Raw genomic sequence first — 57,671 nt, 5'->3', positions numbered from 1 at the left:
ACGGTCGGCGGGGCAGAACAGCCAGCCCGGGCCGGCGGACTGCAGGTTCACGTGGCCTCCTGGTCGCTGGGGCGCTTCTGGACCAGCGTGGTCCGCACCGCGCGCGCAATGACATCGCCGTGCTGGTTGCGACCGGTGTGCTCGAGGGTGACGATCCCTTCGCCGGGCCGGCTCTTGGACTCGCGCTTGCCGGTGCACACCGTCTCCGCGTACAGGGTGTCGCCGTGGAAGACGGGCTTGGGGAACGACACCTCGGAGAAGCCCAGGTTGGCGACGATGGTGCCCAGCGTCAGCTGCGAGACGGACAGCCCGACCAGCGTGGACAGGGTGAACATCGAGTTTACCAACCGCTCGCCCCGAAAGCCCGGCTGCTCGGCGGCCCACGCCGCGTCCAGGTGCAGCGACTGGGTGTTCATCGTCAGCGTGGTGAACAAGACGTTGTCGGCCTCGGTGATGGTGCGGCCCGGCCGGTGCAGGTAGGTCGTGCCGATCTCGAATTCCTCGAACCACAGGCCCCGCTGGACGATCGACTTGCCTTCCGTCATGAGCGCCGCTCCTCCTCATCGCTACGCTCTGCATCGTCGACGGCGCGCGTCATGACAGCCCCAGCGACCGAGCGATCAGCATCAGCTGCACTTCGGTGGTCCCCTCGCCGATCTCGAGGATCTTGCTGTCGCGGTAATGCCGCGCCACCGGGTATTCGTTCATGAACCCGTACCCGCCGTGGATCTGGGTGGCGTCGCGCGCGTTGTCCATGGCCGCCTCCGACGAGATCATCTTCGCGATCGCAGCCTCCTTCTTGAATGGCTTGCCCGCCAACATCTTCGCTGCGGCATCGTAGTACGCGGTGCGCGCGACGTGAGCACGCGCTTCCATCCGGGCGATCTTGAAGCTGATGGCCTGATACGAGCCGATCGGCTGGCCAAAGGACTGCCGCTCCTTGGCATACTTGACGCTCTCGTCGACGCAGCCCTGGGCGGCGCCGGTGGCCAGCGCGGCGATCGCGATGCGGCCCTCGTCGAGGATGGACAGAAAGTTGGCGTAGCCGGTGCCGCGGGCGCCTAGCAGGTTCTCCTCGGGGACGCGGGCGTCGGCGAAGCTCAGCGGGTGGGTATCGGACGCATTCCAGCCGACCTTGCTGTAGACCGGCTCGACGGTGAATCCCGGTGTGCCGTTGGGCACGATGATGGTCGAGATCTCCTTCTTGCCGTCACCGACCGTTCCCGTGACCGCGGTGACTGTCACCAGCTTGGTGATGTCGGTGCCGGAGTTGGTGATGAACTGCTTGCTGCCGTTGATCACCCACTCGCCGTTGTCGAGGCGGGCCGTGGTCCGGGTGGCGCCCGCGTCGGAGCCGGCGCCCGGCTCGGTGAGCCCGAAGCCGGCCAGCGCCCGGCCGGCCGTCAGTTCCGGCAGCCACTTCTGCTTCTGTTCTTCGGTGCCGAACCGGTAGATCGGCATCGCGCCAAGGCCGACGCCGGCCTCCAGCGTGATGGCCACCGACTGGTCGACCTTGCCGAGTTCCTCGAGCACCAGCGCCAGCGCGAAGTAGTCGCCGCCCATGCCGCCGTATTCCTCGGGGAACGGCAGGCCGAACAGCCCCATCTCGCCCATCTTGGCCACCACTTCGTACGGGAAGCTGTGCTCTTCATCGTGTTTGGCCGAAACCGGCGCGACCACGGTGCGCGCGAACTCGGCCACGGTGTCGCGAAGATCCTCGTATTCCTTGGATAGCGTTCCCGTCGTGATGGATGTCGTCATGTCTCGTCCTTACTCGAATCGGCTGCTGTGTCGGGCTCTTCGGGGACCAGCCGGGCCAGCACTTGGTCGACGGTGACCTGATCGCCGACGGACACCAAGACCTCCACCCGTCCCGAAACCGGTGCGGACAGCGAATGTTCCATCTTCATCGCCTCCACGACCACCACCACGTCACCCTCGGATACCTCGGTGCCCGAGGGGACCTGGACCGCGATGACGCTGCCGGGCATGGGGCTGAGGATCTCGGCCTGCTGCCCGCCTGCCGCGCGGTGAATCTTGTGCTCTTCGGCCTCGCGCAGGTGCCAGGCCCCCCGCTCGTCGGCGATCCACAGGTGCCGGTCGGCCTCCGCCCACCGGTATTCGCGGCGCACGCCGTCCAGCGTGAGGTCCATGCGGGGACCGTCGACCCGCACGCCGGCCGAACGGATCTCGCCCGAGCCCAACTGCACCCGGGCGGCGTCCGGTGTGCCCCATACCGAGACGGTGTCGCTGCGCAGCGGGGTCTGCATCTCGGTGCGGACGGGCGCCGGCGCCCCACCGACCCGCCATCCGGTGGGCACCGCCCAGGGGTTGCCCGCGGCCCGACGGTCCAGCGCCCACTGGCGGTAGAGGCCCCCGGCGGCGAGCACGTCGTCGGGGGCCGGCAGCGGTGCGAAGTCCGCCACCCGCTCGTCCAGCAGCGCAGTGTCCAGGTCGCCGGCGCGGACGCGCTCGTCGGCCAGCAGGAACCTGAGGAATTCGATGTTGGTCTGCACCCCGAGGATCGCCGTGTGTGCCAGTGCCCCGTCGAGTTTCGCCAGCGCCTCGTCGCGGTCCTCCCCGTGGGTGATGACCTTGCTCAGCATCGGGTCGTAGTCGCTGCCGATCAGCGTGCCCGCCAGCAGCGACGAGTCGACGCGGACCCCGGCCCCGGAAGGTTCGACCACCCGCAGCACCCGGCCGCCGGTGGGCAGGAAGCCGCGTGCGGGATCCTCGGCGTACACCCGGGCCTCGATGGCATGGCCGTGCAATTCGATGTCGTCCTGCGCGAAGCTCAGCTTCTCGCCGGCGGCCACCCGTAGCTGCCACTCGACCAGGTCCAAACCGGTAATCGCCTCGGTGACCGGGTGTTCCACCTGCAGCCGGGTGTTCATCTCCATGAAGAAGAACTCGTCCGGCCGGTCGGCGGAGACGATGAACTCCACCGTGCCCGCGCCGACGTAGTCGACGCTGCGAGCGGTGTTGCAGGCGGCCGCCCCGATGCGGGCGCGGGTCTGTGGGTCGAGCAACGGCGAGGGCGCCTCCTCGATCACCTTCTGGTGGCGCCGCTGCAGGCTGCACTCCCGCTCGCCGAGATGCACCACGTTGCCGTGGGTGTCGGCGAGCACCTGCACCTCGATGTGCCTGGGCCGCAACACGAACCGCTCGAGGAACAGGGTGTCGTCGCCGAACGACGAGGCGGCCTCCCGGCGAGCGCCCACCAATGCCTCGCGCAGCCGGCTCGGGTCGTCCACCAGGCGCATGCCTTTGCCGCCGCCGCCCGCCGACGGCTTGATCAACACCGGGTAGCCGACCTCTTCGGCGGCCGCGACGAGCTCGTCGTCGCTGAGTCCGGGCTTGGCCACCCCGGGAACCACCGGCACGTCGAACGCGGCGACCGCATTCTTGGCGGTGATCTTGTCGCCCATCACCTGTATCGCTTGCGGCGGCGGGCCCAGGAACACCACACCGGCACGCTCGCAGGCGGCGGCGAATTCCGCGTTCTCCGAGAGGAACCCGTAGCCCGGGTGGATCGCCTGCGCTCCTGTGCGCGCCGCCGCGTCCAGCACCTTGCCGATGTCTAGGTAGCTCTCGCGCGCCGCGGCGGGCCCCAGGCGCACGGCCGTGTCGGCCTCCAGGACGTGGCGGGCGTTGGCGTCGGGGTCGCTGTACACCGCGACCGAGCGGACGCCCAGCCGGCGCAGGGTCCCCATCACCCGGACCGCGATCTCGCCGCGGTTGGCCACCAATACGGTCTCGAACATGGCCATCACATCCGGAAGACGCCGTAGGAGACCGGCTCCAGCGGGGCATGGGCACATATCGAAAGGGCCAGCCCGACAACCGTTCTGGTGTCGGCCGGATCGATGATGCCGTCGTCCCACAGGCGCGCGGTGGAATAGTACGGGTTGCCCTGGTCCTCGTATTGGGCGCGGATCGGCGCCTTGAAGGCCTCCTCCTCGTCGGGCGGCCAGGGTTTGCCGGACGCGGCGAGCTGTTCGCCGCGCACCGTGGCCAGCACCGACGCGGCCTGCTCGCCGCCCATCACCGAGATCCGGGCGTTGGGCCACATCCACAGGAAGCGCGGCGAGTACGCCCGCCCGCACATCGAATAGTTGCCCGCCCCATAGGATCCGCCGATCACGACGGTCAGCTTGGGCACCCGGGCGCACGCCACCGCGGTCACCATCTTGGCGCCGTGCTTGGCGATGCCGCCCGCTTCGTAGTCGCGACCGACCATGAACCCGGCGATGTTCTGCAGGAACAGCAGCGGGATCTTGCGTTTGTCGCAGAGCTCGATGAAATGCGCGCCTTTCAAGGCGGATTCGCTGAACAGGACGCCGTTGTTGGCGATGATGCCGACGGGATGGCCGTGGATGCGGGCGAAGGCGGTCACCAGCGTCTTGCCGTAATTGGTCTTGAACTCGCTGAACTCACCACCGTCGACCAGCCGCACGATCACCTCGTGCACGTCGTAGGGCACTCGGGGGTCAGGCGGCACCACGTCGTAGAGCTCGGTCTGCGCATGCTTGGGCTCGACCGCGGGACGGACGTCCCATTGGCTGGGCTCGCGCGGGCCGAAGGTGGCCGCGATCGCGCGCACGATGCGCAGCGCGTGCTCGTCGTCGTCGGCGAGGTGGTCGGTGACACCGGAGACCCGCGAGTGCAGGTCGCCGCCGCCGAGGTCCTCGGCCGAGACGATCTCACCGGTCGCCGCCTTCACCAGGGGCGGGCCGCCGAGGAAGATGGTGCCCTGTTCGCGGACGATGACGGCCTCGTCGCTCATGGCCGGCACATACGCGCCACCAGCCGTGCACGAACCGAGGACGGCGGCCACCTGCGGGATTTCCTTGGCGCTCATGGTCGCCTGGTTGTAGAAGATCCGGCCGAAGTGCTCGCGGTCGGGGAAGACCTCGTCTTGCCGCGGGAGGAACGCACCCCCGGAGTCCACCAGGTAGATGCAGGGCAAGCGGTTCTGCAGCGCGACCTCCTGCGCGCGCAGGTGCTTCTTGACCGTGATCGGGTAGTAGGTGCCACCCTTGACCGTGGCGTCGTTGGCGACGATCACGCACTCCCGCCCGGACACCCGGCCGATCCCGGTGATGATTCCCGCGCCCGGGGACTCGTCGTCGTACATGCCGTTTGCGGCCAGCGGGGCCAGCTCCAAGAACGGGCTGCCCGGGTCGAGCAGTCGGTCCACCCGCTCGCGCGGCAGCAGCTTGCCACGACTGACGTGGCGTTCGCGCGCGCGTTCGTTGCCGCCCAGCGCCGCGGCCGCCAGCTTGGCGTTCAACTCGGCGACCAGCCGGCGGTGCTCTTCGGCGAACGATGGCGCGGTCATCACTGTTGAAGTCACGAATGCCTCCCGGTTGTCGCCAGCACAAGCGGCGGTTCGGTTTTGTCCAGCACCTCGTCGGCCGAGACGCCGGGGGCGGTCTCGATCAAGTGCAAACCGTCGTCGCGGACGTCGATGACGGCCAGATCGGTGATGATGCGGTCGACACAGCCCGTGCCGGTCAACGGAAGAGTGCACCGCGCAACGATTTTCGGGCTGCCGTCGCGCGCGGTGTGCTCCATCATCGCGATCACCTTGCGGGCGCCGTGGACCAGGTCCATCGCGCCGCCCATTCCCTTCACCATCTTCCCGGGAACCATCCAGTTGGCCAGGTCGCCGGTGGCCGAGACCTGCATCGCCCCCAGCACGGCGACGTCGAGATGTCCGCCGCGGATGATCCCGAACGAGTCCGAGGAACCGAAGAAAGCAGCACCCGGCATCGTGGTGACCGTCTCTTTGCCGGCGTTGATCAAATCCGCGTCGGCGTCCTCGGGCCGCGGATAGGGTCCGACGCCCAGGATCCCATTCTCCGAATGCACGACGACGGTGACGCCGGGCGGGATGTGGTTGGGCACGAGGGTGGGCATCCCGATGCCGAGGTTGACGTATTGGCCGTCCTCGAATTCCGCGGCCACCCGCGCCGCCAAACCCTCTCGGCTCCAACTCATTGCCGCACCGTTGTCTTCTCGATCGGCTTGTCCGGTTCGGGCACGTGCACGACCCGCTGCACGAAGACGCCCGGGGTGTGCACCGTCGCGGGGTCGATCTCTCCCGGCTCGACGAGGTGCTCCACCTCGGCGATGGTGACGGTGCCGGCCCGCGCACAGTCCGGATTGAAGTTGGCGGCGGCCCGCCGGTAGACGAGGTTGCCGTGCCGGTCGCCCTTCCAGGCGTGCACCAGCGCGAAGTCGGTGCGGATGGCCCGTTCCAGGACATAGGTGACACCGTCGAATTCACGGGTCTCCTTCGGCGGTGACACCACGGCCACCGCGCCGGATGCGTCGTAGCGCCACGGCAACCCACCGTCGGCGACGGGAGTCCCGACGCCAGCGGGGGTGTAGAAGGCCGGGATACCCATCCCGCCGGCGCGCAGCCGCTCCGCGAGCGTGCCCTGCGGGGTGAGCTCCACCTCGAGCTCACCTGCGAGGAACTGGCGAGCGAACTCCTTGTTGTCACCGACATAGGAGGCGACGGCCCGGCGAATCCGCTTGTGCTCCAAAAGATGAACCAATCCGACGCCGTTTCCGCCGCAGTTGTTGGACACCGTCTCCAGGTCACGCACGCCGGTGGTCACCAGCGCGGCGATCAGCGCCTCGGGGATGCCGCAGAACCCGAAGCCCCCCACCGCCAGGGAGGATCCGTCGGTTATGTCGGCAACCGCCTCGGCGGCCGTCGCCACCACCTTGTCCATCGCCGCAGCAGCCTCCTTGCCGTCGGGCGGGGTTTGAGTTAATGCTCATTAACTCGCCGCTGAGAATACCATCGCCGACCCCACCGGTCCAGAAACGCCGTCCCGGCGCCGTGCCGCCCGTTGTCGCAGGTTAATCGCGAATAACTCGTGCTAAGTTAGTGGCGATTAACCAACTGGACCGGGGGTCCGTCATGACAACGTCCACCTCCGACGGGCCGCCCGGCTCTGCCGATGCCCCGAAGCGTCGCAGCCAGCTGAAATCCGACCGGCGCCTGCAGCTACTCTCGGCGGCCGAGCGGCTGTTCGCCGAGCGCGGCTTCCTCGCCGTGCGGCTGGAAGACATCGGCGCCGCCGCCGGTGTCAGCGGGCCGGCGATCTACCGGCACTTCCCCAACAAGGAGTCGCTGCTGGTCGAATTGCTGGTGGGCATCAGCGCGCGGTTGCTCGCCGGCGCCCGCGACGTGCGGGCCCGCAATTCCGACGCGGCCGCGGCGCTGGACGGTTTGATCGACTTCCATCTCGACTTCGCGCTCGGCGAGCCGGACCTGATCCGCATCCAGGACCGCGACCTCGCGCATCTGCCCGAGGCCGCCGAAAAGCAGGTGCGCAAAGCGCAACGCCAGTACGTCGAGGTGTGGGTCGGGGTGCTGCGCGAGCTGAACCCCGACCTGGCCGAGGCCGATGCCCGGCTGACCGCCCACGCGGTGTTCGGCCTGCTGAACTCGACGCCGTACAGCATGAAATCGCCGGACGCCTCGCGCGGCAAACCCGCCCGCGCCGCGCGATCCCGCGCCGTCATGCGGGCGATGACGGTCGCCGCGCTCGCCGCCGGCGGCGAGCGCGCCTGAGTCCCCGCCGTGAGGTGATTCGCCGTTCCTGCGCTCGGCGCAGGTAGTCTGCAAACCATGAGGTGGACATGAACGATTCACGTCCCACCGACCGGCTCAGTCCGTCTCTGCCGGGATCGGGGCAGCAGGGCCCGTGGTACCCGCCGCCGGCTGATCCGGCCTACGCCGATCAGACGCCCTACGCGCCCGCCTACGGCGGGCAAGCACCGCCGTGGGCAAACGACACCAACACCACCAAACAGCTGCCGGCGTACTGGCAGCACGAGCTTCCCCCGTCGGGCCAACTGCCTCCCCCGGGCCTGGCTCCCCCGCCGCCGGAGGGCCCTAAACCCCCACCGCGTTGGCTGTGGATCGTCGCCGGTGCAGGAGGGCCCTAAACCCCCACCGCGTTGGCTGTGGATCGTCGCCGGTGCAGCCGTGCTGCTGGTGGTCGCCTTGGTCATCGCCCTGGTGCTGGTGAACGACGCGATCAAGACGCAGACCGCCGTCCCGCCGCTGCCTGCCATGCCGGAGACGACTCCGACCATGCCGAGCCCGTCGACGCGCCCGTCCCAGCCGCGCATCCCGGCCCCGGTGCCGCCGACCGGCGGCTCGCCGACGCCCAGCGAGTCGCCCGGACCGGCCGGGATGCAAGACATCGTCTACAGCGTGGCCGGCGACGGCCGGGCGATCAGCATCATGTACATCGACACCGGGGACGTCATCCAGACCGAATTCAACGTCGCATTGCCCTGGAGCAAAGAGGTCAGCCTGCCCAAGGCGGCCACGCACCCGGCCAACGTCACCATCGTCAACATCGGCCACAACGTCACCTGCTCGGTCACCGTCAACGGAGTGCAGATGAGCCAGCGCGTCGGCGTGGGCCTGACAATCTGCGACGCCAGGGGCTGAGCCCCTACGTCGGTTCGGCCGCGAGGGCACCGCGCGCAGGGACCCGAACCGCCAGCATGGCGAGCAGGCCGGCGATCAGCACCAGCGAGATGCCACCGAGGCCTGCGCGCACGGCGCCGAATATGTCCACGAACACGGAGAACAACCACGGCGCGACGAACGCCACCGCCCGCCCGGTCATGGTGTACAGGCCGAACGCGACGCCTTCCCGCCCGTGCTTGGCCATCTGCAGCAGCAGTGCACGTGAGGACGACTGCGACGGCCCGATGAACATGCACAGCAGCAGGCCGCACGTCCAGAAGGCCACCGAACCCGACAGCAGCATCAGGGTGAGGCCCAGAACAACGATCGCGGCCAGCGACCCCACGATGACGGGCTTCGACCCGATCCGGTGATCGACGAACCCGCCCAGCACCGCGCCCACCGCCGCGACCACGCTGGCCACCACTCCGAAGATGAGCACGTCGCCCTGGGAGATGCCGTAGACGTTGACGCCGAGCACGGCGCCGAAAGCGAAGATCGCCGCCAGCCCGTCCCGGAACAGCGCGCTCGCGAACAGGAAGTAGACCAGGTTGCGGTCGCGCCGCCATTCGGCGGACACCTCCGTGAACAGCTTGCGGTAGCCGCCGAGCATGCTGGTCGGCTCGTGCACCTCGGCCGAGTCGGGAAGCCGGTGTGCGACGAACAGCAATGGCAGGGCAAAGATCGCCAGCCACGCCGCCGCGACCAGCATCGCCTCCCGGACGTAGAGGCCGTCGTGAAGAGGCACCCGCAGCAGCCCCCGCGTCGCGTGCGGACCCGAGCCCGAGCCCGAGATGAACCCGCTGTAGACTACCAGCAGCAGCAGGACGCTGCCGACGTAGCCCGCCGCCCAGCCCAACCCGGAGATCCGGCCGGCGGTCTGCGGCGTCGAAAGTTGGCGCAGCATCGCGTTATACGGGACGCTGGCCAGGTCACCGCACGCCGCCGTCGCGCCCATCAGTACCAGCCCCGCCCACAGGTAGCCGGGGCGGTCGTGGACGAAGAACATCGCACACGTGAGCGCGACGGCGAGCGCGGTCAGCACGCTCAGGGCCACCCGCCTGCGATGCGGTGACTCCACCCAGACGCCGACGGCCGGCGCCAGCAGCGCGACGGTCAACCCGGCGATTGCCGCCGCACGCCCCAACCAACTCGCCGGCGTGGTGCCGCCGGAGATGCCCACCCCCACGCTGCTGGTCAGGTACACGGCGAAGACGAAGGTCGCCACGATCGCGTTCAGGCCGGTGGAGCCGCAGTCCCACAGCGCCCACGCCACCACTCGGGACGGCACGGGCGTGAGAGAACGCGACGACGGCTGGCCCATGCCCGGCAGCCTATGTGTTCCGCAGTCGACCCGCCGCGCCCGGCTTCGCCGCGCTCGCGATCGCTGCGTTGTGTTCCGCAGTCGACCCGCCGCGCCCGGCTTCGCCGCGCTCGCGATCGCTGCGTTGTGTTCCGCAGTCGACCCGCCGCGCCCGGCTGCGCCGCGCTCGCGATCGCTGCGTTGTGTTGCGCAGTCGACCCGCCGCGCCCGGCTTCGCCGCGGCGGCTGTCTACGATTGGCTCATGCCGATCCCCGCTCCCAGCCCGGACGCGCGCGCCGTCGTCACCGGCGCTTCGCAGAACATCGGTGAAGCGCTAGCCACTGAACTGGCCGCCCGCGGCCACAGCCTGATCGTCACCGCCCGGCGCGAAGACCTGCTCAACGCGCTCGCCGCCCGCCTGAGCGACAAGTACCGCGTCGCGGTCGACGTGCGGCCCGCGGACCTGGCCGATCCCGGCGAACGCGCGAAGCTGTGCGACGAACTGGCCGCCCGGCCCATCTCGATCCTGTGCGCCAACGCCGGCACCGCGACCTTCGGTCCGGTGGCGACGCTGGACCCGGCGGTCGAGAAGGCCCAGCTGCAGCTGAATGTGCTGGGCGTGCACGACCTCGCGCTCGCGGTGCTGCCCGGCATGGTCGAGCGCAGGGCCGGCGGCATCCTGATTTCCGGTTCGGCTGCGGGCAATTCGCCGATCCCCTACAACGCGACCTATGCGGCCAGCAAGGCGTTCGCGAACACCTTCAGCGAGTCGCTGCGCGGCGAACTGCGCAACTCGGGTGTACACGTCACGCTGCTGGCGCCGGGACCGGTGCGCACCGACCTCCCGGATGACGCCGAACGGTCGCTGGTCGAACGGCTGGTGCCGGACTTCCTGTGGATCTCGACCGAGCACACCGCGAAGCTGTCGCTGGATGCGTTGGCGCGCAACAAGATGCGGGTCGTACCGGGCCTGACGTCGAAGGCGATGTCGGTGGCCAGCGGGTACGCTCCCCGCGCTATCGTCGCGCCGATCGTGGGCAGCTTCTACAAGAAGCTCGGCGGCGGCTAAAGGTCAGCGGCGGCGGCCTCGGCCGGTGCCGAACAGGTTCTTCGTAATCTCGCGTATTGCCGTGTTGATACCGCTTTTCACGGTGGGGTTGTTCAGCACCTCCTCCCACACCGCGGGCCCTTTCGGCTCCGCCGGCGCCGGCATCGGCGGTGGAGGCTCGTTGCGCGGCACGGGCGGGTACTCCGACTGCGCCTGCGGTGGCTGCGGCGCACCGGCTTGTCCGTCCCGCGGACCGGCCTGGGGCTGCGCCGGTCGTTGAACCGTTTGACCGTACTTCGCCTGCAGCGGACTGTCTTTCGCCGCCCGCGCGATCGCGTCGTCACCGATCGAAGCCATCAACGAGCGCGGCACCCGCATGCGGGTCCACGCGACGGGGGTGGGCACCCCCTTCTCCGACAGCACGGTGACGACGGCCTCCCCGATGCCCAGCGATGTCAACGCCGATTCCAGGTCGTAAACATCGGTTTTCGGATAGGTCCGCACCGTCTTGGCCAACGCCTGCTGGTCGTCGGGGGTGAAGGCCCGCAGCGCGTGCTGGATTCGGGCACCCAGCTGGGAGAGCACGTCGTTGGGCAGGTCCGTGGGCAGCTGCGTGCAGAAGAACACCCCGACGCCCTTGGAGCGAATCAGCTTGACGGTCTGCTCGACTTGCTCCAGGAACGCCTTGGACGCGTCGGCGAACAACAGGTGCGCCTCGTCGAAGAAGAAGACCAACTTGGGCTTGTCGACGTCACCGACTTCGGGCAGCACCGCGAACAAGTCGGCGAGCACCCACATCAGGAACGTGGAGAAGATGACCGGGCGCAGCGACTGACCGCTGAACTCGAGCAGCGAGATGATGCCGTGGCCCTGATTGTCGACGCGCAGCAGATCCTGGGGGTCGAGCTTCGGCTCACCGAAGAACGTGTCGCCGCCCTCGGCGGCGAGGTTCACCAGCGCCCGCAGGATGACGCCGGCCGTCGTCGGCGAGACCCCGCCGAGGTCTCTCAGGTCGGCCTTGCCCTCGTCACTGGCCAGGTGGCTGATGACGCCACGCAGATCGTCCAGCGCCACCAGCGGACGATCGTTCTCCTTGGCCCAGTGGAAGATCAGTCCCAGCGTCGACTCTTGAGTGGCGTTGAGCCCCAGCACTTTCGACAACAGAACCGGACCGAAGCTGGCAACGGTCGCGCGGACCGGCACGCCCACCCCGCCTGTGCCCAGTGACAGGAATTCGACCGGGAATCCGGTGGCCGCCCAGTCATCGCCGGTGTCCTTGGCGCGCGCCGCGGTCTTCTCGTTGGCCTCCCCCGGCCGGGCCAGGCCCGACAGGTCGCCCTTGACGTCGGCCATCATCACCGCAACGCCCGCGGCGCTGAGTTGTTCGGCGATCAGCTGCAGCGTCTTGGTCTTGCCGGTTCCGGTGGCGCCGGCCACCAGACCGTGCCTGTTGATGGTGGACAGCGGGATGCGGATCTGGGCCGTCGGGTCGGCCGCGCCGTCGACGACGACCGTGCCCAGTTCGAGCGCCTGCCCGTCGACGGCGTAGCCGTTCGCGATCCGGCGCGCGGGCGTCTCCGCCGATTCGGCACTCATCGTGGCGCACCCCCCGTTCTCCAGTGGTTCGGCATGCGGTCCGGCAACGCTCACCCTACTTCTCCGAGGGATTTGGGGGCGACGGGCAACGTAAGTGCCGCCTGGGCCTAGTGTGAGCGCTGTGCGAGACGAGTTGGTGTGGATCGACTGCGAGATGACCGGGCTGGATCTCGGGTCGGACAAGCTGATCGAGATCGCGGCCCTGGTCACCGACGCCGATCTGAACATTTTGGGGGACGGCGTCGACGTGGTGATCCACGCCGACGAGGCCGCGCTGTCGTCGATGATCGACGTCGTCACCGAAATGCACACGCGTTCAGGGTTGATCGACGAGGTGCGGGCGTCCACCGTGGACCTGGCGACCGCCGAGGCCATGGTGCTCGATTACGTCGGCAAGCACGTCAAGCAACCCAAGACGGCGCCGCTGGCGGGCAATTCCATCGCCACCGACCGCGCGTTCATCGCCCGCGACATGCCCGCGCTGGACTCGTTCCTGCATTACCGGATGATCGACGTGAGCTCCATCAAGGAACTCTGCCGGCGCTGGTATCCGCGCATCTACTTCGGCCAGCCGGTCAAGGGGCTCGCCCACCGGGCGCTGGCCGACATTCACGAATCCATCCGCGAGCTGCGGTATTACCGCCAGACCGCGTTCGTCGCCCCGCCGGGGCCGTCTACCAGCGAGATCGAGGCCGTGGTCGCCGATCTGGACGGCGGAAAGGGCACACCGGGACCAATCGATTCGGCCCCCGAGCCACCGACCGGCTAGTATCGACGTCGCCGCTCGTTGGCCGAAAGGCCGGATGGCGGCAATGGTGGCTGTAGTTCAGCTGGTAGAGCACCAGGTTGTGATCCTGGGTGTCGCGGGTTCGAGTCCCGTCAGCCACCCCACTCGGCAGGAAGTACGCTCCTGCCCGACGCGTCAGGTGTTGGCGTTGCCCGCTTTCCACTGCGGCCAGGGGATGTTCCAGTCGCCCAGGCCCTCGGTGCCCGGCAGCGTCGGTCCCACGGTGTTGATCACCTCGACGACATCGCCGCTCTTGCTGTGGTCGTAGAACCACTCGGCGTTGCTGGGGCTCACGTTCAGGCACCCGTGGCTGGTGTTGGTGTGACCCTGGGCGCCGACCGACCAGGGCGCCGAGTGCACGAAGACGCCGCTATAGGACATCTGGGTGGCCCAGTCGACTTCGGTGCGATATCCGTTGGGCGAGTTGACCGGAACGCCGTAGGTCGACGAATCCATGATGATGTGCTTGAAGCGGCCGCCGATGATGTAGAAGCCGTTGTCGGTTGGCGTGCTGTCCTTGCCCATCGACGTCGGCATCGTCTTGACCACTTCGCCGTTGACGCGCACGGTCACGGTCTTGGTGGTGTCGTCGGCGGTCGAGATCACCTCGTCGCCGACGGTGAAGTGCGTCTTGACGTTGTCCTCGCCGAACATCCCGTCACCCAGGTCGACGCCGTAGGTGTTGACCGCCACATCGATGGCCGTCCCCGATTTCCAGAAATGCTCTGGGCGCCAACGCACTTCGCGGTTGTTGAGCCAGTAGAACGCGCCCTCGACGGGCGGGTTCGTGGTGATGGTGATGGCTTTCTGCGCCGCCGCCCGATCGGCGATGTTCTCGTCGAAGCGGATGGCCACCGGCTCGCCGACCCCGACGACGTCACCGTCGCCCGGATAGACGTAGGGCATGGTCAGGTGAGCCGGGGAACTGGTCTGGAAGGTCATCTGCCGATTCGCGGCGCCCCCCATGCCCAACGCTTTGGCGCTCAGCGTGTAGCGCCTGTTGTAGCCGAGTTGCTCGGTGGTAGACCAGCGCAGACCATCGGGGCTCAACTGCCCGCTGATCGACTTGCCGTTCTCGTTGACCATGCTGACCGATGCGAGGACGCCGCCGGCGACGCTCACCGTCACCGGCGCATCCACGGTGACGCCGACGGCCCCGTCGGTCACCGAGGCGGTCAGCTTGGGGACGAGCAGATCGGCGAATGGAGTGCCCTTGTCGAAGATGACCCTGGCCGGTGCCGCGGTGTGGCCACTGCCGCACGCAACGCCGAACACAGCAAGCGAAGCGATCGCGGCAGCCAGCCACGACCGTCGTCTGCGCAAAGGCGTCATCGAGTGACCTTCCACGAAAATCGATGTAGTTGGTCACCGCTGACCAGAAACAGTGCATGCATTGTAATGGGTTTTTCGTGCGCGCATGCCGACATCGGCGGGCCCGCGATCGGGTGTCGCGGACCCTCAGGCCGGTTGGCCGACCGTGTCGCGGAGTTCGGCCTCGACCCGATCGCACCTCGCGCCGGCCTCGACACGCGCGAGCCGGACGATGGCCACCGCGACCACCAGGACGGCCACCGCCAACGCGACCATCCCGGCGCGGCCCGCGCTCAACGTCTCGTCGAGCACCACCACCCCCAGCACCGCCCCCACGACCGGCTGTGCCACCTCAAGCGTGGGCATCGACGCGGTCAGCGGTCCGGCTCGAAACGCCGCCTGGCTCCACGCCACCCCGCCCACGATGACCAGAATCGCCGCGTAGAGCTCCGGGGCTCGGATCACCGCCCATCCGCCATCGCCGAGCCGGGCGACGACCTCCTTGGCCAGAACGGCGAAGATCCCCCACAGCGAACCCGATACGAGCGCGAACAGCACCGCGGCGGCGGCGCCACCGAGGATGCGGCCCGCAACGACGCAGGCGACCAACAACGGGCCGAGGGCGACGGCCACCACGGCCCAGGTGCGAAGCGGTGCGGTGGCCTGACCGGCCTGCGGATTGCCGACGACGACGATCACGGTCACCGCGGCGGTGAGCAGGCCGGCCCACATCCACTCGGCCCCGGTCACCCTGCGATGGAACAACCGGGCGTTGATCGGCAGCGCGAACAGCAGCGAGCACATCAGCAGCGCCTGGACCAGCAGCACCGATCCCTGACCCAACGCGGCCGCCTGCAACGCGACGCTCCCGGCGAGCAGCAGCGCGCCAAGCCACCACCGCTGATTGCGCAGCAGGGTGGCGAACAATTCGACGTGGCCAACCGAGCGGTCCTCGATGCAGTGCGCGGCGCGTTGCTGCAGCACGTCGCCGATCGCGACGCACAGCGCCGAGGCCAGCGCCAGCAGGATGGCGATATCCGTCTTGGCCATCAGGGGTTCTCCGTCGAGATCGGATATGAGCACCAATACCGTTGCACCGCAGTGGATTTCGTTGAATCAGCCACGGTAGGACGCGGCTTTGGTGGGCCACCTCCGGATCGAGGGGCGCTGCGGCTCCGGCGCGTCGGCGGCCCAGCGACGCTGCCCCACCGCGGCGGCAGCGTCTTCACCGGTCTCGGACCGCTGCCGCAGCCACTCCAACGGTTTGGGCGCCCACCACGTCCACCGGCCGAGCAGGTGGATGAACGCCGGAACCAGGACCATCCGCACCAGGGTGGCGTCGGCCAATACGGCAAGGGTCAGGCCGAGCCCGAGCATCCGCATGAAGGACACGTGCGCCGGTATCAACGCGGCGAACGAGATCGACATCACCAGCGCCGCGGTGGTGACCACCCGCCCGATCCCCGCGATGCCCAAGGCCGTGCTCTCGTCCGTGGCGGCGCGCGCCTCCGCGGCGGTCGGCGGCGTCTCCTCGATCGCCTGCGACGCCAGCCAGTATTCGTGGATCCGCGACACCAGGAACACCTCGTAGTCCATCGCCAGCCCGAAGGCGATGCAGAACAACAGCACTGGGATGTTCGCGTTCAACGTCCCGTTGGGCGTCGTCCCCAGCGCACCCAGGTTGCCGTCCTGGAAGATCCACACCATGGCCCCGAACGCGGCCGTCAGCGACAGCAGGTTGCACGCCAGTGCCTGCAGCGGCAGCACCGCGCTGCCGGTCAGCAGGAACAGCAGCGTGAACGTGATGAGGGCGATCAGCGCGAACACGACGGGCAACCGCTTGGTGATTGCGCCGACGCCGTCGCGGTTGATCTGGCTCAGCCCCGTCATCTCCACCGACCGCGCCGCCGGTCCGGGGACCTTGTGCAGTTGGTCCAGCTGGGTGTTCGAGGCTGGCGAATAGAGCGGCGCGCTGCTGGTCACGGTGAAGAAAGCGCTGCCGTTGGCGGCGCCGGTGGCCGCGGCGGGCGCTCCCACCCGCCGACCCTCGACGAACGTCCCGGTCGGGGCGGTGACCGCGGACACGTCGGACACGCGCGACAGGGCGGCGGCATAGTGGTCCAGCTCGGCCGGGCCCACACCCTGTACATCGGGAACGACCGCCGTGACCCCCGTCCCGAAACCGTTGGCGAAATCGTTGTCGAGCATGTCGGCGACCTGGCGCGCCGAGGCCGACCGGGGCAACACGCGCTCGTCTGGAAAGCCCCACTTCACGCCCAAAAACGGCACCCCCAGCAACAACAGCAGCGCGACCACGCTGAGGCCCACCGGCAGGGCGTGGCGCAACACGTACCTGGTCGACCTGTACCAGAACTGCTGCTCGAGCGGTTTGTGCGCGTGATCCCGGAACGACCGCTGCCCGTGCAGGATGCGATGCAGCAGCGGACGCGCGTCCAGCGCATCCAGCCGGGGGCCGAGCAGCGCGATCGCGGCCGGGGTGACCACGATCGCCGTCACCGCCACGATCACCGCGGTGGCCACGATGGTGTAGGCCGAGGATTTCAAGAAGTACATCGGGAACACCGCCATCACGGCCATCGACAATCCGACCGTGGTGGCGGAGAACAGCACCGTCCGGCCCGCGGTGGCCATGGTCCGCATCAGCGCCCGCTCCCGGTCGCCGCTACGGGCCAGTTCCTCGCGGTAGCGGCTGATGATCAGCAGGTTGTAGTCGATCGCCAGGGCAAGCCCCATCGCGATGCTCAGGTCCAGGGCGTACGTCGAGACGTCGGTCGCGAAGGTGATCAGCCGCAACACCGACATGGTGCAGCCGATGGCCAGCGTGCCGAGCACGATCGGCAGCGCCGCCGCCACCACACCACCCAGCACCCAGACCAGGACCGCGAAGCTGAGCGGGATCGCGATGGACTCCATCAACAGGAGGTCCCGCTCGTTCTGATCGTTGATCTGGGCATACGCCACGGCCATGCCCCCGGCGCGCACGGTGACGCCGTCGCGGTCGTGCACCAGTTCGTCGGTGAGGGTGCCGGCGTACTTCTGGGCGTCGTTCTCCCCGCCCTTCAGGCCGGCCACGATCATCCCCGACTTCTGGTCTTTGCTGACCAGTTGGGCGGCGGCCTGGGGCGGTGACGTCCACGCTGAGGACACATTCAAGACCCACGGCGATGTCTTCAGGCGGTTAGCGATGCCGGTTCCGACGTCGCGCGCCTGGTGGCTCTGGACGCCGGCCGGGGCCGTCACCACGATCAGCATTTGCTGATCGGTCTGGTTGAACTTGTCGCGAAGCACTTTGGTCGCCCGCGCGGACTCCGAGGTCGGGTCCTGAAACCCGCCGCCCGAGAGTTTGTTGATCACCGGGAGGCCGAAGACCGCCGCCCCGACGAGCACCAAGGCAGCGACCGCAATGATGCGGCGCGGCGCGGCGATGGCAAGGCGGGTGAGTGCTTGCAGCACGGTTAGTCCTTTCAGCGCTAATGGCCCCGGCGTATCCCTATACCCGAACGGGTGAACCTGACCCACCTTCGTCAGGGCCGGCCCGGTGACGTTTGGCAATTCACCACTCGGGTATCGAACGGGAGGGGCCCCCAATAGGTCATTCGCAGTGCGAAGTGCCGTTTTGGCTGGGCTATAAGCGGATTGGATGAGCGATGAACTCGACCGACAACGCCATCAGCATGAGGCATCCGACCGAAGACGACCTGCAAGCCGTCTACCGGAATCAGGCCCGTACCTTCGGCGACCCGGTGGACGACGTTGCCATCGAGGCGTGGAAACGCCGCGTCAGCGTCAACGACATCCTGGTGGCCGAGGACGTCTCCGATCCGCAACAGCCGTTGCTGGTGGGAACGTCCATCATCTACCCGACCCAGCTGACGGTGCCGGGTGGAACCAGCCTGCGGGCCGCATGGCTGACGATGATCGCCGTCGCGTCAACGCATCAGGGCAAGGGGGTATGGGCACAGCTCAGCGCCAAGGGGCTGGGCATACTCATCGACCGCGGTTACCCGATCGTCTTCGGTGTGCCGACCCAGACCGCGATGTACGACGGCTTCGGCGCCGGCGTGGCGAGCTACCTCCGCAGCTACCGCATCGACCGCCGATTCGCCAAGCTGCGCACCCCGCCGAGCGAGATCAGGGCTCGCGAGGTGCACACCGACGAAGCGCAACACCTGCTGCCGAAAATCTACGAAAGATGGTGCGCCACAACGCCCGGCGCGGTGACCCGCGACGACGCCTGGTGGGCGGACTACTTCGACGACAGGCCAACCCAGCGCGGGAATGGGACCGCGCTGAACTACACGATCCATCCGGACGGCTTCTTGACGTACCGGGTCGTCGGCCAGTCGGACCACGGGTACCGACCCCCGTTGGGGACCGTCGTCGTCGAAGACTTCTGCCCCGTCACGGACGAGGCGCACACCGAGTTGCTACAGACATTGCTGGTCTTGGAGATGTTCGACACCGTCGAGATCGACGTGCCGGCTGACGACCCGCTGCCGCTCAAGCTCACCGACCTGCGAGCCGCGGAAACCACCGGCGTGAACGATTTCCTGTGGGTGCGGATCAACGATGTCCCCGAGGTCCTCGGCACCCGCGCCTACGCCGCCGACCTCGAGGTCACGCTGGAAGTCGACGACCCGCTCGGCCTGGCGGGCGGACAATTCCTGCTGCAGACCCGTGACGGCGTGGGAAAGTGCACGCCGCACGACGGTTCCGCCGACGTGAAGGTCAGCCTGGCCGATCTCGCCACCATGTATATGGGCGCGCACAGCGCCTCCGAACTCAGCCGAACCGGCCGGATCACCGAGCTGCGGCGGGGCACACTCCACGACCTGAACGCCGCCTTCGCCACCGACCGGGCCCCGTACTGCGGGACGCTCTTCTGAGCCGATCGTTGTGCGCAACAGGTGCTTTCGTCGACTATTAGCGCCGGAACGCTCGCACGGGCGCCAACCATCCCGCCCCTCCCGGCGGTGTTGGCTATCCTGGAAGGGATCGGAGGATTTCGCACCGCGGCAGGACGCCTGTTATTGTCGCGTACGCGGTCTCGGCCGTCGAAAGCGCCGTTAGCTCAGTTGGTAGAGCAGCTGACTCTTAATCAGCGGGTCCGGGGTTCGAAACCCTGACGGCGCACCACAGACGTACTCAACGTTTCCGCCTATGACCAGGATGGATGCGTCGGCACCGCGCGAAGGCTCGGCGATCTGCACGGCGGGTCCCGTCGGCCGGACGTTCGGTTCATCGCACCGTCGCGCGGGAGCCTGAACCGGCCGTGCTCAACTCGGCGTCGGCTGTGCCCCAGCTCAGCGGGAGCGACTTGAGGGCAAAGCTCTTCGAGGGGAACTTGATCTCCGGGATGTACCCCGGCGGGACTTCGAAGTCCGGGATGCGCTTGAGCCACTCGTTGACGACGATCGTCAGTTCCATGCGTGCCATGTGGGAGCCGATGCAGCGATGCGGCCCGCCCCCGAATCCCCAGTGGCGGTGCACCTTTCCGTCCATGACCAAGTCGTCGGTCGATATCTCGTCGCTACCGTCGCGGTTGATCGCGGCCGTGCACAACCGTACTGATGTGCCGGGGGGAAGGGTCATGCCGCCGACCTTGACGAAGTCGGTGGTCACCCGCGCGGCCAGGGGGGCCGCCGGCTCGAGCCGGACGATCTCTTCGATGAAAACCTTCACCTGCCCTGGTTCGTCGCGAAGTTCCCTGCGCAGCTGGGGTCTGCGCGCCAGTTCGAACAGCGAGAACCCGATGGCCGCGGCCACGGTGTCCAGACCGGACAACACCAGCAGGTGGCTCATGCCGAGGAGCTCGAGGTCACTTAGCTCCCCCGGGCCGATCATCACCCGGGATAGCATGTCCGAGCCCGGCTCCCGCCGGCGTCGCAAGATGGCGTCGGTGAAGTAAGCCAGCAGCTCGTTGCCCTCGGGTCCGCCGTCCACCGCGGCGTCCTTCCAGCCGATCACACGGTCCCGGTCTTCCAGCGGCAACCCGTAGAGGTCCATGAACACCTGGTACGGGTAGAGCCGCGCGAAATCCGCCATCACCTCGCATCCGCCCCGGCCAGCGAGGTCAGCGATCATCTCGACGGCGTGGCGTTCCATCACGGGCCAGGATTCGGCCAAGGCGTGCGGGCTGAAGTGCGGTTGCAGGATCTTGCGGTAGCGGGTGTGCTCGGGGGGGTCGAACGCCGATGGCAGCACCGGCAACGGGCTGCCGGGAGGCTGCAGTGCCAAATGGGCCGAGAAGAGATTGGGTTGGCATAGCGCCGCCAGCACATCCTCACGGCGGGTCAGGTAATACGCGCCGTTCATGAAGACGACGGGCCCGGCGTCCCGCAAAGCCTTCCACCCGACACCTCGATCGGCGGCCAGCGGCAACGCGGAATGCTCCAGCCGCGGTAGGTGAAACTTCCCCGGCTGGCACGCCTCGGGTGTATCCGAGTGGATGGGCCCCGAATTGAGTTCTTGTGCATTCGATTTCATCGACGTTCCGCCGGACTCGTGAGGGAGGGTTGACTAATAGCTGTGGACATGTCGGTTCCTCGAGGATGCGAAGGGATGAGCGCCCGACGCTCAGGGCGTCGCAGGGCGCCGCAATATGGGGATCGGCTATGGGCCGCTCATGGGAGTGCCTTCAGACCTGCGAACGCGGGCAGCGCCGAAGCAAAGGTGCTGTGCGCGTGGGCTGCACAGGCCTAGTCGGAAGGCGCGAAAGTTCGGGGTCCGACCCCTCAGCAGCGGATAACGCAGAGCCGGGTGGAGTTGTCTCGGTGGTCGGGAACGGCCGCAGGCGCGACGCGGACCGGCGGCGGCTCGGCCGCGGCAAACGAAGTCGGCAACGCCAACCAGCCGCCTTGGTGCGTCATCGGAGGCCAGCTGATCGGCCGGTCGCGTGTCATCCACATGCTGTGGAACGGCTTTTTGTCCGTCGACGTCGAGCCGGTTGCCGGGCCATGGTCGGCACGGCTGATCGTTTGGGCAGCGTCAGCGCGCGCATGACCGGCTTGCGTTTGCGCACTTTGGGTTTGCTGGGTCCACGCCGCCGGCTCGGGGAGCGTGCCCGCTGCGAACTGCGGGCGCAGGGAGGACCCGGCGATCAAGGCGACGAACAGGCTCAGCGCCGACACGACGGCGACGATCGACCGCCGTCGTCGCGTCATCCGAGCGCTCTCACGGCCCACAGTCGCAGGACTGTACAAGGCATTACTTGTCAGCTGGCCATCAATGAGCTGTGAAAACGATCCGAGTCGGGTGCGCGGCGTCGGGTTCGTGACCAACCTCACCCGGTCCGCACTGACCCGGCGCGAAAAACGTTCCTGGACAACGACTTTGCAGTTGGTAGCCGCTTCCGTGCTGCATGGTTTGCCAGTCGACCGCCCCTAGGAGGCGTACGAGACGCGGCGCCGGCGCCACCGCTCGCCACCGAAAACGGCGCCGGCTGCCCCGGATTCGGCTGCATTCGTGACCGGGCCCGGTCGCGCCACTTCCTCAATGTGCCGAAACCACTGCGCTGCAGATTGTTCAGGTCGCACCGTAACATCCGAACAACGCGGCGCCGCGTGCAGTGACTGCCCATATTGGCGAGAACACCGACCGCCGCCGGGGCGCAAGGAACCGACTCTATTTTTGACGCCGTATGCCCCCGCGATAGCTGTTGCTCCAGGTATTTTTTGCTGCACCGGTTGGCGCCTACCCGCTACCGGGTACGAGTGCGTCGAAGGAGCCGCCATGGGGTTCATCCAGCCGAACCTGCCCGTCGTCGACATCGCCGACTGGAGCAAGCAGAGCCGCGCGCAGCGGATCGTGCCGATGGTGCGCCACATCGCGGAAAACGGGTTCGGCACCCCGCTGGTGATGCATGTGATGTACGGGGTGAAGATCGCGCTGTACGTTCTCGGCGGCTGGGTGTTCGGGTGGTGCACGGCGGGCATCGGCGGCTTCACGGGCGTCGCCGCGTGGTGGTCGGAGCCGATCGTGTTCGAGAAGGCCGTGCTGTACACCATGCTGTTCGAAGTCGTCGGGCTGGGCTGCTGCTTCGGGCCACTGGCCGGGCGTTACTTCCCGCCGATGGGCTCCATCCTGTACTGGCTGCGCCCCGGCACCATCCGGCTGCCACCCTGGCCCGACCGGGTCCCGCTGACCAAGGGCACCGTCCGCAGCCCGATCGACGCGGCGCTCTACGCCGCGCTGCTGGTGTTGCTGGCGATCGCGTTGGTCTCCGGCGGCACCGGCCCAATCCCCGCCCTGCACACGCAGATTGGGGTGCTGGCGCCCTGGCACACCGTGGCGATCCTGGCGGTCCTGGCCGCCGTCGGCCTGCGCGACAAGGTCATCTTCCTGGCCGCCCGCGGCGAGGTCTACGCGCCGCTCGCACTGGTGTTCCTGTTCTCCGGGGCGGACTCGATCATCGGGGCCAAGGTGGTCTTCATGGTCATCTGGCTGGGGGCGGCCACCTCAAAGCTCAACCGGCACTTCCCCTTCGTCATCTCGACGATGCTGGCGAACAACCCGTTCATCCCGTCGGGCCCGCTCAAGCGGTCGATGTTCAAGCGCTATCCGGACGACCTGCGCCCCAGCGCGCTGGCGGGTTTCATCGCGCACTTCTCCACCGCCGTCGAGGGCCTGGTGCCGCTGGCGTTGCTCTTCTCCCACGGCGGCTGGCCCACGGCCATCGCCGCGTTCGTGATGATCGTGTTCCACCTGAACATCCTGCTGGCCTTCCCGATGGGGGTGCCGTTGGAGTGGAACGTGTTCATGATCTTCGGGGTGCTGTCGCTGTTCGTGGCGCACGCCCGCCTCAGACTGTCCGATCTGGCCGACCCGTTGCCGGTGGCGATCCTCTTCGTGGTCATCGCCGGAATCGTCGTCGTCGGAAACCTCTACCCGCGCAAGGTGTCCTTCCTGCCGGGCATGCGGTACTACGCGGGCAACTGGGACACCACCGTGTGGTGCGTCAAGCCATCGGTCGACGAGAAGTTCCGCACCGGGTCGCGCGCGTTGGGACCCATGCAACACCTGCAGCTCGAGCGCCTCTACGGCTCCAGGGAGGCGACCCTGGTCCCGCTTCACCTCGCCATGGCGTTCCGCGGGATGAACACACACGGCCGCGCGCTGTTCACCCTGGTGCACCGCGCGCTGGCCGGCTACGACGAGGACGACTACAACCTGTGCGAGGGCGAGGTCCTGTGCTCGATGGTGCTGGGATGGAACTTCGGCGACGGGCACATGCACAACGAATGCCTCATCGAGGCCTTACAGCAGCGCTGCGACTTCCAGCCCGGCGACGTGCGGGTGGTCATTCTGGACGCCCAACCCATCCACGTCCAGCGGCAGGAATATCGGCTTGTCGACGCGGCGACCGGCGAATTCGAGCGCGGCTACGTCGACGTCGAGGACATGGTCGCGGCGCAGCCATGGGACGACGGCATTCCGGTGCACGTGCAGAGCGGCACGGGTGCCGGCATGACCTGAGGCGTCAGCGGTTGCGCACCCGGTGCACCACCACCACGACCACGAGGGCACCGACGCCGGCCAGGGTCACCGTCACCGCCGGCTTCTTCACGAACTCGATCGCCTTCGCCTTCAGGTCGTCGGCGAGGCGGCGCGGGTTGGCCCGCACGGCAAGAGTGTCGACGGTGGCCGCCAGCTGGTCGCGGGCGACGTCGATGTCCCGCTTGATGGCCTCGGGGTCCCGGTCCGCCACGTGTCTGTCCTCCCAATCGGCCTGATGCACCTGACGCACTACCCTAGATCAGCTGGCGGTAACCCCCACGCTCCGGTGAACAGAAAGGGGCCCAGAAGATGGCCGAGACCACGCGGCTTGCGCCGGGCGACAAAGCGCCCTCCTTCAGCCTGCCCGACGCCGACGGCAACCAGGTGTCGCTGGCCGACTACAAGGGGCGCCGCGTCATCGTGTACTTCTACCCGGCGGCCTCCACGCCGGGCTGCACCAAGCAGGCCTGCGACTTCCGCGACAACCTGCACGAACTCAGCGACGCCGGCCTCGACGTGATCGGCATCTCCCCCGACAAGCCGGAGAAGCTGGCCAAGTTTCGTGACGCCGAGAAGCTGACGTTCCCGCTGCTGTCGGATCCCGAGCGCAAGGTGCTGACGGCCTGGGGCGCCTACGGCGAGAAGCAGATGTACGGCAAGACCGTGCAGGGCGTGATCCGCTCGACCTTCGTGGTCGACGAAAAGGGCAAGATCGCCCTCGCGCAGTACTACGTCAAGGCCACCGGGCACGTCGCCAAACTGCGTCGCGACCTGTCGGTGTGAACCGCTGAGCGGTACCCGCTCCGGTTACGCCGCGCACTGGGCCAGGCCGGCTTCGCCCGTGCCCGTCGTGGACTTGGTGTCCTTCACCGCTCCGTTGACCGTAATTGTGCAGGTCGTCTTTTGACCGGTCGGGTTCGCGGCAACGGTCAGCACTGCCGTGGGACTCGCGTCCTTGCTGGTGAATGAGATGGACCACGGCACAGGCTGATTGGTCAGCGTCTGCAGGACACCTGTCGCGTCGATGTACGACACCGCCGCCAACGGCGCGTCCGACGTCACGGTGTACACGACCGCGTCGCCCGGCGCAGCGAACGCAGCCGGTGCGGTCGTCAGCGCCGCTGATACGAATGCGGCGGAGGCCGCAGCGAACGGTGTCTTCATCGGTGCTCCCTTCTTGCCCCCGCTGACCCGTACTTTGCGCTGCTTGCGGCATCTCGGCAACTTCACCGCGGCAGCGTTGCAGCAACGGCGCTGGGCAGAAACTGGGATCGGTAGCCGCAAGCCGACGCCAAGAATTTCGCAAGTGGTTCGCCGCAACGTACGGCGCGATCGGCAACGAGAGGATTTTCCGATGAATACACCCCGGCGTCGGATCGTCGGGGCGGCGATGCTTTCCGGCGGCGTAGCGGTGGCCGGTCTGGGCTTGGCCGTACCCGCCCAAGCTGGCCCGTCCTACTGGCACTACTGCCCCGGCCAGAAATGGGGATACACGGTTCCGATACCGCCAGGATTCGACCTGAGCGTGTGCCACTGGTTCGCCGTCACAGTTCAGAACGGCCCGTCGGGCCCGGTGTATCACTTCGCGGAGGCTGACCCGGCGCAAGTGCCCCCGCCGGCGCCCGGCTTCCCGTGGCCGTAACGGTCAGGCCACCGACCATTGCACTCTGCACAGGCCGAAGCGGATCATGTAGCCGTGGACGCGGACGACCCCGAGCAATACATTCGCGACCTTGAGCGCGGCGCCGGCCGAACACCTGGGGCAGCGCCGCGGCCGCCCGGCACACCCAGCGGTCAAGACTTCGGCGGTCCGCAGAAGTTCGGCGATATCGCGAAGCTCGCGATTACGCGGCGATGGAAGCTGATCTTGGGCCTGTGCGCGGTCGCGTCGGCGTTGGCGATCGCGTTCTTCTTGAGTCACGCCGGCACCACCGTGCAGGGAAACCTCGTAATGATCAACAGCGGCGCGAAAGACAAGATCGACTGCAACGGCGGGGACCTGAAGCTGGACGGCGACAACAACACCTACACCGTCACCGGCAACTGCGACAGGCTGGAGATCTTCGGCAGCGGGAATCACGTCGCCGCCGACAGCGCCGACACCATCGACGTTTTCGGCGACGACAACGCGGTGACGTACCACTCGGGCGCACCGAGGATCGAGAAGACGGGAAACAACAACGTCGTGTCTCAGCGGCGGTAAAGCGGCTGCTACTTAAGGGGCCACCGTCAGCCCAGGTTGGCCAGCAGCAGCGCCTCGGCGACAGCGGCGCGTTCCAGCACCCCCAGATGCAGGCTTTCGTTGATGCTGTGCGCCTGGGTGGCGGGGTCCTCGACGCCGGTGACCAGAATCTTGGCCTGCGGGAAGGCTGCGGCGAATTCGGCGATGAACGGGATGGAGCCACCCATGCCCATGTCGATCGGGTCGGTGCCCCACGCCTGCCGGAAGGCCGCCCGCGCGGCGTCGTACACCGGGCCGCTGGCATCGATGGCGTAAGGCTCGCCGATGTCGCCGCGGGTGACGGTCACCCGCGCACCCCACGGTGCGTGCTTTTCCAGATGTGACGTCAGCGCATCCAGGTGTGCCCCGGCGTCACCCCCGGGCGCGACCCGCATGCTGATCTTTGCCCGCGCTCGCGGGATCAACGTGTTCGACGCCTTGTCGATGGGCGTGGTGTCGATGCCGATCACGGTGATCGCGGGCTTGGCCCACAGCCGCTGCGGCGCCGAACCCGAACCGATCTCGGACACCCCGTCCAGCAGACCGGAGTCCGCCCGCACCCGCTCGGGCGGGTAATCCACGGCGGCTGCGGCGCTTTCGTGCAGACCGGCGACGGCGACGTTGCCGTCATCGTCGTGCAGGCTGGCCAGCAGCCGCACCAGCACGCTCAGCGCGTCGGGCACTACCCCGCCCCAGATGCCGGAGTGCAGGCCGTGGTCGAGCGTGGCGACCTCGACCACGCAGTCGACCAGGCCCCGCAACGAAACGGTCAGCGCCGGAACGTCGGTGCTCCAGTTGTCCGAGTCGGCGATGACGATCACATCGGCCGCGAGCGCGCCGCGGTGGGCGGCCAGCAGGCGGCCCAGCGACGGCGAGCCGGACTCCTCCTCACCTTCGACGAAGACCGTCACCCCGACCGGCGGCTGCCCCCCGTGCGCCCGGAACGCCGCCAAATGCGTTGCGATCCCGGCCTTGTCGTCGGCGCTGCCGCGTCCATAAAGCCGGCCACCGCGTTCGGTGGGTTCGAAGGGTGGCGACGCCCACTGGCCGGCATCGCCTTCGGGCTGCACGTCGTGGTGGGCGTAGAGCAGCACGGTCGGCGCGCCCGGCGGCGCGGGATGCCGCGCGATGACCGCCGGGGCGCCGTCCTCGCTGACGATCTGCACATCACCAAATCCGGCCTGCGACAACAGGTCCGCCACCGCTCGCGCGCTGCGGTGCACCTCGTCGCGTCGGCCCGGGTCGGCCCACACCGATTCGATGCGCACCAGGTCCTCGAGGTCGCGCCGCACCGACGGCAACACCTCGCGGACGCGCTCCACAAGATCACTCATGACCTCGAGGCTAGTCGCGCGGCCGGCGGACCCTCCCGGCGAGCGTCCCCACATGTCACCGTTTACCGGCGTGTTGTGTACAAACACGGCCGCTCGGCAACGCTCAGGTCGTCTCCAGGATCGCCACCGCGGCGGCGGTGTCCCCCTCGTGCGTCAGCGACACGTGAATCGTCACGTCGGCCAGGTGTTTGGCGATGTCGCCGCTCAGCCGCACCCGCGGCCGCCCCCACATGTCGGTGACCACCTCGATGTCGCGGTGGATGTCCTCGGGCAGCACGGGCCGCTGCGCGAACCGCGATCCCGACCACGCCTTGATCACCGCCTCCTTGGCCGCCCAGCGCGCCGCCAGGTGGCGCGCGGCCGAGGAACTCTTGTCCGAGGCGTCGCGACGCTCACCGGGCGTGAAGGTCTCGGAGAAGACGGTTCCCGGCTGGTCGACCTGCTCGGCGAAATCAGGGATGGAGACGACGTCGATCCCCACACCGACAATTCCCATGGGACGCCAGGCTAACGGACGGTCTCGCCCGGCGACGATGCGGTCCGCGCCGCGGAGCGAGGTGGGGGCACCTCCCGCTTGCGGGGGCAAGCCGGGCAATAAGGCGACGACGTCATCCGGCGGGAACCTCGTAGGCGTCGCCCCCGCCCAGCCGGGACGCCGGGTTCAGCAGCATCGCCGCCTCCTGCCGCTTCTCCGGTACGTCATGGTCGAAGCGACGGTCCGGTGGCCGCTCGTACATCGGCGCGCCCCCGGCGATGGCCGAGGCCAACCGGCGCTGACCGGCCAGCAGCCGCGCCTCCGCGCGTTTCTGGTAGTCCGCGCGCTGCTCGGGGTTGAGCGCGGCGATGAAGGCCTGCGGATGCACCAGCGCCACCAGTCCGGACACGTGGCCGAACCCGAGGCTGGTCAGCATCCCCGCTTTGAGCGGGAACTTCTCGCCCAGCCGCAGCGTCTCACGCACCCAGACGAAGTGGGCCGACCCGGCGAGCTCGTCGTCGACGCAGTCGAGGCTCCGGTTGGGCGGGATCACCCCGTCGCGCAGCATCTGGCACAGGCCCATCATCTGGAAGACGGCCGCGCCACCCTTGGCGTGGCCGGTGAGGCTCTTCTGCGACACCACGAACAGCGGGGCGCCCTCCGAGCGGCCCAGCGAGTCGGCCAGCCGCTCGTGCAGCTCAGTCTCGTTGGGATCGTTCGCCAGCGTGGACGTGTCGTGCTTGGAGATCACCGCGATGTCGTCGGCGCCGACGCCGAGCTTGGCCAGCGAGCGCGCCAACGCCGAATCCCTGCCGCCGCGGCCGGCGCCCAGTGCGCCCAGACCGGGGGCCGGGATCGAGGTGTGCACGCCGTCGGCGAACGACTGCGCGTAGGCCACCACAGCCAGCACCGGCAGACCCATCTTGAGCGCCAGGTCGCCGCGGGCGAGCAGGATGGTACCGCCGCCCTGCGCCTCGACGAATCCAAGGCGCCGCCGGTCGTTGGGCCGGGAGAACTTCGAATCGTGAATGCCCCGGCCGCGCATCATGGAGGTGTCAGCCGTGGCCGCCATGTCACCGAAGCCGATGATCGCTTCCAGCGTCAGGTCATCGAAGCCGCCGGTGACGACCAGTTCGGCCTTGCCGAGGCGGATCTTGTCGACGCCCTCCTCGACCGATACCGCCGCGGTCGCGCATGCGCCGACCGGGTGGATCATCGCGCCGTAGCTGCCCACATAGCTCTGAATGACGTGCGCGGCAACGACATTCGGCAGGACTTCCTGCAGGATGTCGTTCGGCTTGTTCCGGCCAAGCAGGTTGCCGTGATACATGGTCTGCATCGACGTCATCCCGCCCATGCCGGTGCCCTGGGTGCTGGCGACCAGGCCCGGGTGGACCCACCGCATCAGCTCGGTCGGGGTGAATCCCGACGACAGGAACGCATCGACGGTCGCGACAATGTTCCACAGCGCCACCCGGTCGGTAGAGCTGGCCATGTCCTGGCTGATGCCGTACACGGTCGGATCGAATCCGGTGGGGATCTGTGCGCCGACGACCCGCGACAGCTTGGTCTTGCGCGGTACCCGGATCTCGGTGCCGGCCTTGCGCGTGACCTGCCAGTCGCTCGAATCGGGGACCGGCCGAATGACGGTGTGCTCCGGATCGAATTCGACGAACCCGCGAGCGTCGGCCTCCGAGGAGACGACGAAGGTGAAGTCCTTGTCCAGGAACACCGACACCAGCAGCGGCGACGCGTGATCGGGGTCGATCGCGCCGTCATCGACGAATTCGCGAATGCCCACCCGCTCCACGACGACGTCGTGGTAACGCTCCACCAGCTCGGCCTCGTCGACCAGATCGCCGGATTTCGTGTCGTACCAACCGGGTTGCGGGTCGTCCTCCCAGCGGATCAATCCCGTGGTCCAGGCCAGCTCCAGGACGCCCGCCGCCGACAGTTCGTTGTCGACCTCCATCTCGAACCGGGTGCGCGACGAACCGTAGGGCCCGATCTCGGCGCCACCGACGATGACCACCAGGTCGGCCGGGTCGACGTCGAGGTCTGCCCATTCCGGCGGGGGTGCTGGGGTGAAGCCGCGCGGCGGGGACGGCAGCGCGGCGATGGTGCCCTCGGGCGCACCGTCTTCCGTTGTCTGCTCGCCCGACGTGGCCTGCTCGCGGGCTTTCGCGGCCAGTTCGGCCATGTCCAGGTTGGCTTCGCCAAGACCGCCGGTGAGGTCCGCCCTGATCGGCGCGCCGGCCGCCGCGACCTTCGACTCGACGTCGCACAGGCCCAGCAGCATGGCCGCCATCTCGTCGGTGGAATAGGTGGTGACCCCGGCTTCCTCGACGGCGTCGACGATGGCGTCGTTGTGTCCCATCAGCCCGGTCCCGCGGGTCCAGCCGATCAGCGCGTGCGCCAGGCTGACCCGGGAGGCCCAGGAGGATTCGGCGTGCCAACGGGTCACCAACGCGTCCAGCGCCGACTTGGCTTCGCCGTATGCGCCGTCACCGCCGAACATTCCGCGGTTGGGCGAGCCGGGCAGCACCACGTGCAGCCGCGATGCGATGTCGCGCTCGGCGCCGATCTTGGACAGCCCGCCGATCAGCCGCTGCACCGCCCACAGCAGCACCTTCATCTCCATCTCGGAGCGCGAACCGGCCTCCGAGAGGTCGCCGGCCACCCGGGGCGCCGCGAACGGGAACAGCAGCGTGGGGGTCTGCGCGTCCTTGATGTGAATGGATTGCGGCCCAAGGCTTTCGGTCTGCTCGGTACCAATCCATTCGGCAAGCGCGTCGATGTCGGAGTAGGACGCCATGTTGGCGGCGACCACCCATAGCGCCGCGCCGTAGCGGGCGTGATCCCGATACAGCCCGCGGTAGAACGCCAGCCGCTCCTCGTCGAGCTTCGATGTGGTGGCGATGACGGTGGCTCCACCGTCGAGCAGCCGCGCGACCACCGACGCCGCGATCGAACCCTTCGACGCGCCCGTCACCACAGCGACCTCGTTGCTGTAGGGGCCCGGGTCGGGGTTCTCCGCGCCCGCGGCGATGCGGCCGTACAGCGACGCGTGAATCTGTCGACCGGCCGCCAGCGACTTGCCCTGCCACCAGGTGGCCTGGGTGGCCACGACGTGGCCTGCGCCCTCGAACCTTTCGGACAGGCCCTGCCACTGCGCGTCGATGTCGCCCTCGTCGGTCAGCCAGAGCTTGACCAGGTCCTCACGCGCGCTAGCCCACCGGTCGTCGAACACGACGGCCTTCTTGGCGTCGAACACTGGCGCCACCAGACGCGGCCAGTCCGCGCCGAGTTCGGCGGTGACCAGATCGATGAGCTCGGCGTCCGTGGCCGTCGGGATGGCGCTGACGGGATCGTCGTGGCCCAACTGGTTGAGGATCAGGCGGGCCGCCGAGGCGAGCACGCCGTCGCGACCGGTGATCTGGTCGGTGAATTCGCTCAACGCGGCCGCGTCGACCGTCGCACCGCCACCGCCGCCCGACGACGGCAGCGCCACCGCGATGCCGCGGCGCACGGCGACCGAGGTCACCGCGGCGTCGATGACCTTGTCGACGGAGGCGGCGTCGGCCAACGCGCCCTCGTGCAGGTGGCCGATGGCGCCGCCGCGCACACTGGTGCCCTCGCGGGTTCCCAGCGCCACTTCGACCGTGACGTGCTTGGCCCAACCGTCGCCGAGCTCCCAGGTCTTCTTGACCCGCTCGGCGATGGCGGCCGGCCGCTTGCCCGAGGGCCCCAGCACCGTGCGCAGCTGGTCGTTGATCGCATCGGAAAGCACTGGGCCGAAAGGTTTGTACGTGCGCGCCAGCTTGGTCACCTGCGACCGCAGCCCGGCAAGGTCGGCCTCGGCGGCGCCGTCGATGGCGCCCAGGTTCAGCTCCGAACCGAGGTCCACCAGCAGCTGGTTGCGCCGCGACGAGGCCCCGTCGGTGATGGACTCGATGGAGTCCAGCTCCTCGATCTGGTCGATGCGCATCTTGGCCGACAGCGCGATCAGCGCCAGGGTGGCGTCGGCGGCGTCGAAACCGATGTCGTCGGGACGCGGAGCACCCGACGGAGCAGTGGCGGGAGCCGCAGCGACGGCCGGGGCGACATCAGACGAGGGCGCACCGTCCGCGGCGGCGGCCGCGGAATCAACCGCGGCCTCCTCCGGCTCCGGCTCGGGATCGGTGTCGGTGGCGAACAGCACTGCGGCGTCGCGCTCAGCGTTGAGCACTTCGACTGTGCTGTGGGCATATTCGGGCAACTTGAGGGTGTTGGTGGCCAGCCCGGCGACGGTCGGCGCCGACTTCACGCCGATCTCGACGAACCGCTCCACGCCCAGACCGCCCGCGGCCTCCTCGGTGAACAGCAGGTCCTGGGTTTCGATCCAGCGCACCGGGCTGGCGAACTGCCAAGCCAGCAGCTCGATCAAGACGATGCGCGCCATCTCGTTGCGGCGCTCGGTCAGCCAGGTGTCGTAGTCGGCGAGGATCGCATCGAGCGGCTCGGCGGGCACCAAATCCCGGATCTCCTGGATGAAGTCGCGGTCCAGGGTGAACGGACGCGGCACCAGGTTCGGGATGTAGCGCCCGATGATGACGTCGGGATCCTTGTCGCGCGGCATGACCCGTTCCAGTGAGCGGCGGAACTCCGCGACCCCGACGCGCAGCACCCGGGAATGGAACGGCACGTCGATGCCCGGTACCAGAATGAACGACCGCTTCCCGCCGGTGAGCTCGCGACGGCGCTCCACCTCGGCTTCCAGCTCCTCGAGGCCGCGCACCGTGCCGGCGATCGCATACTGCGAGCCGCGCAGGTTGAAGTTCACGATCTCCAGGAACTCACCTGTGCGCTCGGCGATTCCGGCGACGAACGCGGGCACCTCGTCGTCCGGCAGGTCGATCTGCGAGGGTCGGATCGCCGCCAGCCGGTAGTTGGAGCGGCCCAGCTCGTCGCGCGGGACGATGTCGTGCATCTTGGAGCCGCGGTGGAACACCGTCTCCAGCAACGCTTCCAGCTCGTAGATGCCGGTCACGCAGGCCAGGGCCGTGTACTCCCCGACCGAGTGGCCGCAGGCGATGGCATCCTCGACGAAGGCGCCCTGCTCGCGCATCTCGGCGACCTGCGCCGCCGCCACGGTCGCCATCGCGACTTGGGTGAACTGCGTCAGGTACAGCACGCCCTCGGGGTGGTTGTAGTGCACACCGCTGGCGATGATGCTGGTCGGGTTGTCGCGCACCACGTGCAGCACCGAGAAGCCCAGCGTGTCGCGGGTGAACTTGTCCGCCTTGTCCCACACTTTGCGGGCGGCCTTGGAGCGGGCGCGGACGTCCATGCCCATGCCCTTGTGCTGAATCCCCTGACCGGGGAAGGCATACACCGTGTGCGGGGAGGCCAGGCGCGCCGTCGCCGACATCACCAGATCGGACCCGATGCGGGCGGACACGTCCAAAACCTCTGCGCCCTGGTCGATCCCGACGCGCTCGACGCGGAAATCGACCTCGTCACCGGGACGCACCATGCCCAGGAAACGCGCGGTCCAGCCGACCAGCCGGGCCGGGGGCCGGGCCTGGCCGTCGGTGGCCGTCACCGCGTGCTGCGCGGCGGCCGACAGCCACATGCCGTGCACGATGGGCGATTCCAGGCCGGCGAGCAGGGCGGCCGCCCGGTCGGTGTGGATCGGGTTGTGGTCACCGGACACCACGGCGAACGGCCGCATGTCGACCGGGGCGGTCAGCCGGACGTCACGTCGACGACGACGCGGGGTGTCCGTCGCGTTCTCCGACACCGCGCCGCCGGCCCGCACCGGCTCGGTGAGTTCGGCGGAGCCGGTGCGCCCCAGGATCGCGAACCGCTCGTCGAGATTGGCGATCGTCGCGCCGTCGCCGTCGGCGATCGTGACCGCGACGCGCACGACACGGCCCATGTCGGTGTCGATCGCCGCCGAAGCCGTTGCGGTGACTGCCAATTCGGCCGGGACCTTGGGCAGCGCGCCGACCACGTGGGCGGCGTGGTCGAGGTGCACCAGACTGAGCAGGCCCTCGACGACGGGGACGCCGGTGTCGGTAACCGCCGAGCCGATCGCCGCGAAGACCGCGGGCCAGCACAGACCAACGAGCGCGTCGGGCACGGTGGTGAGGCCGGGCGCCAGCGGCTCGGAGAAGGTGGCCGTGACACCGGTGTGGTCGGCGACGCGCTCGGGATCCCAGTCCACCGTCACGGTGGCCGTCCCGTCGACGACCGCCGGCAGGAATTCCGGCCCGTCGACGCCGGCGGCGATCGCCAGCACCGCCCGCATGGCCGTGGCGGCATCCTCGGTGGACACCACCGGGGTGCCGCCGTCAATGGTGTTGGCGGGCAGGGCGAACGGGATGTCGATCCAGGTCCCCGATACCGGAACGCTCAGCACCACCCGGTTACCGTCGACCCCGAGCCGCGCTCCGGTGGACGAGTGTGTGGCGCGGCGACTTTCGGGCCCTTCAGAGCCCTCGTGCACGAGCCAATCGCCGGGGTCGGCGATCCGGTGGACCGGGTTGATCGCGGTGCGGCCGGCCCACTGCACATCCGGGGCGTCGAGTACGACAGCCAGTGGTCCGGTCACGTCGGGGCGACCCATCCGGCGCGACGCGACGGCGCGGGGCTGCACATTGGACGACAGCACCTCGTCGATGGCGGCCTGCTCGAAGCGGTCCAGCAGTTCACCGACGGGTTCGTCCATCCGGGTGATGCCGGCGACCGCAGCGGTACCGGGGATGATGCACACCTGGTCGGCGTCATAGCGGGCGTCGTGGGCCTGCCACAGCGAGTCGCTTCGCCACCAGCGCCGCACGTCCTTGTCGATGACCGGTACGAAGTTGACCGGCTTGCCTGGCGTCTTGCACAGCGTGACGAAGAAGGGGACGTCGGCCGGGTGCAGTTGCACCGCTTGCGCGTCCGGGTATTCGGCGAGCAGCGTGGCGATGGCCTGCTGCGGACTCTCCAGCAGCGCCGCGTCGTCGAACAGCGTCGCGATCGGGCCGGAATCGCTTGCGTGCAAACGGGCTTCGGCGCGCTGCAGCATCTGCTGGAAGCGGTCACGCCAGGTGTCGGCGAGCCACGGGCTGCCGGGCGCGGCGGTGTCGGCGGTGGAGTTGCCCTCCCCGATGGCCAGCTCCACGTAGCGCTGCAACCACTGCAGGTAGGTCATGTCGGCGACGTCGCCGAAGTAGGGCTTGGCGGTGTTCGCCATCGCCGCGATGATCTCGTCGCGACGCTCGGCGACGGCGTCCGCGTCGCCGGCGACCTCGTCGAGGAGGCGGCCGCAGCGCGACGCGCTGTTGTCGATCTCGTGGATGTCGGCGCCGAGCTGGCTGCGGCTGGAAGCCATGCCGTTCAAGGCTTTTCCGGCGCCGACCCACTGGTCGGTGCCTTGGGTCTCGACCAGCATCCGCTTGACCGACGGCGAGGTGGTGGCCTCCTTGGTCGCCATCGCAGCGGTGCCGACCAGGATGCCGTCGATCGGCATCAGCGGGAAGCCGTACGCCTGCGCCCACCGCCCGGACAGATACTCTGTCGCGCGCTCGGGGGTGCCGATACCACCGCCGACGCAGACCGTGATATTCGGGCGCGACCGCAGCTCCGAATACGTTGCCAGCAACAGGTCGTCGAGGTCTTCCCACGAATGGTGGCCACCGGCGCGCCCACCCTCGATGTGCATGATCACCGGCTTGGTGGGCGCCTCGGTGGCGATGCGGATGACCGAGCGGATCTGCTCGACCGTGCCGGGCTTGAACACGACGTGACTGATGCCGACGTCGTTCAGCTCCTCGATCAGGTCGACGGCCTCCTCGAGATCGGGGATGCCGGCACTGATCACCAGGCCGTCGATCGCCGCACCCGACTGACGCGCCTTCTGCACCAACCGCTTTCCGCCGACCTGCAGCTTCCACAGGTACGGGTCGAGGAACAGCGCGTTGAACTGATAGGTGCGGCCCGGCTCGAGCAGCGTCGCGAGCTCCTCGACGCGGCCGGCGAAGATCTCCTCGGTGACCTGCCCGCCGCCGGCCAGCTCGGCCCAGTGCCCGGCGTTGGCCGCGGCGGCGACGATCTTGGCGTCGACAGTGGTCGGGGTCATGCCGGCGAGCAGGATCGGCGAGCGGCCCGTCAACCGGGTGAACTTCGTCGAAAGCTTGACCCTGCCGTCGGGCAGGCGAACGACGGTCGGGGCGTAGGTCGACCACGCCCGCGCCACCTCGGGGACGGCCCCGACGGTGAAGAGGTTGCGCTGCCCGCCGCGGGTCGCGGCGGGAACGATGCCGACACCCAGTCCGCGGATGACCGGCGCGGTCAGCCGGGTCAGGATGTCACCGGGACCGAGGTCGAGAATCCAGCGCGCGCCGGCCTCGTGCACACGGCTGATCTCCTCGACCCAGTCGACCCGTCGCACCAGGATCGCTTCGGTCAGCTCGCGGGCCAGGGCGACATCCAGGCCCACCTTCTCGGCCCAGCCGGCGACGATGTCGATGCCGTCGGCCAGCCGCGGCGTGTGGAAGCCGACCTCCACCTGGACCGGATCGAAGACCGGCGAGAAGACGTCCCCACCGCGCAGCTTGTTCTTGCGATCGGCCTCTTCCTTCTCCGAGATCTGCTGGCAGTAGAGCTCGAACCGGGATAGCTGTTCGGGCGTGCCAGTGATGACGACCGAGCGCCGGCCGTTGCGGATGGACAGCACCGGCGGCAGCACGGTGCGGACGTCCTGCGCGAACTCGTCGAGCAGCCGGCTGATGCGCTCGGGGTCGGCGTTGGTCACCGACACCATGGGCGGGCGGTCGCCGAGCACGGAGATGCCGCGTCGGCGGGCGACCAGCGTCCCGGCCGCGCCGATCAGCTGGGCCATCGCCAGCAGCTCGGCGTCGCGGGCGCCCGCCGCCTTGAGGGCCTCGACGGCGAGCACCCCTTGGGAGTGCCCGGCGACCGCGACAGGCGGGGTGGCCTTGAGGTCCATGCCCTGGCGCGCCAAAGCGCGGACCGCCGCGATCTGAGTGAGCAGCACGCCGGGGATCGACACCGCGGCCGACGTCAGGTGCTTGTCCGACGGGACCGGGTCCTCGGCAGCCAGCGCGCGCACCCATGCGAGCGGCTCGAAACCGATCGGGCGCACCACGACCAGTTCCTTGGCCACCGGCTCGAGCAGCAGCTCGACCTCACCCACGAGCGTTGCCAGGTCCGATTCGATCCCGGCCGACGAGACCAGATCCTCGAGGGTTTCCAGCCAGGCGCTGCCCTGGCCGCCGAACGCAACGGCGTACGGCTCGCCGGCCGTCAGACGGTCGACCAGAGCGTGGGTCTCCCCGGCTGACGCATGAGGGCCATTTCCATCGCGATCAGCGGACACCCGGTCGTGCTCATGGATCGTCACCTTCTATGTCTCCCTGTATGCGTCTTTACGTATCGGTTCGTTCGGCCGGTCATCACCGGCGGGCGGGTTCGGCGATTCCGCGTCGAATCAATGCCGGGAAACGGCTGACCGGTGTGTTGTCGGCGGACCGCCCGTGTGGGTTGAGCGGCGCGGGGACTGCATCGGCTGTACTAAGAGTGTCATAAGGATCGACCCCCGTTTTTCGTGGTGATTGGTTACTGATGAGTTCTACGCACGGGTAACCGTGTCGTGGGTAACACGGGGTTTAATCGGCGGCGCGGGCGCGGCGAACAAACCTGCTGCATGCAGGTGGTTACGGTCGAGTAGCTATAACTGCGCTGATCAAAGCAGTTTTGTTATGTAATCGTTATGTAAAAATTTCGAGCCGCGAAGCCACGTCGGGCCCTCCTGCGTCGCGTCGTTCGGTCCGCGATCGCGGCCGCCGGGCCGAAAAATGAGCGAACGAGTGTTTGCTGGGATCATTAAGAGACGCGGGCCACCGAGACGCGGCGAGGCACCCGGAGCGCTAGACCCACTGCCCGAATTGCGGTTTGAGGATCTCGTTGATGTCCACCCCGACCCCGCCGACACTGCGTTTGTCGATCTCGACCTGATGCAGATGGGCGGCCGGGTGGGTGAACCCCTTGGGCGAGCCCCAGTTGTGCTGCCAGAAGTAAGAGCCCAAACCGTCGTGCAGCGCCCAGTCGATGGTCTTCGAATTGGCGTACACACCTGTGCGCTGATGCCCGATCACCGACTCCCACGATCGCAGGTAGGGCGCGATCAGCTGTTTGTACTGGTCATAGGACGGGTCGTCGTCGATCGAGGCGTAGATCGGCGCGCTGGCCGGGCCACCCGCGGCGGCGTGCAGTTGCATCCCCCGCTGCGCGTGCTGGAGCCCGGCATTGGCCCCGCCCAGCCAGTCGGCGGTGTCGCCCTTGCCGAACTGGTAGCAGGAGACGATCTTCAGCCCGTTGCTGTTGAGGTCACGTGCCTCGGCGACCTGGATCGGCTTGCCCAGCATCCAGTTGCCCCCCGGACGCCGGTCGGACACATACCTGATCGAGCCCACGGCGCCGGCGGCCCTGATCTGGCTGGCCGGTATGACCCCGGCGGCGTAGTCCAGCAGGGTGCCGAGCGAGGCCGACGCGGGCGCCGGGCGCAGCGACGCAACCGCGACACCCAGGCCCGCCAAGGCCGGGCCCGCGGCCGCCCATTTCAGTAGGTCGCGTCGCGAAACCGATGACACAAGCGACAGAGTACGACAGGAACACCACCCGACACATTGACCACACTGGTCACATCTGCATCACGGTGTCACATCTCGGGTTTGAGCCCGCGTCGCCGCGGGCAGCACGATCACGCTCACGGCCACCAGGCCCCGGTGAGCGGTCTGACGGGCGATCTCGTCGAGGAAGTCGGCGGCCGCCCGGTTGATGGATCCGGCCCAGGCCCGGAATCCCTGCACGATCACCGGGTCATGTTCCAATGACGGCTGCACCGCGCGAAGCACACCGACCACGTCGTCGGGCAGTGGGTCGGCCAGCTGCCGGTCGACCCAGCTGCGGGCCAGCTCCGTCGCCGCCACCCGATCGTCACCCAACCGGATCACGTCGCCGGCGAGGTTGCGCAACCGGTCGAACAGCACCTGACGTCCCGACAGCTCGGCCAATTGTGCCAGCAGAGTGGTGGCCGCCGGCGGCAGGACCATCTGCCCGAACAGCGCCGGAACCGGCAGATCCCACTCGTCGAACAGGTCGGCGTACATCGTCGCGACGGGCGCGGACAGCGGCGCGCTGAGCCTCCCCATGACGCCGATGCTGTCGCGGTGCGTCGTCGCCAGGGTGCGCAGAATGTCGTCGTTGACGTCGGCGTCCGGGCAGTCGGCGGCGGCGCGGGACGCGACCCGGGATCGGTCGATGGCCGCGATCAACTCATCCAGCCGGTCGCGCTGACGCAGCAACAGCGCCCGGTGCTCGTCGAGCACGTCCGCCAGCGAGGTGCGCCCGTCGGCGACCAGGCGCTGGATGTCGTTGATGCTGATGCCGAGACTTCTCATCAGATCGATGCGCAGCAGGTCGAGCACCTGCTCCACACCGAACACCCGGTAGCCGTTGGACAGGTGCTCGGCGCGCAGCAAGCCGACCTTTTCATAGTGGCGGATGCGGCCGGAAGCGATCCCGGTCAGGGCCGTGACGTCGCCGATCAGCAACTGGTCAGGCACGCCTTGACCTTACAACTGTCGCAAGGTCTGTACTGGGCAGGTGGAACGCGACCAACTCATCGACCTCACCCGCCGCGCCTTGAAGCTGGCGCGCGACAGGACCACCGATCTCGCCCCGGCCGAGCACCGGGTCGAGGCGCACGCCTACACGTCGGCCGAGCGCCACGACCGGGAGCGGGCCATGGTGATGGCCAGTCCGCACTTGGTCGGGTACGTCTCGGAGCTGCCCGGCCCGGGAACCTACTGCACGAAGACGGTGATGGGGCGGTCGATCCTGTTGACCCGGACGGCCGATGGATCGGTCAAAGCGTTCGACAACGTCTGCCTGCACCGGCAGTCGCAGGTGGCCACGGGTTGCGGCAGCGCGAAGCGGTTCACTTGCCCGTATCACGCGTGGACGTACGACAACGACGGACGGTTGGTCGGCCTGCCCGGCCGCGAGGGATTCAGCGGCGTGACCGTCAAGGTGGACGGTCTGACCGAACTTCCGGCCGCCGAGTTCGCCGGGTTCCTCTGGGCCGCATTGCATCCCGGTGCACCCCTCGACGTTGCCGCCCACCTCGGGCCCCTGGCCGACGAGCTCGATTCGTGGGGCATCGGGCGGTGGTCGCCGCTGGGCGAGAAGGTGCTCGACTGTCCGATCAATTGGAAGCTCGCGGTCGACACCTTCTCGGAGAACTACCATTTCGCCACCGTGCACCAGCAGACCTTCGCCACCATCGCCCGCAGCAACTGCACGGTGTTCGACGCGTTCGGACCGCACCACCGGTTGATCTTCCCGCTCAACACGATCCTGGAGCTGGACGGTGTCCCCGAAGAGCAGTGGAATCCGTTCCAGAACTTGGTCGTGATCTATGCGCTGTTCCCCAACATCGTGCTGTCGGTGACCATCGCCAACGGCGAACTGTTCCGGATCTACCCCGGGGACCGGCCGGGAAGATCGATCACCGTGCACCAGAACTCCACCCCGCTGGACCTTTCCGACGAATCCGTTTCCGCTGGCGCGCACGCCGTCTTCGACTACGCGCACGCCACGGTGCGCGACGAGGATTACCGGCTGGTCGAGAACCTGCAGACCAACCTCGAGTCGGGCGCCAGGGACCACCTGCTGTTCGGCCGCAACGAACCCGGGCTGCAGCATCGCCACAACGCCTGGGCGGAGGCGCTTGCCGGATCAGCTGCCCTGGGTTGACCCCTCGGCGGACAACACCGCCACGAGGTCATCCAACAGCGTTGCCAGCGCGTCGGTTTGAGCCGGGCGCACCGTGCTCAACAGCCTGACCGCTTCGCTACGGCGGCCACGGGCCAGCAGCTGCACCAGCAGGGTCGCGGCCATCTGCAGGTCCCGGTCGGCCGGCTCCATGTTCGCGACGCTGGTGGCGAGCACCTCGACCAGCTCCCAGTCGCGGTACAGGGCCAGGGAGCGTTCGTTGAAGGCGAAGCCGGTCACGGGTTCACCCCATAGTGTTCCGTGGTAGCGGTACGGGCCCTCCATGTATTCGATGGGCAGGCCGTGCGCGGGAGCGGGCACCAGCGGCTCCCCGACGATGTCGAGCTGCATGGTGCGGCAGGTGATCCTGTGGCGGTCCGGCATGTAGCGGGCGGCGGCGTTCGGCCGCACCAGCGGTTGCACCGCGTCCGGCCATCGCACGTAGCTGCTGACCTCCACCTCTACGTCCTCGGCGCATTCCGGCGGCACGGCCGGATCGGGATGACTCATCGTCACTCCCGTAAACGGTTGCAGCGCATTGCGGTTGGTCCGGTCGAACTGCCGCCAGATGCTCAGGTCCACGCCGTTGTCGAAGTTGATGGTGCGCCATTCGTGGGACCGGGCCCGCGGGTCTCCCCCGGTCCCACCACCGCCGGCGTACTTCGGGAACCACTGCCGGTCGATATGCCCGCTGCTCCCGGAAACCTGGTGGACCAGGCCGCCCCAGCGCAGGGTGCCCGTCATCGCCATGCCGGTCTGGAAATACGAATAGGTGTCGGTCTGGCCGAAGCAGCAGATCTTCCCCTTGTACGTGGACGCACCCACCGGTGTCGGTGCGCGCGTTGGGGTTACCGCCAGGTCGAGGCGCATGGGCCGCCCCGCCTGGTCCTCGCCGACCAGGCTGACGCGGTAGGTGTAGGGCAGCAGTTCACCTTCGTTGTCGCGGCAGGTGATCCAGGACGCGGTGCCTGCGCCGCTGGCGTAATGGATGTCCAGAAAACCCGGCGCCAACCTCAGCTTGCGCTGCGCCCCAGGTTCCATGTTGGCCGGCGGCATGTCGTAATCCGTGTAGGTGCCGTAATCACCGGAATCCAGATCGAAGAGCGCCATCGTGTAGAAGTCGGCGACCACGGTGCCACCGGGCCGGTTCTTGTTGAAGATGGTCAGGAAGGCAAAAGACCGGTCGGTCTCGGCAGCCTCCAGCTGCCCGGCGATGAACCAGGTGTCCGACTCCTGATCCGGATGCTCGCCCTCGGCGGCCGGGAAGTCCAGCTGGCTGTCGCCAGGTACCAACTGGAAGGGGTAACTGCGCCAATCGCTGGTCATATGAGCCTCGCTGCTTTTTTCGCTATGTTAGCGTCAATAGCGAAATCCCGGTCCCTGTCGCATTGCGCCCGACCCTCGAGGAGGTGCCGGATGACAGAATCCGCCGGCCACCGGTCCTACGACGAACTCTTCATCGGGGGGCAGTGGCGTAAGCCCGCCAACCCGCAACAGCTCGCCGTCATCTCGCCGCACTCGGAAGAACCGGTCGGCCATGTTCAGTTGGCTGGGCCCGAGGACGTCGACGCCGCCGTCGCCTCGGCGCGACACGCCTTCGATCACGGGCCCTGGCCGCGGATGACCCACGCCGAGCGGATGGCCAAGGTCGAGCAGTTGGCCGCGATCTATGCCGGCCACATCGAGGAGATGGCCGACCTGATCACCGACGAGATGGGCTCCCCGCGCAGCTTCAGCCGGATGGGACAAGGGGCGGCCGCGGCGACGCTCATCCATCTGGCGCTGGCCGCCGCACGCGACTTCCCGTGGGAAGAACGGCGCCAGGGTGTCCTCGGCGAAGTGCACCTGCGCAGGGCACCGGTCGGGGTGGTCGGCGCGATCGTGCCGTGGAACGTTCCGCAATTTTTGATCATGCCGAAACTGATCCCGGCGTTGATCGCGGGGTGCACGGTCATCATCAAGCCCGCACCCGAAACCCCTTTGGACGCTTTGTGGTTGGCGGAGATGATCGAGCAGCTGGACCTTCCCGAGGGGGTAGTCTCGGTGCTGCCCGGCGGACCCGAGATCGGCGAGGCGCTGGTGCGCCACCGGGGTGTGGACAAGATCGCGTTCACCGGCTCGAGCGCCGTCGGGCGCCGCATCGCCGCCCTGTGCGGCGAGCAGCTCAAGCGGGTGAGCCTGGAACTGGGCGGCAAGTCGGCGGCGATCATCCTCGACGACGCCGACATCGGCAAGACGGTAGCCGGGTTGAAAACCGCCGGCCTGATGAACAACGGCCAGGCGTGCGTCGCGCAGACCCGGATCCTGGTCAGCGACCGGCGCCACGACGAGGTCGTCGACGCGCTGGCAGACATGATGTCGTCCCTCAACGTCGGAGATCCGGCCGACGACGCCACCGACATCGGACCCCTTGTCGCACAACGCCAACAACGCCGTGTCCAGGACTACATCAAGTCCGGTCAAGCCGAGGGCGCCCGCGTGGTGCTCGGCGGGCTGGACAGCCCGTCGGACCGCGGCTGGTATGTGCAGCCGACGCTGTTCGCCGACGCCACCAACGACATGCGCATCGCCCGGGAGGAGATCTTCGGTCCGGTCCTGACCGTGCTGCGTTATCACGACGAGGACGACGCAATCCGGATCGCCAACGAGAGCGACTACGGTTTGGCCGGTTCGGTGTGGACCTCCGACATCGCACACGGGTTGGAGATCGCGGCGGGGGTGCGCACCGGCACGTACGGCATCAACATGTACACACTCGACATCGGCGCGCCCTTCGGCGGCTTCAAGCAGTCGGGTATCGGACGCGAATTCGGCCCGGAAGGCCTCCACGAATACGTCGAACTCCAGACGCTGGTATGCAAAGGGCAGCTGCCGCCGCTATCCGGCTGACGCTCAACCACTTTCGGGCACCTGCAAAGTGAGCTCGACCGGGCAGCACAGCGCACCGTGCTGATTGGTCACCTGGATCTCGATGTCCACGAGGCAGCGCGGCGGGTCGACCGACGGGTCCCGACGTTTGGCGACCGCGCGGCCCCGGCCGATCATGGTGTCGCCGGCATATATCGAGCCCGCCAGCCGTAGGGAGCGGCGCACCACGCGGCTGCCCGGTCCCGCCCAGTCGGTCGCGACGCGGTCGGCGAACCCGGCGAGGTGCATCGTGTTGACGTAGATGGTCGGATTGCCTTGGCGCTGCGCGTATTCGGGATCGAAGTGCCCCGGAAAGTAATCCCACGTCGCGCCCGCGTTCTCCACCACACGCTGGTAGCTGATGTGGTCGACAACCTCGGGCAGGTCGACGGGAACGGCGATCTCGTCGAAGCTCAGCTCGCCTGCGATCACGAAGACGCCGCGGGGGTGAAGCGGAACAGGGTGTTCCGGCACGTGGCGACCACCGTCGCGTCCTGGCGCTGATAGGTCTCCAGCGTCTCGACGAAATGACCTATGCCCAGGCGGGTCCGCTTCTCCGGCGACACCGACAGCAATTCCTCGACGACGGTGAGCAGATCGCCTTCGACGATGGGCTGCAGGAACTCGACATCGTTGGCCGCGTTGATGAACGTGGTGCCCGGCAGCGGCACCCGCAGCACCAGGGATGCCGCCGGCGGTCGGCCCTGCGGCTCCCACGGCGGAGGGATCAACCAGCCCATCAGCAGGGCCGGGGGCGCTAGTAGGCCTCCCCATTTGCGGCGGGCGAACTCGGCGTCCCAGTAGGAGCGATTGCCGTCGTGGACCATTGCGGCGAACAACTGGATGCGCGCCCCGCTGACGGCCGTGGCCGCGGTGCGTGGCTCGCTCGTCGCGCCGACCATCCGCAGCGCATCTTCATAGGTGCCGAAGGCCAGCTGGTAACTGAGATCCGGGTCCACGCCGCTCACATAACGAGCGGGTGCCTACTGGGCACCGAGTCCCATTGCAGCTTGCGGGAGGTGAAGTACCAGCCGCCGCGCTCGTAGATCAGCGTGTCCTTGAACACCCCGGTCGCGCGCAGGGTGGTGTCGCCGTACATGCTGGCGAATAGCACGACAACACAACGCTGTACGGCGTTCACCCCGTCGATGCGGATCTCGTGGTCGACCGTCACCAGGCGCTGCCCGTCGCCGCCGTCGAAGGCGGCGCGCAGGTCGTCGAACGTATCGCCGTCACGGGTGTAGGTGGCGCCGGAATGACGGAACGTGGCAATCCAGCGGTCCCGGTCGCCCTTGGAATATGCCCGGTTGTGCCGGGCGTTCAGGTCCAGGATGGCAGCGCGGCCGGCGGCGGCCAGGAGCATTTGCTGTTCCTGATAGGACATCGTCATTTTGGTCTCCAGCCTCTTCCGGGAAACGACTGCCAACGAGCGGTTGGATGTAACGGTAAAGTAACTTGCCGACGATTACGTAACATTAACGTAACTTACCGGCTAACGATATAGCCCTGAGCTTCACGATCCCACGCCTCCCGAGTCACCCCCTGCGCGCGCAACAGGTCTTTGCGTATTCGTCCGATGACATTCTTCGGAAGTTCGCTGACGATCTCCACGAATCGGGGCACGCAGAAGTACGGCATCCGGGCCGCGCAGAAATCGAGCAGCTCGGTGTAATCCAATGTGGCCCCTGGCCGCAACGTCACCACGACCAGGATGTCATCTTCGCCCAATGGGCTGGGCACCCCGACGGCGGCGGCTTCGGCCACGGCGGGATGGTGCATGACCACGGTTTCCACCTCCACCGAGGAGACGTTCTCCCCGCGCCGGCGCAGCGAATCCTTCCTGCGGTCGACGTAGGTCAGGTTGCCCCCGCCGTCGAACCGGCCGAGATCGCCGGTGCGAAACCATTCCGCGTGGGGAATCACCCGCAGCCCCGGGCCGACATAGCCCTCGCTCATCACGTGCGGGCGGCGCGGTCGGCAGGCGATCTCCCCCACCGTGCCGGCGGGCACCGGTTCGCCGTTCTCGTCGACGAGGCGCACGTCGAAATGAGGATTCGGCCGGCCCGACGTTCCGGGCACTCCGTCGTCGGCCAGGGCCTTGACGGCGATCGGAAACGCCTCGGTCATCCCGTACATCGTGACAATGCGGCAGCCATAACGCTTTTCGATGTCCCGGTAGTGCTTGGCGTCGATGGGAGCCGCGGAGATGAACCGCAACGGCAGCTGGGCATCGCGCGGATCCGCGGGCAGGTTGCGCAGCATCGAGACCATGGCGCCGGCGCCGGCGAAACCGACGGCGCCGCGGGCGCGCACCTCGTCCCACACCTGACCGGGATGAAAAGCCCCGGCCAGCACGGTCGTCGCGCCGAGCAGCATCGGGGCCAGCACGCTGGGCGCCGCGCTGAGGTGATACAGCGGCATCGCCGTCCACAGCACGTCCCCCGCACGCAATTCCCAGGCCGACGCGACCGTCGCGGCCACCGTGAACAGGTAATGCCAGGTCGTGGCAACCGCTTTCGAGGGCCCGGTGGTACCCGAGGTGTAGAAGAGGCAGCCCACGTCCGTCGACGCGCCGGCGGCGCCCGCAGGCGGTGTGCCGGCGTCTCGGCTCAACGCCGATGCGAGTGAATCGCCCTGCGCCAGCACGGTTGGCGCGTGATCCAACGCGCCGGCCACCTCGTCGAGCCGGGGCCGGCGCTCGGCATCGGTCAGGACGACCTTCGCCCGCGACAGCCGTAGGGCGTCCAGCAGGAAGTCCCCCTTGTTCGCGGCATTGACGGCGGCGGTCACGGCGCCAAGGCGCGCCGCGCCCAACCAGAAGTAAACCCATTCGGGGCAGGTGCCGGCGAATATGGCCACGCCGTCTCCACGGTGGACTCCCAACTCCGCCAGCATGTTCGCCGCGGCGCACGACCGCTGCCGCATCTGCTCGAAGGTCACGTCGACGCCGGCGATCGACATCATCACCCGGTCGGGATGCTGTTCGGCGCGCCGATCGAGCACGGCCGCGACGGTGAAGCTTTCGACGCCGAAGTCGGCGGGTCCGGGCATCAGGCTTTCGCGGCCGCCGGGTCGGGCTGACCGTCGGCGGTGTAGCCGAAGTCGGACGGCGACGGCTGCGTGCCCGGGTAGAAGCGGTGCGCCCAGCGGCGCAGGGCGGCATAGTCGTGGGCCTCTTCGGGAGCCAGGTTCGGCTTCTCCAGATACTTCATGTTCTCCCAGGTGAAGAAGTCTTGTTTGATGACTTCCTGCTGCAGTCCCAGGAATTTGGCCGCGCGACCGGTCGGCACGTCGCCCGTATCGCCGGGCTCGCGGACGGAAGCCTGCGTGTAGAAGTAATCGGTGTAGTCCTCGTCGACCGGCGTCTGCCCGGTGACCTGGACCGTGGCCACCAGTTCGCTGGGGAAGCGGACGACCCCCAGGCCCAGCGAGTAGTTGTCGTAGATGATCTTGGCGTCGACCGGTCCGTTGGGGGTCAGCCAGGTCGACGCGCGGCCACCGCCGAAATGGGCGTTGACGGTCGCGTGCAGGTGGTAACCGGACACCTCGAACGACGCGGTGGTCGCGGGATTGGCGGCCTTGTGCACGTACTGCACGTGGTACGGGTCGGCGGCGTTCTCGATGATCATCTGCGGGTGCACCTTGACCCGGTTGATCATCTGCGTGTGCGGGTGCAGTGGGTAGTACTCGTTCGTTTCCAGTTCGGGGAGCACCGGGGGCTCCCAGTACGGCGCCCGGCCGTGCCGCTCGTGCCACGCGAGCACGAAGCCGTACCACTCCATGCTGGGGTAGGTGCGGATGCGGACGTTGTTCTTGCACCCGATCTTGCTGTACGGGATCAGCGCGTTGCTGCCGTCGCCACGCCAGCGCCAGCCGTGCCACGGGCAGACGATATTCTCGCCTTCCACCGTGCCGCCGACGGCGAGGTTGGCGCCGAGGTGCTGGCAGTAGGCGTCCATCACGTGCACCCGGCCGGACTCGGTGCGGAAGATGACGAGCTCCTCACCGAAGTAGTGCGCCCGCTTGACGTCGCCGGCGGCCAGGTCCGAGCCGAAGGCAACGATGAACCAGCCGGTCGGGAACCGATAGGTCGACAGCGCGATGCCGGCCTGCCCGAACTCGCGTTCCGAGGGATCGCCGGCCGAATCCGGTGCCGGGTCCGAAATTGCATGCGTCACGAGTTCTCCATATCCCGCCCAGGCCAAGCGTGCCCAGCGCAACCGGGCTTCACTCACCGCGGTTCGACGACAACGTCTATTTTTACTATTTTAAGCATTGAACGTCAACGCGGCGCGGATGCGCCCCGGCAGAGCGGGATATCACATGGCGGCTGCGGTGGTGGACCTTTCCGACTTCGCCCTGTGGCGCAATGGTTTTCCGGACGAACTGTTCGCGGAGTTGCGACGCAGCCGGCCGATCTTCCGCCATGAACTGACCCCGGGCGTGGCGCAGACCGTGCACCGTGATTTCTGGGTGGCGACCAAACACCGGCACGCCGTCCGCCTGCACCGCGACACCGACTCGTTCACCGCGGCCGACGGCCCGCTCATCCAACCGGTCGCCCTGTTCTCGGCGTCCCCGACGATCATCACGCTGGACCCGCCGGAATTGAACAAGCGCCGCAAACTCATCTCCAACGCCTTCAATCCCCGGGCGATCGCCAAGCTGGAGGACGGCATCCGGGCGCGTGCGGCACGGATGATCGATGCGTTGCTCGTCAAGGGCGGCGGGGACTGGATCGAGGACGTCGCCGACGCCCTGCCGATGACGGTGATCGGCGACATCATCGGCATCCCGGACGAGGACCGTCCGCGGATATTCGACATCTTCGACCGCATCCTGAAGGTCCTTGCGCCCGAGGCGGGCCCGAGCGGCCGGGTCGAGCTCGACCTCTTCGCATCGGTGTTCGCTTACGCGACGGAGCTGACCGCGCAGAAGCGGCGCAACCCCACCGATGACATCTGGAGCACGCTGGCGACCGCGGTGATCACCGGCGAAGACGGCGAGGAATTCAGCCTGCCCGCCAACGAACTGGAGTTCTTCTTCTTCGTCCTGGCCTTCGCCGGCAGCGACACCACCAAGAACGCGCTGGCCATCGGGCTGCAGGCCTTCATGGCGAATCCGGAGCAGATCGAGCGCTATCGCGAGCACGAAACGCTGCGGCCGAGCGCCGTCGAGGAGGTGCTGCGCTGGGCCTCACCAGTCGCGTACTGGACGCGCACCGCCAAGGTCGACGTCGAAATGGACGGTCAGCACATCGCGAAGGGTGAACGCGTCGTGTCGATGCTGCGCTCGGCGAACCGCGACGAGGAGGTCTTCTCCTCACCGTTCGCGTTCGACATCGGCCGTCAGCCCAACCCGCACGTCGCTTTCGGGGGCGGCGGACCACATCATTGTCTGGGCGCCATGCTGGCCCGGGCCGAGCTGCGGGCGGTGTTCGACGAACTGTTGTTGCGCTGCGACGACATCGAAATCGGTCCGGCCAAGGCGGCTTACCCGAATCTGACCACCAACATGTCGATCTACGACGCGATGCCGATATCGCTGACCGAGCGCTAATCGATCAGCCGCAGCGCGGCCTTGGGGCACTGATCCACCGCGGCGCGCACGTCGATCTCGAGCCGCGGCGGCACGGGGCCGTCCGCGATCTGCACCACATCCTCGTCCCCGAGTTCGAACACCTCCGGCGCCAGCGATTCGCAGAAACCGTTGGCCTCACACAGGTTTTCGTCCACTGTCACGCGCATCAGATGCCCTCCACTTCTCTCTAGAGGCCCTTGGGTCGGGTCCCGATCACCCCACTGGTTGCGAGGCGCGTCAGTTCGTCGTCGCTCAGCCCGCACCGATCGCGAAGTATGTCTTCATTGTGCTCACCCAATCGCGGCGGTGGCCGCCGCAGCCAATGGTCCTGGCCGGCCAGCCGGGCGAACGGGGGGCAGGGATAAAGCCCCGCACCGGTGCTGGGATGGTGCAGGGGCTCTAAGAATCCGCGGTGCCGAAGCTGCGGGTTTTCGGTGACCAACGACGGTGACACCACCGGCGCGGCGGGGATGCCGGCGGCGGCTAACCGCTCCACCGTCGCGTCGAGGGGTTGGCAGGCGAACCACTCCGCCAGCCGGCGATCGACGTCATCCGCCCGCTGCGACCGCCCGGCGACGGTCGCCAACCCCTCGTCGCACCAGGCCGGTCGACCCATCAGCTCGACCAGCGCACGCCACTGCCCGTCGTCGCGCACGGTGACCGCGATCCAGTCGTCGTCGCCGGCGCACCGATAGATGTTCTGGATGGCGTCGCCGAAACCGCGGTTGCCCCGCCGGGTCAGCGTCGTCCCGAAGACCTCCGATTCGATCGCCTGGATCGCGGTGGCGTTCAGCACCGTTTCGAGCATCGGCAGCTCGACCAGCTGCCCCGATCCGGTGCGTTCGGCGAAGTTGAGCGCCGCCAGTACGGCGAACGCGGCGTGCACGCCGGCCAGCGGGTCGCAGGCCCCCCTTGGGGTGACCGGCGGCTCGTCGGGCAGCCCCGTCACCCAGGCCAGGCCGGCGATCTGCTCCATGGTGGGAGCGAATCCGACCCGATCCCGCCACGGCCCCTCCAGCCCGAAAGCGGGCATGCGGGCAACGACGAGTTCGGGATTGACCTTCAGCAGCACGTCGGCGGTCAGGCCGAAGTGGTCCATCACCCGTGGGGAGAAGTTCTCGATGACCACGTCGGCGCCGGCGGCCAGCTCGGTGAACAGGCGGCGCCCGTCTTCGGAGCCCAAATCCAGCGTGACGGAGCGCTTATTGGTGTTCATGGCGTGGAAGACCCAGCCGTACTCCCACCAATCGTCGACGTCGGTGCGCATGCCACCCGAATAGCGGATGCCGTCGGGTCGCTGGATGGATTCCACCTTGACGACATCGGCGCCGAAGGCGGCCAGCAGGTGGGTTGCCGCGGGACCGGCCCAGAACGCGGTCAGGTCGACGATGCGCACACCGGCCAGGGGTAACGTGCGCGGAGCCAAGTCCGCCCCGGGTTCCCTTGGGGACCAAGGCTTCTCATCATCGGCCTCGCCGGGAACGGGTGCGGCCCCCGGCGGTGCGGGCGCGCATGCCGACATCAGCCATGGCGGCCGGGGCTGGTGAAAGCCGGCGGGATTGGCAACGAACGCGCCGCGCTGGGTCACATACTCCATATCCCGGATCGTGGAGCCGTTGCCGAGCGCCGCGATGGGCAGCCGGAACAGCTGGCCGAGCTCGACGATCTCCTCGACGGTCCGTTCGGCCAGCCAGGGGCGGATCTGTTCGCGGATCAGGTCGCGGTAGGCCCACCGGCCGATCTGGAAGCGGAGCTGCTCGATCTCCTCGAGCTGCGGACACTCGACCATCGCGACGAAGTCGAGCCATTGCTGGCCCGTGACCATGGTGATCCCGACGTAGCCGTCTTTGGCGGGCTCGATGGAGGGCACCTCGAGGGTGCGGCGGATCGGCGGCACCTGCAGCAGCTGGGAGTGCAGCCATTCGCTGCTCTGCATTGCGGTGAGCGCTTCCAGCATGGACAGGTCGAGGTGCTCACCGGGGCCGCCCCGCTCGACGCGGCGGCGCACGGCCAGCGCACCGAAGGCGGCGTACACGCCGCCCATGTACTCCCCGAGGTCGCCACCGATGGAGATGGGCGGCCCGGCGGGATCGCCGCGGAAGCCGGGCGAGCCCGCCCACGCCTGCAGGGTGAATTCGCTGGCGGCCCGGTCGGCGTACGGTCCGGCCCAGCCGAAGTCGGAGATCGTGACGATGATCGCGCGCGGGGAGGCCGCCAGCAACCGCTGCGGGTCGACACCCAGGGCCGCCGCCTGGGAACGCCCGGCCGTGAGAACCACCACGTCGGCGGCGGCAAGATCGGCGGAAAAGCCCTCGGAGCCCGGCGGGTAGGTCGCGCTGCGCTTGCCGGCGTTGAGGTAGGCGAACAGCGGCGAACTCCGCCCCTCCGGCACCGGCGACCGAGTGGCGGAATACCGGCGGAGCCAATCGCCTTGCGGTGGTTCGATTTTGCGCACCTGAGCGCCCGCGTCGGTCAGCAGCTTCCCGCAGTAGCTGCCCGCTATCCGGTCGCTGATCTCTACGACGCGCAGGTCATGCAGCGGCGTGGGCCGGCTGTCGGACCGCTCGCTCACTTACTACCCGCCCTCCCGATCGACACGCGACCGAAGAAGCTATTTATACCATTACTGCTAAAATAGCTAAGCCAGCGAGTTGCTTTGCATCGAGGATCGGATGACCGCCTTGGGAATTGGGCAGGACGCCCGTCGCCGATTATCGGCGCCGCGGATCGCAGAGATCGTAGCCGACGAGCTGCGCCGCCAGATCATCAACGGCGAGCTCGCCGACGGCGATCTCTTGCCGCGTCAAGAGGTGCTCGTCGAACAGTTCAACGTGAGCCTGGTTTCCCTGCGCGAAGCGCTGCGGATCCTGGAAACCGAGGGGCTCGTTTCGGTCCGGCGGGGCAACCGCGGCGGGGCCGTCGTGCACGCCCCGGCGAAGACGAGCGCCGCCTACATGCTGGGGTTGTTGCTGCAGAGCGAATCCGTGGCCGTCGCCGACCTGGGCATGGCGTTGCAAGAACTCGAACCCGCGTGCGCCGCCCTGGCCGCCCGGCGGCCGGACCGGGCGGACACCTTGGTGCCCGAACTCAACCGGGTCAACGACTCCATGGCCGAAAACATCGAAGACGGTGGGCTGTTTACCGAAATCGGCCGTGAATTCCACGATCTCGTGGTCCGCGGCTGCGGTAACCACACCATCATCGCGGTGGTCGGCAGCTTGGAGACGCTGTGGACCAGCCACGAACAACAGTGGGCGGACGAGAGCGCGGCGCGTGGCACCTATCCCTCGTTGGCGCAACGCCGGGCGGTGCTCAGCACGCACGTCAAGCTGACCGAGACCATCGCGGAGGGCGACGTCGACCGGGCGCGCCGCATCGCCGGTCGCCATCTCGCCGACACCCAGACCTATGTGCTCTCCGGTGGGCCTGATCAACGAATTCACGCGCTGTCGCCGCAAGCCTTGTCGCGGACGCGGGATTTCCGGCAATCGTAAGCGGCGGCCGTTGAGAACCGCGTTGGTGACCGGCGGCAGCGGCGGGATCGGCAAGGGCTGCGGCCGCAAGTTGGTCGAGCTCGGTTACGACGTGGTGCTGGCAGCGCGGCGCGAAGCGCCGTTGCGCGCGGCCGCCGAGGAGATCGGTGCCCGCCACGTCGTGGCCGACGCGTCGGACCCGGACGGATTCGCAGCTGCGGTAAGCGCATTGGAAACGATCGACCTCGTCGTCCACGCGGCGGGCACGTTGGGCGGGACGTACGCGCGCAAGCAGACGTTCGAGCAGTGGCGGACCATCATCTCGGCCAATCTGGATTCGTGCTTCGTGGTGACCGCCGCCGCACTGCCGAGGATGCGCGCCGGTTCGCGATTCGTGTTCATCTCCTCGTCGGCGGCGCACGAACCGATGATGGCGCGGACGGCCTACTCGGCATCGAAGGCCGGCATGAACGCATTCGCGCGGGCCCTGGCGCTGGAGGTCGACCGCGACGGCATCAGCGTCCACATCGTCACACCCGGCCCGGTGGAAACCGAGATGCTGCAGGACGTTCCCTTCGAGATGTACGCGATTCGGGTCTCGGATGTGGCCGACGCGGTCGCCTGGCTGGACACCGTCGACCCGTCGGTCGACCTCCCGGAGATTCGGCTGAGCGCGGTGCAACGCGGGCCGTACGCCCGGCCGCCGGTGGTGCCTACGGAGGCCCGCCGCCGGAGGCAGCGAACGCCTTGATCACCGTTTCCCCGAATTCGTCCAGGGAATCGGGCACGGCGAAGTCGGCGAACCACACATAGAACCGCTCGACCCGCTGGGTGGTCAGTCCGGTGAAGTGTGCGATCAATTCGTCGGCGTCGCCGCAGACCAGCCCCGACCCCAGGTTGCCGAATCGCCGCTGGCTGACCTCGCGCACTGTGTTCGGGTCGCCGCCCGTTCGGACGAACCCCACCATCTGCTGGACCGAGACCCGGGCCGTTCCTGCTGAGGTCGCCAGCTTGGGCAACTTGTCGAGGTGGTTGGCCGGCACGTTCCACCAATCCGCGTGTCTGCGAACCAGTTCCATCATCCTGGGGCCGGTGCCGCCCAGGACGAGCGGTATCGGATACGACCTTCGCGGGGCCTGCGGAGCCGCGCCGTGCGGATCGTCGCCCCAGTACCGCCTGATCAAGTCGAGGTGGCGCCCGAGTTGCTCCACCCTGGCCACCGGATCCTGCTGGCCGACATCGAATCTGGTGAACTCCGCGGGCCAGGACCCCGAGCCGAGACCCAGCTCGAACCTGCCCCCCGACGCGTCCGACAGGGTAACGGCTTGCTTGGCCAGCACCGCGGGGTGGCGAAACGCGTCGCACAGCACCAGGTGTCCGATCCGCAGCCGCTCGGTCTTGGCCGCCACCCAGCCGGCAATGCCCATTGCCTCCCAGATGCTTTCATCGGGTAGGCCGGGGGCCTCGAGGTGATCGATGAACGCCATGCCGTCGAAGCCACTGGCCTCGGCGTGGCGCGCCCGCTCCACGATGTCGGCCGCCGACAGCCGCACCTGCGGCAGGAACAAATACCACTGGACCATGCATCCACCTATGCATATATCGCCGTGCGATTGCGAACCGGGGCGCTAGTTTACTATTTTTATTATGTTAGGGGTCTTATGGATGTCGGGCTGAATGCGGACCAGCTGTCGCTGCGCGACACGGTGCGCGACATCCTGCGCACGGAGTGCCCGGCCGACGCGGCCCGGCAAGCGATCACCGATCCGGAGCGCTGGCGCGCGCTGTGGAAGACGGTTGTCGACCTCGGTTGGACGGAGCTCGCCGAGGCGGGCGACTACGGGCCGGTCGAGCTCGCGGTCGTGCTCGAGGAATGCGGTGCCGCCCTCGCGCCGATTCCGTTGCTGAGCAGTGTCGGTCTGGCCGCGGGCGCGCTGCGGCACACCGGGCTCGAGGCGGTTGTCGACGACATCGCGGGCGGAGCCATCGCCACCCTGGCCGTGCATGCCAGAGGTTCCCGGCTGGCGGGTGCGCCGATGACGCTGCACGGCGGACGGCTCCGGGGCCGGGCGGTCGCGGTCCCCAACCTGTCCCGCGCCGATCTGCTCGTCACGCTGGCGCGGGCCGACACCGTCTCCAGCGGCACAGTGGTGGCGGCCGTTCGCTGCGGTGACGGGGTGACCGTGATCGCCGGCGAGTCGACCGACCCGGCGCAACCGCTCGCGGACGTCGAGGTCGACGCGGAGCCGGTGGCCACCGCACCCGTCGATGTGGACGCGGCGTTGACGCCGCCATTGGTGGCCGCGGCCGCCGATTTGGTCGGCGTGGCCCGCGCCGCCCTGCATCGCGCCGTCGAGCACGCGAAGACGCGCCGCCAGTTCGGCACGCCGATCGGCGCCTTCCAAGCCATCAAACATGCGCTCGCTGACAATTACGTCGGCTTGGAGCGCGCGCGCAGCCTCACCTATGCCGCGGCCGCGCGGCTGGCCGGTCCGACCGCGTCCCCAACAGCCGCGTGGACCGGCGCGGCACTCGCCAAGGCGGCGGCCGGCGAGGCGGCCGTCAATTGCGCGAGGACCGCAGTCCAGGTGCACGGTGCGCTCGGGCAGACCTGGGAGCACGACGCTCACCTCTACGTGCGGCACGCCTGGCAGACCGCCGCGATGCTGGGCGATAGCCGGGCGCTCTACCACGAGGTGGGCCGCCGCTTCGCAGGAAGCGCGAAATGACCTCGCCGACCGAGGAATTCGGCGATTGGCTGAGCGACTTCCTGCCGAAGGACTACTACGCGAACTATCGGCAATACCGCTGGGACCTGACACTGCGGCGGGCGTACCAGCGGGCCGCGTTCGAGGCCGGATGGATACAGCCGACCTGGCCGCGGGAGCACGGCGGCCGGTCCCTGGGTTTGCGGGATGCGATGGAGGTCAGGATCGAGGCGGCGCTGCGGTCGGCGCCCAAGCTGCCCAACATCGCCGGCCCCAACGTCGCCGCACCCGGGATCCGGCAATTCGGGACGACCGCCCAGATCGACCGCCTTCTCGTACCGCTGCTGCGCGGTGACGAATGGTGGGCGCTGGGCATGTCCGAGCCGGAGGCCGGATCGGATTTCGCCGGCCTGCGCACGCGGGCCGAGCGTGACGGGGACGTCTTCCGGGTGAACGGGCACAAGATCTGGACCACCCAAGCGCACGAGTCGCGGTGGTGCACCCTGTATGCCCGCACCGATCCGGAGGCACCCAAACACCGGGGTATTTCCTGCCTCATCCTCGACCTGCACTCGCCGGGAGTGCGCATCGAGCCCATCCGGATGGCATCGATCTCCGACGAGACGTTTTGCGAGGTCTTCCTCGACGACGTCGAGGTGCCCGCCGACAACCTCCTGGGGCCGCTGCACGGTGGGTGGAACGTCGCGTTGTCCTCGCTGCACCACGAACGCCAGATGATCTGGATCATGAACTGGGTCGAGATCAAGCGCGGACTCGACGCGGTACGCCGCGCGCAGCCGACGGCGGATATCTGCGCCGAGCTCGGTTCCCTGCTCGCCGACGCGGAAGCGTTGCGGGCCACCGGATACCGCGCCCTGGCCAACGAACTGGCGGGGCGACCCAGCCCCGAAGCCGACACCATGAAACTGCTCGGATCGGTGACCCTGCAGCGGGTTTGGGACCTGGCCGCCGCAACCGAGGGAATGCAGGCCCTCAGCGACCCAGACCTGCTCTTCGAACGCCAGGACGCGCTGGCCGCGACGATCTACGGGGGAACATCGGAAGTGCAGCGCAACATCATCGCCGAGCGGCTGCTCGGGCTGCCGAAGGGATGACGACGATGGATTATGACCTCGGCGACGACGCCGCAGAGTTGCGGAAGCACCTGCGAGAGCTGATATCCGACCACATTTCCGCCGACTTCCTCGGGGCCTGCACCGAGAACCCGCGCGATCTCGCCACCACCGAGACGTTTTGCAAGCTCCTGGCCGCGGAGGGCCTGCTGGCGCTGGCCTGGCCGAAAGAACATGGCGGCGGCGGGGGTTCGGTGTGGCAGCAGACCGTGCTGCGCGAGGAGATGTGGGCTCAGCACGAGCCACGCGGTCCCCAGTACATGGGCATCAACTGGGTGGGCCCGGCGCTGATGCGCTACGGAACGGCCGAGCAGAAGGCCAAGCACCTGGCGGCCATCGCCGCCGGCGACGTGATCTGGTGTCAGGGGTTTTCCGAGCCGGAGGCCGGAACCGACCTCGCCTCGCTACGCACCCGCGCCGTCCCGGACGGGGACGGGTGGCGCATCACCGGCCAGAAGGTGTGGACGTCCTACGCGTTGATGGCATCGTGGTGCGTGCTGGCGGCGTGCACCGATCCCGAGGCCCCGAAGCCCAAGCGGCTCACCCTCTTTCTGATTCCGATGGACCGGCCCGGCTTTACCGTCCGGCCCATCGGATCGATGCTGGGGCCGCACCACCTCAACGAGATGTTCTTGGACGGCGTAGCGGCGTCTCCCGGCGACGTCCTCGGCGAGGTCGGTGACGGCTGGCGGGTGATGCGTGAGGCGCTGGCGTTCGAGCGCGTCGGCATCGCCCGTTACGCGCGGTGTGAGTCGTTGCTCGAACGCATGCGCGCACTACTCGGCGACGACTGGGACACGCTGCCCGAGTCTCTTCGATCGCGGTGGGTGCGGGCGCTCGTCGACCTCCGGGTGGCGCGGCTGCTGGCCTACCGGGCGGTGTCGCTGCAGGATGACCCGGCGGCGGGCGCGGCGGCCAGCGCGGCCCGCATCGCCACCACCACCTGC

Annotated in this window: 46 protein-coding genes, 2 tRNA genes and 1 pseudogene (2 of these 49 cut by a window edge); 19 read left to right on the top strand and 30 right to left on the bottom strand. The window is 68.2% G+C overall.

The features are described from left to right. The 7 genes in view from C1737_RS01425 to C1737_RS01395 are tightly spaced (at most 49 nt apart) and all read right to left on the bottom strand, a layout consistent with a single transcriptional unit that may run on beyond the window. On the bottom strand, positions 1-51 hold the start of the coding sequence (locus C1737_RS01425; RefSeq protein WP_102417024.1) for a CoA ester lyase. 771 nt of this gene lie to the left of the window's left edge; 51 of the gene's 822 nt are visible here — the first part of the coding sequence; it begins with the start codon at positions 49-51; the stop codon falls past the left edge of the window. Next, entirely contained in the window at positions 48-545 is a 498-nt protein-coding gene (locus C1737_RS01420; protein ID WP_102417023.1) for a MaoC family dehydratase, read from the bottom strand. The genes C1737_RS01425 and C1737_RS01420 overlap by 4 nt, the downstream gene beginning before the upstream one ends. 49 nt (positions 546-594) lie before the next feature. Beyond that, positions 595-1,761 (bottom strand): acyl-CoA dehydrogenase family protein, encoded by a 1,167-nt coding sequence (locus tag C1737_RS01415; RefSeq protein WP_068096685.1) that lies wholly within the window; start codon positions 1,759-1,761, stop codon positions 595-597. Next, positions 1,758-3,764: an acetyl/propionyl/methylcrotonyl-CoA carboxylase subunit alpha gene (locus C1737_RS01410; RefSeq protein WP_102417720.1), complete on the bottom strand. Its 2,007-nt coding sequence runs from the start codon at positions 3,762-3,764 to the stop codon at positions 1,758-1,760. The genes C1737_RS01415 and C1737_RS01410 overlap by 4 nt, the downstream gene beginning before the upstream one ends. 5 nt (positions 3,765-3,769) lie before the next feature. Then, the gene (locus tag C1737_RS01405; RefSeq protein WP_102417022.1) at positions 3,770-5,341 is read right to left on the bottom strand and encodes a carboxyl transferase domain-containing protein; all 1,572 of its coding nucleotides are present in this window, start codon (positions 5,339-5,341) and stop codon (positions 3,770-3,772) included. Between the two features lie 11 nt (positions 5,342-5,352). Then, the gene (locus tag C1737_RS01400; RefSeq protein ID WP_067926554.1) at positions 5,353-6,003 is read right to left on the bottom strand and encodes a CoA transferase subunit B; all 651 of its coding nucleotides are present in this window, start codon (positions 6,001-6,003) and stop codon (positions 5,353-5,355) included. Continuing rightward, positions 6,000-6,746, bottom strand: coding sequence for a CoA transferase subunit A (locus C1737_RS01395; RefSeq protein WP_102417021.1), 747 nt, complete (start codon positions 6,744-6,746; stop codon positions 6,000-6,002). Before C1737_RS01395 ends, C1737_RS01400 begins: the two co-directional genes overlap by 4 nt. A gap of 191 nt (positions 6,747-6,937) precedes the next feature. On the opposite strand from C1737_RS01395, the gene C1737_RS01390 reads away from it, so the two are divergent. Next, the gene (locus C1737_RS01390; protein WP_102417020.1) at positions 6,938-7,594 is read left to right on the top strand and encodes a TetR/AcrR family transcriptional regulator; all 657 of its coding nucleotides are present in this window, start codon (positions 6,938-6,940) and stop codon (positions 7,592-7,594) included. A 68-nt stretch (positions 7,595-7,662) separates the two neighbouring features. Continuing rightward, positions 7,663-8,485 (top strand): annotated as a pseudogene (locus C1737_RS01385) (MmpS family transport accessory protein). Between the two features lie 4 nt (positions 8,486-8,489). Here the strand turns inward: C1737_RS01385 and C1737_RS01380 are convergent. Continuing rightward, positions 8,490-9,830, bottom strand: coding sequence for an MFS transporter (locus tag C1737_RS01380; RefSeq protein ID WP_067926563.1), 1,341 nt, complete (start codon positions 9,828-9,830; stop codon positions 8,490-8,492). 242 nt (positions 9,831-10,072) lie between these two features. Between C1737_RS01380 and cmrA the strand changes: the two genes are divergently transcribed. Further along, positions 10,073-10,879 carry a mycolate reductase gene (gene cmrA, locus C1737_RS01375; protein ID WP_102417719.1) on the top strand — a complete coding sequence of 269 codons (807 nt, stop codon included), beginning with the start codon at positions 10,073-10,075 and terminating at the stop codon, positions 10,877-10,879. A gap of 3 nt (positions 10,880-10,882) precedes the next feature. Here cmrA and C1737_RS01370 read toward each other — a convergent pair whose 3' ends face one another. After that, complete coding sequence (locus C1737_RS01370) at positions 10,883-12,454, bottom strand: helicase HerA-like domain-containing protein (protein WP_102417019.1); 1,572 nt, start codon at positions 12,452-12,454, stop codon at positions 10,883-10,885. Between the two features lie 121 nt (positions 12,455-12,575). Here C1737_RS01370 and orn point away from each other — a divergent pair, with 121 nt between their 5' ends. Next, a complete protein-coding gene (gene orn, locus C1737_RS01365) occupies positions 12,576-13,223 on the top strand; it encodes an oligoribonuclease (RefSeq protein WP_067926570.1) in 648 nt (215 codons plus the stop codon). A 46-nt stretch (positions 13,224-13,269) separates the two neighbouring features. After that, positions 13,270-13,345 (top strand) — tRNA-His (locus tag C1737_RS01360). Between the two features lie 31 nt (positions 13,346-13,376). Here the strand turns inward: C1737_RS01360 and C1737_RS01355 are convergent. The 3 genes from C1737_RS01355 to C1737_RS01345 all read right to left on the bottom strand — a co-directional run bounded on the left by C1737_RS01355 (position 13,377) and on the right by C1737_RS01345 (position 18,026). Beyond that, positions 13,377-14,573, bottom strand: coding sequence for an Ig-like domain-containing protein (locus tag C1737_RS01355; protein ID WP_067926573.1), 1,197 nt, complete (start codon positions 14,571-14,573; stop codon positions 13,377-13,379). A 126-nt stretch (positions 14,574-14,699) separates the two neighbouring features. Further along, positions 14,700-15,602 (bottom strand): DMT family transporter, encoded by a 903-nt coding sequence (locus C1737_RS01350; RefSeq protein WP_102417018.1) that lies wholly within the window; start codon positions 15,600-15,602, stop codon positions 14,700-14,702. Between the two features lie 66 nt (positions 15,603-15,668). Continuing rightward, positions 15,669-18,026 carry an MMPL family transporter gene (locus C1737_RS01345; RefSeq protein ID WP_102417017.1) on the bottom strand — a complete coding sequence of 786 codons (2,358 nt, stop codon included), beginning with the start codon at positions 18,024-18,026 and terminating at the stop codon, positions 15,669-15,671. Positions 18,027-18,220: 194 nt separating this feature from the next. Here C1737_RS01345 and C1737_RS01340 point away from each other — a divergent pair, with 194 nt between their 5' ends. Together C1737_RS01340 and C1737_RS01335 are read left to right on the top strand one after the other, a co-directional pair. Beyond that, positions 18,221-19,459, top strand: a complete 1,239-nt coding sequence (locus C1737_RS01340) for a GNAT family N-acetyltransferase (RefSeq protein WP_067923564.1) — start codon at positions 18,221-18,223, stop codon at positions 19,457-19,459. 174 nt (positions 19,460-19,633) lie between these two features. Beyond that, positions 19,634-19,709 (top strand) — tRNA-Lys (locus C1737_RS01335). 102 nt (positions 19,710-19,811) lie between these two features. On the opposite strand, the gene C1737_RS01330 is transcribed toward C1737_RS01335, so the two are convergent. Both C1737_RS01330 and C1737_RS01325 read right to left on the bottom strand, forming a co-directional pair. Beyond that, on the bottom strand, positions 19,812-21,059 hold the full coding sequence (locus C1737_RS01330; protein WP_233214612.1) for a cytochrome P450: 1,248 nt from the start codon (positions 21,057-21,059) through the stop codon (positions 19,812-19,814). Between the two features lie 248 nt (positions 21,060-21,307). Then, positions 21,308-21,703 carry a hypothetical protein gene (locus C1737_RS01325; RefSeq protein ID WP_142393410.1) on the bottom strand — a complete coding sequence of 132 codons (396 nt, stop codon included), beginning with the start codon at positions 21,701-21,703 and terminating at the stop codon, positions 21,308-21,310. A 601-nt stretch (positions 21,704-22,304) separates the two neighbouring features. On the opposite strand from C1737_RS01325, the gene C1737_RS01320 reads away from it, so the two are divergent. Further along, positions 22,305-24,047: a DUF3556 domain-containing protein gene (locus C1737_RS01320; RefSeq protein ID WP_102417016.1), complete on the top strand. Its 1,743-nt coding sequence runs from the start codon at positions 22,305-22,307 to the stop codon at positions 24,045-24,047. Between the two features lie 4 nt (positions 24,048-24,051). Here C1737_RS01320 and C1737_RS01315 read toward each other — a convergent pair whose 3' ends face one another. After that, on the bottom strand, positions 24,052-24,279 hold the full coding sequence (locus tag C1737_RS01315) for a DUF3618 domain-containing protein (protein WP_067923571.1): 228 nt from the start codon (positions 24,277-24,279) through the stop codon (positions 24,052-24,054). Between the two features lie 98 nt (positions 24,280-24,377). On the opposite strand from C1737_RS01315, the gene bcp reads away from it, so the two are divergent. Next, positions 24,378-24,851 (top strand): thioredoxin-dependent thiol peroxidase, encoded by a 474-nt coding sequence (gene bcp / locus C1737_RS01310; protein ID WP_102417015.1) that lies wholly within the window; start codon positions 24,378-24,380, stop codon positions 24,849-24,851. Between the two features lie 24 nt (positions 24,852-24,875). Here bcp and C1737_RS01305 read toward each other — a convergent pair whose 3' ends face one another. Beyond that, on the bottom strand, positions 24,876-25,232 hold the full coding sequence (locus tag C1737_RS01305; RefSeq protein ID WP_102417014.1) for an MmpS family transport accessory protein: 357 nt from the start codon (positions 25,230-25,232) through the stop codon (positions 24,876-24,878). Positions 25,233-25,422: 190 nt separating this feature from the next. Here C1737_RS01305 and C1737_RS26535 point away from each other — a divergent pair, with 190 nt between their 5' ends. Both C1737_RS26535 and C1737_RS01300 read left to right on the top strand, forming a co-directional pair. Beyond that, a complete protein-coding gene (locus C1737_RS26535) occupies positions 25,423-25,710 on the top strand; it encodes a hypothetical protein (RefSeq protein WP_142393409.1) in 288 nt (95 codons plus the stop codon). Between the two features lie 54 nt (positions 25,711-25,764). Continuing rightward, positions 25,765-26,271, top strand: a complete 507-nt coding sequence (locus C1737_RS01300; protein WP_102417013.1) for a DUF3060 domain-containing protein — start codon at positions 25,765-25,767, stop codon at positions 26,269-26,271. Between the two features lie 26 nt (positions 26,272-26,297). On the opposite strand, the gene C1737_RS01295 is transcribed toward C1737_RS01300, so the two are convergent. From C1737_RS01295 to C1737_RS01270, 5 genes are all read right to left on the bottom strand, one after another. Next, positions 26,298-27,677, bottom strand: a complete 1,380-nt coding sequence (locus tag C1737_RS01295; RefSeq protein ID WP_233214610.1) for a dipeptidase — start codon at positions 27,675-27,677, stop codon at positions 26,298-26,300. 49 nt (positions 27,678-27,726) lie between these two features. Continuing rightward, positions 27,727-28,119, bottom strand: a complete 393-nt coding sequence (locus tag C1737_RS01290) for a holo-ACP synthase (RefSeq protein WP_065444533.1) — start codon at positions 28,117-28,119, stop codon at positions 27,727-27,729. Positions 28,120-28,231: 112 nt separating this feature from the next. After that, entirely contained in the window at positions 28,232-37,489 is a 9,258-nt protein-coding gene (locus tag C1737_RS01285) for a type I polyketide synthase (RefSeq protein WP_102417011.1), read from the bottom strand. Positions 37,490-38,015: 526 nt separating this feature from the next. Beyond that, positions 38,016-38,738: a DUF1906 domain-containing protein gene (locus C1737_RS01275; protein ID WP_067916610.1), complete on the bottom strand. Its 723-nt coding sequence runs from the start codon at positions 38,736-38,738 to the stop codon at positions 38,016-38,018. A 60-nt stretch (positions 38,739-38,798) separates the two neighbouring features. Then, positions 38,799-39,713 carry a MerR family transcriptional regulator gene (locus C1737_RS01270; RefSeq protein WP_102417010.1) on the bottom strand — a complete coding sequence of 305 codons (915 nt, stop codon included), beginning with the start codon at positions 39,711-39,713 and terminating at the stop codon, positions 38,799-38,801. 40 nt (positions 39,714-39,753) lie between these two features. Here C1737_RS01270 and C1737_RS01265 point away from each other — a divergent pair, with 40 nt between their 5' ends. Further along, a complete protein-coding gene (locus C1737_RS01265; protein WP_102417009.1) occupies positions 39,754-40,905 on the top strand; it encodes an aromatic ring-hydroxylating dioxygenase subunit alpha in 1,152 nt (383 codons plus the stop codon). On the opposite strand, the gene C1737_RS01260 is transcribed toward C1737_RS01265, so the two are convergent. After that, positions 40,888-42,249: a secreted hydrolase gene (locus tag C1737_RS01260; RefSeq protein ID WP_102417008.1), complete on the bottom strand. Its 1,362-nt coding sequence runs from the start codon at positions 42,247-42,249 to the stop codon at positions 40,888-40,890. The genes C1737_RS01265 and C1737_RS01260 overlap by 18 nt on opposite strands. A 90-nt stretch (positions 42,250-42,339) precedes the next feature. Between C1737_RS01260 and C1737_RS01255 the strand changes: the two genes are divergently transcribed. Then, a complete protein-coding gene (locus C1737_RS01255) occupies positions 42,340-43,812 on the top strand; it encodes an aldehyde dehydrogenase (RefSeq protein WP_102417007.1) in 1,473 nt (490 codons plus the stop codon). Positions 43,813-43,815: 3 nt separating this feature from the next. Here C1737_RS01255 and C1737_RS01250 read toward each other — a convergent pair whose 3' ends face one another. The 5 genes from C1737_RS01250 to C1737_RS01230 form a co-directional block, all read right to left on the bottom strand. After that, positions 43,816-44,262: a MaoC family dehydratase gene (locus C1737_RS01250; protein ID WP_369807461.1), complete on the bottom strand. Its 447-nt coding sequence runs from the start codon at positions 44,260-44,262 to the stop codon at positions 43,816-43,818. Next, entirely contained in the window at positions 44,259-44,732 is a 474-nt protein-coding gene (locus C1737_RS01245) for a MaoC family dehydratase N-terminal domain-containing protein (RefSeq protein WP_199182795.1), read from the bottom strand. Before C1737_RS01245 ends, C1737_RS01250 begins: the two co-directional genes overlap by 4 nt. A 62-nt stretch (positions 44,733-44,794) precedes the next feature. Beyond that, on the bottom strand, positions 44,795-45,220 hold the full coding sequence (locus C1737_RS01240) for a nuclear transport factor 2 family protein (protein ID WP_067916601.1): 426 nt from the start codon (positions 45,218-45,220) through the stop codon (positions 44,795-44,797). Positions 45,221-45,315: 95 nt separating this feature from the next. Beyond that, positions 45,316-46,881, bottom strand: coding sequence for an AMP-binding protein (locus C1737_RS01235; RefSeq protein ID WP_102417006.1), 1,566 nt, complete (start codon positions 46,879-46,881; stop codon positions 45,316-45,318). Further along, a complete protein-coding gene (locus C1737_RS01230; protein ID WP_102417005.1) occupies positions 46,881-48,008 on the bottom strand; it encodes a Rieske 2Fe-2S domain-containing protein in 1,128 nt (375 codons plus the stop codon). The genes C1737_RS01235 and C1737_RS01230 overlap by 1 nt, the downstream gene beginning before the upstream one ends. 97 nt (positions 48,009-48,105) lie before the next feature. Here C1737_RS01230 and C1737_RS01225 point away from each other — a divergent pair, with 97 nt between their 5' ends. Beyond that, positions 48,106-49,389: a cytochrome P450 gene (locus tag C1737_RS01225; protein ID WP_369804482.1), complete on the top strand. Its 1,284-nt coding sequence runs from the start codon at positions 48,106-48,108 to the stop codon at positions 49,387-49,389. Here the strand turns inward: C1737_RS01225 and C1737_RS01220 are convergent. Both C1737_RS01220 and C1737_RS01215 read right to left on the bottom strand, forming a co-directional pair. Further along, positions 49,386-49,577: a ferredoxin gene (locus C1737_RS01220; RefSeq protein ID WP_046185638.1), complete on the bottom strand. Its 192-nt coding sequence runs from the start codon at positions 49,575-49,577 to the stop codon at positions 49,386-49,388. The two genes, C1737_RS01225 and C1737_RS01220, sit on opposite strands and share 4 nt — an antisense overlap. A 20-nt stretch (positions 49,578-49,597) precedes the next feature. Continuing rightward, positions 49,598-51,982, bottom strand: coding sequence for a CoA transferase (locus tag C1737_RS01215; RefSeq protein WP_102417004.1), 2,385 nt, complete (start codon positions 51,980-51,982; stop codon positions 49,598-49,600). A gap of 100 nt (positions 51,983-52,082) precedes the next feature. On the opposite strand from C1737_RS01215, the gene C1737_RS01210 reads away from it, so the two are divergent. Both C1737_RS01210 and C1737_RS01205 read left to right on the top strand, forming a co-directional pair. Further along, a complete protein-coding gene (locus tag C1737_RS01210) occupies positions 52,083-52,904 on the top strand; it encodes a FadR/GntR family transcriptional regulator (protein ID WP_067916594.1) in 822 nt (273 codons plus the stop codon). Positions 52,905-52,914: 10 nt separating this feature from the next. Further along, entirely contained in the window at positions 52,915-53,634 is a 720-nt protein-coding gene (locus tag C1737_RS01205; protein WP_068097317.1) for an SDR family oxidoreductase, read from the top strand. On the opposite strand, the gene C1737_RS01200 is transcribed toward C1737_RS01205, so the two are convergent. Then, positions 53,597-54,466: an LLM class flavin-dependent oxidoreductase gene (locus C1737_RS01200; RefSeq protein WP_067916588.1), complete on the bottom strand. Its 870-nt coding sequence runs from the start codon at positions 54,464-54,466 to the stop codon at positions 53,597-53,599. The two genes, C1737_RS01205 and C1737_RS01200, sit on opposite strands and share 38 nt — an antisense overlap. 78 nt (positions 54,467-54,544) lie before the next feature. On the opposite strand from C1737_RS01200, the gene C1737_RS01195 reads away from it, so the two are divergent. The 3 genes in view from C1737_RS01195 to C1737_RS01185 are tightly spaced (each overlapping or abutting the next) and all read left to right on the top strand, a layout consistent with a single transcriptional unit that may run on beyond the window. After that, entirely contained in the window at positions 54,545-55,612 is a 1,068-nt protein-coding gene (locus tag C1737_RS01195) for an acyl-CoA dehydrogenase family protein (protein ID WP_068097311.1), read from the top strand. Further along, entirely contained in the window at positions 55,609-56,706 is a 1,098-nt protein-coding gene (locus C1737_RS01190) for an acyl-CoA dehydrogenase family protein (protein ID WP_102417003.1), read from the top strand. Before C1737_RS01195 ends, C1737_RS01190 begins: the two co-directional genes overlap by 4 nt. Next, a protein-coding gene (locus C1737_RS01185; RefSeq protein WP_197508948.1) for an acyl-CoA dehydrogenase family protein crosses the window boundary here: on the top strand, positions 56,703-57,671 show its 5' portion. 189 nt of this gene lie beyond the right edge of the window; only the first 969 of its 1,158 coding nucleotides appear in the window; the start codon lies at positions 56,703-56,705; its stop codon lies off the right edge, out of view. Before C1737_RS01190 ends, C1737_RS01185 begins: the two co-directional genes overlap by 4 nt.

Origin of the sequence: Mycobacterium sp. 4858 (genome assembly GCF_900240975.1) — a bacterium.
In the GTDB taxonomy this organism is placed as follows: Bacteria; Actinomycetota; Actinomycetes; order Mycobacteriales; family Mycobacteriaceae; genus Mycobacterium.
This window is presented reverse-complemented; position numbering and strand designations above follow the sequence as displayed.

Bases quoted from the DNA above. Each gene is read 5' to 3' on its own strand.
- C1737_RS01420 (WP_102417023.1), bottom strand. From the start codon at position 545: ATGACGGAAGGCAAGTCGATCGTCCAGCGGGGCCTGTGGTTCGAGGAA.
- C1737_RS01415 (WP_068096685.1), bottom strand. From the start codon at position 1,761: ATGACGACATCCATCACGACGGGAACGCTATCCAAGGAATACGAGGAT.
- C1737_RS01410 (WP_102417720.1), bottom strand. From the start codon at position 3,764: ATGTTCGAGACCGTATTGGTGGCCAACCGCGGCGAGATCGCGGTCCGG.
- C1737_RS01405 (WP_102417022.1), bottom strand. From the start codon at position 5,341: ATGACCGCGCCATCGTTCGCCGAAGAGCACCGCCGGCTGGTCGCCGAG.
- C1737_RS01400 (WP_067926554.1), bottom strand. From the start codon at position 6,003: ATGAGTTGGAGCCGAGAGGGTTTGGCGGCGCGGGTGGCCGCGGAATTC.
- C1737_RS01395 (WP_102417021.1), bottom strand. From the start codon at position 6,746: ATGGACAAGGTGGTGGCGACGGCCGCCGAGGCGGTTGCCGACATAACC.
- C1737_RS01390 (WP_102417020.1), top strand. From the start codon at position 6,938: ATGACAACGTCCACCTCCGACGGGCCGCCCGGCTCTGCCGATGCCCCG.
- C1737_RS01380 (WP_067926563.1), bottom strand. From the start codon at position 9,830: ATGGGCCAGCCGTCGTCGCGTTCTCTCACGCCCGTGCCGTCCCGAGTG.
- cmrA (WP_102417719.1), top strand. From the start codon at position 10,073: ATGCCGATCCCCGCTCCCAGCCCGGACGCGCGCGCCGTCGTCACCGGC.
- C1737_RS01370 (WP_102417019.1), bottom strand. From the start codon at position 12,454: ATGAGTGCCGAATCGGCGGAGACGCCCGCGCGCCGGATCGCGAACGGC.
- C1737_RS01355 (WP_067926573.1), bottom strand. From the start codon at position 14,573: ATGACGCCTTTGCGCAGACGACGGTCGTGGCTGGCTGCCGCGATCGCT.
- C1737_RS01350 (WP_102417018.1), bottom strand. From the start codon at position 15,602: ATGGCCAAGACGGATATCGCCATCCTGCTGGCGCTGGCCTCGGCGCTG.
- C1737_RS01340 (WP_067923564.1), top strand. From the start codon at position 18,221: ATGAACTCGACCGACAACGCCATCAGCATGAGGCATCCGACCGAAGAC.
- C1737_RS01330 (WP_233214612.1), bottom strand. From the start codon at position 21,059: ATGAAATCGAATGCACAAGAACTCAATTCGGGGCCCATCCACTCGGAT.
- C1737_RS01320 (WP_102417016.1), top strand. From the start codon at position 22,305: ATGGGGTTCATCCAGCCGAACCTGCCCGTCGTCGACATCGCCGACTGG.
- bcp (WP_102417015.1), top strand. From the start codon at position 24,378: ATGGCCGAGACCACGCGGCTTGCGCCGGGCGACAAAGCGCCCTCCTTC.
- C1737_RS01305 (WP_102417014.1), bottom strand. From the start codon at position 25,232: ATGAAGACACCGTTCGCTGCGGCCTCCGCCGCATTCGTATCAGCGGCG.
- C1737_RS26535 (WP_142393409.1), top strand. From the start codon at position 25,423: ATGAATACACCCCGGCGTCGGATCGTCGGGGCGGCGATGCTTTCCGGC.
- C1737_RS01295 (WP_233214610.1), bottom strand. From the start codon at position 27,677: ATGTGGGGACGCTCGCCGGGAGGGTCCGCCGGCCGCGCGACTAGCCTC.
- C1737_RS01290 (WP_065444533.1), bottom strand. From the start codon at position 28,119: ATGGGAATTGTCGGTGTGGGGATCGACGTCGTCTCCATCCCTGATTTC.
- C1737_RS01260 (WP_102417008.1), bottom strand. From the start codon at position 42,249: ATGACCAGCGATTGGCGCAGTTACCCCTTCCAGTTGGTACCTGGCGAC.
- C1737_RS01255 (WP_102417007.1), top strand. From the start codon at position 42,340: ATGACAGAATCCGCCGGCCACCGGTCCTACGACGAACTCTTCATCGGG.
- C1737_RS01245 (WP_199182795.1), bottom strand. From the start codon at position 44,732: ATGGTCGGCGCGACGAGCGAGCCACGCACCGCGGCCACGGCCGTCAGC.
- C1737_RS01240 (WP_067916601.1), bottom strand. From the start codon at position 45,220: ATGACGATGTCCTATCAGGAACAGCAAATGCTCCTGGCCGCCGCCGGC.
- C1737_RS01235 (WP_102417006.1), bottom strand. From the start codon at position 46,881: ATGCCCGGACCCGCCGACTTCGGCGTCGAAAGCTTCACCGTCGCGGCC.
- C1737_RS01220 (WP_046185638.1), bottom strand. From the start codon at position 49,577: ATGCGCGTGACAGTGGACGAAAACCTGTGTGAGGCCAACGGTTTCTGC.
- C1737_RS01210 (WP_067916594.1), top strand. From the start codon at position 52,083: ATGACCGCCTTGGGAATTGGGCAGGACGCCCGTCGCCGATTATCGGCG.
- C1737_RS01200 (WP_067916588.1), bottom strand. From the start codon at position 54,466: ATGGTCCAGTGGTATTTGTTCCTGCCGCAGGTGCGGCTGTCGGCGGCC.
- C1737_RS01195 (WP_068097311.1), top strand. From the start codon at position 54,545: ATGGATGTCGGGCTGAATGCGGACCAGCTGTCGCTGCGCGACACGGTG.
- C1737_RS01190 (WP_102417003.1), top strand. From the start codon at position 55,609: ATGACCTCGCCGACCGAGGAATTCGGCGATTGGCTGAGCGACTTCCTG.